Annotated in this window: 56 protein-coding genes, 1 tRNA gene and 2 riboswitches (1 of these 59 cut by a window edge); of the genes, 21 read left to right on the plus strand and 36 right to left on the minus strand. The window is 52.1% G+C overall.

The genetic code is table 11. From position 1 onward, the window contains the following. Window positions 1-201: 201 nt before the first annotated feature. The 4 genes from QOR60_RS04735 to QOR60_RS04750 form a co-directional block, all read right to left on the minus strand. The gene (locus tag QOR60_RS04735) at window positions 202-822 is read right to left on the minus strand and encodes a histidine phosphatase family protein (protein WP_283582218.1); all 621 of its coding nucleotides are present in this window, start codon (window positions 820-822) and stop codon (window positions 202-204) included. Between the two features lie 183 nt (window positions 823-1,005). Beyond that, complete coding sequence (gene serS / locus QOR60_RS04740; RefSeq protein WP_283582219.1) at window positions 1,006-2,277, minus strand: serine--tRNA ligase; 1,272 nt, start codon at window positions 2,275-2,277, stop codon at window positions 1,006-1,008. Between the two features lie 259 nt (window positions 2,278-2,536). Continuing rightward, entirely contained in the window at window positions 2,537-4,009 is a 1,473-nt protein-coding gene (locus QOR60_RS04745; RefSeq protein ID WP_283582220.1) for an amino acid permease, read from the minus strand. 106 nt (window positions 4,010-4,115) lie between these two features. Next, window positions 4,116-4,291: riboswitch (Lysine riboswitch) on the minus strand. 41 nt (window positions 4,292-4,332) lie between these two features. Next, window positions 4,333-5,232, minus strand: coding sequence for a zinc-ribbon domain-containing protein (locus tag QOR60_RS04750; RefSeq protein WP_283582221.1), 900 nt, complete (start codon window positions 5,230-5,232; stop codon window positions 4,333-4,335). 148 nt (window positions 5,233-5,380) lie between these two features. On the opposite strand from QOR60_RS04750, the gene QOR60_RS04755 reads away from it, so the two are divergent. The 3 genes from QOR60_RS04755 to QOR60_RS04765 all read left to right on the plus strand — a co-directional run bounded on the left by QOR60_RS04755 (window position 5,381) and on the right by QOR60_RS04765 (window position 8,123). Beyond that, complete coding sequence (locus QOR60_RS04755) at window positions 5,381-6,229, plus strand: sulfite exporter TauE/SafE family protein (RefSeq protein ID WP_283582222.1); 849 nt, start codon at window positions 5,381-5,383, stop codon at window positions 6,227-6,229. Between the two features lie 53 nt (window positions 6,230-6,282). Then, on the plus strand, window positions 6,283-6,639 hold the full coding sequence (locus QOR60_RS04760) for a DUF1634 domain-containing protein (RefSeq protein WP_408612553.1): 357 nt from the start codon (window positions 6,283-6,285) through the stop codon (window positions 6,637-6,639). 146 nt (window positions 6,640-6,785) lie between these two features. Further along, the gene (locus tag QOR60_RS04765) at window positions 6,786-8,123 is read left to right on the plus strand and encodes an LCP family protein (RefSeq protein ID WP_283582223.1); all 1,338 of its coding nucleotides are present in this window, start codon (window positions 6,786-6,788) and stop codon (window positions 8,121-8,123) included. A 75-nt stretch (window positions 8,124-8,198) separates the two neighbouring features. Here the strand turns inward: QOR60_RS04765 and purR are convergent, their stop codons facing one another. From purR to QOR60_RS04785, 4 genes are all read right to left on the minus strand, one after another. Beyond that, window positions 8,199-9,026: a pur operon repressor gene (purR, locus tag QOR60_RS04770; protein ID WP_283582224.1), complete on the minus strand. Its 828-nt coding sequence runs from the start codon at window positions 9,024-9,026 to the stop codon at window positions 8,199-8,201. A 138-nt stretch (window positions 9,027-9,164) separates the two neighbouring features. Then, window positions 9,165-10,016 carry a metal ABC transporter permease gene (locus tag QOR60_RS04775; protein WP_283582225.1) on the minus strand — a complete coding sequence of 284 codons (852 nt, stop codon included), beginning with the start codon at window positions 10,014-10,016 and terminating at the stop codon, window positions 9,165-9,167. Continuing rightward, window positions 9,977-10,669: a metal ABC transporter ATP-binding protein gene (locus QOR60_RS04780; protein WP_283582226.1), complete on the minus strand. Its 693-nt coding sequence runs from the start codon at window positions 10,667-10,669 to the stop codon at window positions 9,977-9,979. Before QOR60_RS04780 ends, QOR60_RS04775 begins: the two co-directional genes overlap by 40 nt. A gap of 9 nt (window positions 10,670-10,678) precedes the next feature. Next, window positions 10,679-11,653 (minus strand): metal ABC transporter substrate-binding protein, encoded by a 975-nt coding sequence (locus tag QOR60_RS04785; RefSeq protein WP_283582227.1) that lies wholly within the window; start codon window positions 11,651-11,653, stop codon window positions 10,679-10,681. A gap of 181 nt (window positions 11,654-11,834) precedes the next feature. On the opposite strand from QOR60_RS04785, the gene ispE reads away from it, so the two are divergent. Continuing rightward, entirely contained in the window at window positions 11,835-12,689 is an 855-nt protein-coding gene (gene ispE, locus QOR60_RS04790; RefSeq protein ID WP_283582228.1) for a 4-(cytidine 5'-diphospho)-2-C-methyl-D-erythritol kinase, read from the plus strand. A 124-nt stretch (window positions 12,690-12,813) separates the two neighbouring features. Here the strand turns inward: ispE and QOR60_RS04795 are convergent, their stop codons facing one another. The 7 genes from QOR60_RS04795 to tyrS form a co-directional block, all read right to left on the minus strand. Beyond that, complete coding sequence (locus QOR60_RS04795; protein WP_283582229.1) at window positions 12,814-12,987, minus strand: hypothetical protein; 174 nt, start codon at window positions 12,985-12,987, stop codon at window positions 12,814-12,816. Between the two features lie 171 nt (window positions 12,988-13,158). Further along, a complete protein-coding gene (locus QOR60_RS04800; RefSeq protein WP_283582230.1) occupies window positions 13,159-14,325 on the minus strand; it encodes a mannitol-1-phosphate 5-dehydrogenase in 1,167 nt (388 codons plus the stop codon). Further along, a complete protein-coding gene (locus QOR60_RS04805) occupies window positions 14,325-14,768 on the minus strand; it encodes a PTS sugar transporter subunit IIA (RefSeq protein ID WP_283582231.1) in 444 nt (147 codons plus the stop codon). The genes QOR60_RS04800 and QOR60_RS04805 overlap by 1 nt, the downstream gene beginning before the upstream one ends. 12 nt (window positions 14,769-14,780) lie before the next feature. Next, entirely contained in the window at window positions 14,781-16,583 is a 1,803-nt protein-coding gene (locus QOR60_RS04810; RefSeq protein WP_283582232.1) for a PTS mannitol transporter subunit IICBA, read from the minus strand. A 293-nt stretch (window positions 16,584-16,876) separates the two neighbouring features. Then, window positions 16,877-18,970: a BglG family transcription antiterminator gene (locus tag QOR60_RS04815; protein ID WP_283582233.1), complete on the minus strand. Its 2,094-nt coding sequence runs from the start codon at window positions 18,968-18,970 to the stop codon at window positions 16,877-16,879. A 101-nt stretch (window positions 18,971-19,071) separates the two neighbouring features. Continuing rightward, window positions 19,072-19,647 carry an NADPH-dependent FMN reductase gene (locus QOR60_RS04820; RefSeq protein ID WP_283582234.1) on the minus strand — a complete coding sequence of 192 codons (576 nt, stop codon included), beginning with the start codon at window positions 19,645-19,647 and terminating at the stop codon, window positions 19,072-19,074. Between the two features lie 129 nt (window positions 19,648-19,776). Next, window positions 19,777-21,030, minus strand: a complete 1,254-nt coding sequence (gene tyrS, locus QOR60_RS04825) for a tyrosine--tRNA ligase (RefSeq protein ID WP_283582235.1) — start codon at window positions 21,028-21,030, stop codon at window positions 19,777-19,779. 316 nt (window positions 21,031-21,346) lie between these two features. Here tyrS and QOR60_RS04830 point away from each other — a divergent pair, with 316 nt between their 5' ends. Genes QOR60_RS04830 through QOR60_RS04840 form a run of 3 tightly spaced genes read left to right on the plus strand, consistent with a single transcriptional unit; the run spans window position 21,347 to window position 24,027 of the window. Beyond that, complete coding sequence (locus QOR60_RS04830; RefSeq protein ID WP_283582236.1) at window positions 21,347-21,733, plus strand: cupredoxin domain-containing protein; 387 nt, start codon at window positions 21,347-21,349, stop codon at window positions 21,731-21,733. 19 nt (window positions 21,734-21,752) lie between these two features. Next, entirely contained in the window at window positions 21,753-22,070 is a 318-nt protein-coding gene (locus tag QOR60_RS04835) for a cupredoxin domain-containing protein (RefSeq protein WP_283582237.1), read from the plus strand. Between the two features lie 25 nt (window positions 22,071-22,095). Beyond that, a complete protein-coding gene (locus QOR60_RS04840) occupies window positions 22,096-24,027 on the plus strand; it encodes a copper-translocating P-type ATPase (protein WP_283582238.1) in 1,932 nt (643 codons plus the stop codon). A 73-nt stretch (window positions 24,028-24,100) separates the two neighbouring features. Here the strand turns inward: QOR60_RS04840 and QOR60_RS04845 are convergent, their stop codons facing one another. The 11 genes from QOR60_RS04845 to rsmG all read right to left on the minus strand — a co-directional run bounded on the left by QOR60_RS04845 (window position 24,101) and on the right by rsmG (window position 33,138). Further along, the gene (locus QOR60_RS04845) at window positions 24,101-24,394 is read right to left on the minus strand and encodes a hypothetical protein (RefSeq protein WP_283582239.1); all 294 of its coding nucleotides are present in this window, start codon (window positions 24,392-24,394) and stop codon (window positions 24,101-24,103) included. A 24-nt stretch (window positions 24,395-24,418) separates the two neighbouring features. Further along, window positions 24,419-25,369 carry a ribose-phosphate diphosphokinase gene (locus QOR60_RS04850; RefSeq protein WP_283582240.1) on the minus strand — a complete coding sequence of 317 codons (951 nt, stop codon included), beginning with the start codon at window positions 25,367-25,369 and terminating at the stop codon, window positions 24,419-24,421. 68 nt (window positions 25,370-25,437) lie between these two features. Next, window positions 25,438-26,343, minus strand: coding sequence for an alpha/beta hydrolase (locus QOR60_RS04855; protein WP_283582241.1), 906 nt, complete (start codon window positions 26,341-26,343; stop codon window positions 25,438-25,440). Next, the gene (locus QOR60_RS04860; RefSeq protein WP_283582242.1) at window positions 26,333-27,628 is read right to left on the minus strand and encodes a PTS transporter subunit EIIC; all 1,296 of its coding nucleotides are present in this window, start codon (window positions 27,626-27,628) and stop codon (window positions 26,333-26,335) included. Before QOR60_RS04860 ends, QOR60_RS04855 begins: the two co-directional genes overlap by 11 nt. Window positions 27,629-27,812: 184 nt before the next feature. After that, window positions 27,813-28,550, minus strand: a complete 738-nt coding sequence (locus QOR60_RS04865; protein WP_283582243.1) for a DUF1129 domain-containing protein — start codon at window positions 28,548-28,550, stop codon at window positions 27,813-27,815. 42 nt (window positions 28,551-28,592) lie between these two features. Further along, window positions 28,593-29,702: a redox-regulated ATPase YchF gene (gene ychF / locus QOR60_RS04870; RefSeq protein ID WP_283582244.1), complete on the minus strand. Its 1,110-nt coding sequence runs from the start codon at window positions 29,700-29,702 to the stop codon at window positions 28,593-28,595. Beyond that, window positions 29,702-29,905 (minus strand): DUF951 domain-containing protein, encoded by a 204-nt coding sequence (locus tag QOR60_RS04875; RefSeq protein ID WP_283582245.1) that lies wholly within the window; start codon window positions 29,903-29,905, stop codon window positions 29,702-29,704. The genes ychF and QOR60_RS04875 overlap by 1 nt, the downstream gene beginning before the upstream one ends. A gap of 13 nt (window positions 29,906-29,918) precedes the next feature. Continuing rightward, on the minus strand, window positions 29,919-30,791 hold the full coding sequence (locus QOR60_RS04880; RefSeq protein WP_283582246.1) for a ParB/RepB/Spo0J family partition protein: 873 nt from the start codon (window positions 30,789-30,791) through the stop codon (window positions 29,919-29,921). Then, window positions 30,784-31,548, minus strand: coding sequence for a ParA family protein (locus QOR60_RS04885; protein WP_283582247.1), 765 nt, complete (start codon window positions 31,546-31,548; stop codon window positions 30,784-30,786). The genes QOR60_RS04880 and QOR60_RS04885 overlap by 8 nt, the downstream gene beginning before the upstream one ends. A 2-nt stretch (window positions 31,549-31,550) precedes the next feature. Next, a complete protein-coding gene (locus tag QOR60_RS04890) occupies window positions 31,551-32,396 on the minus strand; it encodes a ParB/RepB/Spo0J family partition protein (protein WP_283582248.1) in 846 nt (281 codons plus the stop codon). A gap of 10 nt (window positions 32,397-32,406) precedes the next feature. Next, on the minus strand, window positions 32,407-33,138 hold the full coding sequence (gene rsmG, locus QOR60_RS04895) for a 16S rRNA (guanine(527)-N(7))-methyltransferase RsmG (protein WP_283582249.1): 732 nt from the start codon (window positions 33,136-33,138) through the stop codon (window positions 32,407-32,409). Window positions 33,139-33,591: 453 nt separating this feature from the next. Continuing rightward, a riboswitch (THF riboswitch) is annotated at window positions 33,592-33,686 on the plus strand. A 55-nt stretch (window positions 33,687-33,741) separates the two neighbouring features. Between rsmG and QOR60_RS04900 the strand changes: the two genes are divergently transcribed. From QOR60_RS04900 to aspT, 4 genes are all read left to right on the plus strand, one after another. Next, complete coding sequence (locus tag QOR60_RS04900; RefSeq protein ID WP_283582250.1) at window positions 33,742-34,284, plus strand: folate family ECF transporter S component; 543 nt, start codon at window positions 33,742-33,744, stop codon at window positions 34,282-34,284. Window positions 34,285-34,362: 78 nt separating this feature from the next. Continuing rightward, window positions 34,363-35,223, plus strand: coding sequence for a DegV family protein (locus QOR60_RS04905; protein WP_283582251.1), 861 nt, complete (start codon window positions 34,363-34,365; stop codon window positions 35,221-35,223). A gap of 388 nt (window positions 35,224-35,611) precedes the next feature. Continuing rightward, a complete protein-coding gene (locus QOR60_RS04910) occupies window positions 35,612-37,228 on the plus strand; it encodes a bifunctional aspartate transaminase/aspartate 4-decarboxylase (RefSeq protein ID WP_283582252.1) in 1,617 nt (538 codons plus the stop codon). Between the two features lie 20 nt (window positions 37,229-37,248). Then, a complete protein-coding gene (aspT, locus tag QOR60_RS04915) occupies window positions 37,249-38,922 on the plus strand; it encodes an aspartate-alanine antiporter (protein ID WP_283582253.1) in 1,674 nt (557 codons plus the stop codon). A 70-nt stretch (window positions 38,923-38,992) separates the two neighbouring features. Here aspT and QOR60_RS04920 read toward each other — a convergent pair whose 3' ends face one another. The 6 genes from QOR60_RS04920 to QOR60_RS04945 form a co-directional block, all read right to left on the minus strand. Continuing rightward, a complete protein-coding gene (locus tag QOR60_RS04920) occupies window positions 38,993-39,238 on the minus strand; it encodes a Veg family protein (protein WP_283582254.1) in 246 nt (81 codons plus the stop codon). A 62-nt stretch (window positions 39,239-39,300) separates the two neighbouring features. Next, the gene (rsmA, locus tag QOR60_RS04925; protein ID WP_283582255.1) at window positions 39,301-40,188 is read right to left on the minus strand and encodes a 16S rRNA (adenine(1518)-N(6)/adenine(1519)-N(6))-dimethyltransferase RsmA; all 888 of its coding nucleotides are present in this window, start codon (window positions 40,186-40,188) and stop codon (window positions 39,301-39,303) included. 1 nt (window position 40,189) lies between these two features. Further along, window positions 40,190-40,744, minus strand: coding sequence for a ribonuclease M5 (gene rnmV, locus QOR60_RS04930; protein ID WP_283582256.1), 555 nt, complete (start codon window positions 40,742-40,744; stop codon window positions 40,190-40,192). A gap of 7 nt (window positions 40,745-40,751) precedes the next feature. Beyond that, the gene (locus tag QOR60_RS04935) at window positions 40,752-41,522 is read right to left on the minus strand and encodes a TatD family hydrolase (RefSeq protein ID WP_283582257.1); all 771 of its coding nucleotides are present in this window, start codon (window positions 41,520-41,522) and stop codon (window positions 40,752-40,754) included. A 1-nt stretch (window position 41,523) separates the two neighbouring features. Continuing rightward, a complete protein-coding gene (gene metG / locus QOR60_RS04940) occupies window positions 41,524-43,548 on the minus strand; it encodes a methionine--tRNA ligase (RefSeq protein WP_283582258.1) in 2,025 nt (674 codons plus the stop codon). A gap of 80 nt (window positions 43,549-43,628) precedes the next feature. After that, window positions 43,629-44,888: a hydroxymethylglutaryl-CoA reductase, degradative gene (locus QOR60_RS04945; protein ID WP_283582259.1), complete on the minus strand. Its 1,260-nt coding sequence runs from the start codon at window positions 44,886-44,888 to the stop codon at window positions 43,629-43,631. Window positions 44,889-45,004: 116 nt separating this feature from the next. On the opposite strand from QOR60_RS04945, the gene QOR60_RS04950 reads away from it, so the two are divergent. From QOR60_RS04950 to dltD, 6 genes are all read left to right on the plus strand, one after another. Continuing rightward, window positions 45,005-45,811: a transporter substrate-binding domain-containing protein gene (locus tag QOR60_RS04950; protein WP_283582260.1), complete on the plus strand. Its 807-nt coding sequence runs from the start codon at window positions 45,005-45,007 to the stop codon at window positions 45,809-45,811. A 160-nt stretch (window positions 45,812-45,971) separates the two neighbouring features. Beyond that, window positions 45,972-46,112 carry a teichoic acid D-Ala incorporation-associated protein DltX gene (locus QOR60_RS04955; RefSeq protein ID WP_283582388.1) on the plus strand — a complete coding sequence of 47 codons (141 nt, stop codon included), beginning with the start codon at window positions 45,972-45,974 and terminating at the stop codon, window positions 46,110-46,112. A gap of 74 nt (window positions 46,113-46,186) precedes the next feature. Next, window positions 46,187-47,713, plus strand: a complete 1,527-nt coding sequence (dltA, locus tag QOR60_RS04960; RefSeq protein ID WP_283582389.1) for a D-alanine--poly(phosphoribitol) ligase subunit DltA — start codon at window positions 46,187-46,189, stop codon at window positions 47,711-47,713. After that, complete coding sequence (dltB, locus tag QOR60_RS04965) at window positions 47,713-48,951, plus strand: D-alanyl-lipoteichoic acid biosynthesis protein DltB (RefSeq protein WP_408612552.1); 1,239 nt, start codon at window positions 47,713-47,715, stop codon at window positions 48,949-48,951. The genes dltA and dltB overlap by 1 nt, the downstream gene beginning before the upstream one ends. Before the next feature lie 36 nt (window positions 48,952-48,987). Further along, window positions 48,988-49,227, plus strand: a complete 240-nt coding sequence (gene dltC, locus QOR60_RS04970; protein ID WP_283582261.1) for a D-alanine--poly(phosphoribitol) ligase subunit DltC — start codon at window positions 48,988-48,990, stop codon at window positions 49,225-49,227. Continuing rightward, complete coding sequence (gene dltD / locus QOR60_RS04975) at window positions 49,220-50,512, plus strand: D-alanyl-lipoteichoic acid biosynthesis protein DltD (RefSeq protein WP_283582262.1); 1,293 nt, start codon at window positions 49,220-49,222, stop codon at window positions 50,510-50,512. The genes dltC and dltD overlap by 8 nt, the downstream gene beginning before the upstream one ends. Window positions 50,513-50,554: 42 nt before the next feature. Here dltD and QOR60_RS04980 read toward each other — a convergent pair whose 3' ends face one another. Further along, entirely contained in the window at window positions 50,555-51,493 is a 939-nt protein-coding gene (locus tag QOR60_RS04980; protein ID WP_283582263.1) for a Ppx/GppA phosphatase family protein, read from the minus strand. 12 nt (window positions 51,494-51,505) lie between these two features. Beyond that, window positions 51,506-52,525 (minus strand): tryptophan--tRNA ligase, encoded by a 1,020-nt coding sequence (gene trpS / locus QOR60_RS04985; RefSeq protein WP_283582264.1) that lies wholly within the window; start codon window positions 52,523-52,525, stop codon window positions 51,506-51,508. Window positions 52,526-52,817: 292 nt separating this feature from the next. On the opposite strand from trpS, the gene QOR60_RS04990 reads away from it, so the two are divergent. The 4 genes from QOR60_RS04990 (at window position 52,818) to QOR60_RS05005 (ending at window position 55,447) form a co-directional block, all read left to right on the plus strand. Then, window positions 52,818-52,890 (plus strand) — tRNA-Thr (locus QOR60_RS04990). A gap of 516 nt (window positions 52,891-53,406) precedes the next feature. Next, window positions 53,407-53,994 (plus strand): sigma-70 family RNA polymerase sigma factor, encoded by a 588-nt coding sequence (locus QOR60_RS04995; RefSeq protein ID WP_283582265.1) that lies wholly within the window; start codon window positions 53,407-53,409, stop codon window positions 53,992-53,994. Window positions 53,995-54,116: 122 nt separating this feature from the next. Then, complete coding sequence (locus tag QOR60_RS05000; RefSeq protein WP_283582266.1) at window positions 54,117-54,563, plus strand: DUF805 domain-containing protein; 447 nt, start codon at window positions 54,117-54,119, stop codon at window positions 54,561-54,563. Between the two features lie 14 nt (window positions 54,564-54,577). After that, on the plus strand, window positions 54,578-55,447 hold the full coding sequence (locus QOR60_RS05005) for a DNA/RNA non-specific endonuclease (protein ID WP_283582267.1): 870 nt from the start codon (window positions 54,578-54,580) through the stop codon (window positions 55,445-55,447). Between the two features lie 108 nt (window positions 55,448-55,555). On the opposite strand, the gene QOR60_RS05010 is transcribed toward QOR60_RS05005, so the two are convergent. Together QOR60_RS05010 and QOR60_RS05015 are read right to left on the minus strand one after the other, a co-directional pair. Continuing rightward, a complete protein-coding gene (locus QOR60_RS05010) occupies window positions 55,556-56,923 on the minus strand; it encodes a sugar porter family MFS transporter (protein WP_283582268.1) in 1,368 nt (455 codons plus the stop codon). Between the two features lie 166 nt (window positions 56,924-57,089). Continuing rightward, window positions 57,090-57,352, minus strand: partial view of an MMPL family transporter gene (locus QOR60_RS05015; protein WP_283582269.1) — the end only. Its footprint extends 3,235 nt past the window's final position; only the last 263 of its 3,498 coding nucleotides appear in the window; the start codon falls outside the window, past its right edge — the gene reads right to left on this strand; the stop codon is at window positions 57,090-57,092.

The raw sequence follows: 57,352 nt of genomic DNA on the forward strand, positions 1-57,352 counted from the left end.
TTCGTTAAATTATGTTGCTCAAAAGAGCCCTACACATTTAATTCGTCGATACTGTGTTCAGTTTTCAAAGATCTACCGTCGCCCAAGCGACTAACCTATTATAGCGAGAAAAGAACCTGTGCGTCAAGCCCTAATTCTCAATAACGGTTGCTCACCGGCAACGGTTATTAATATACCAGTTCAACCAAACAGCGTCAACTCCTATTTTAGGAACTCAGTATTGTTCCACACCGGAACGGTATACGCTTGACCGCCCTGCGTTTCGAGAACCGAGATACTCGTATTCGCCACCAGTCCCGCCGGACGAACTTCATCCACGCTTAATCCCCGAATTGTCTGTAATAAGTACGAAATTACCATCGCATGGGCCACCACCAGCACGTTGCCATTAGGGTGTTGCTGGTAAACCGGCCGTAACGGGCGCTTAATTCGCTCAATAAACTGCGCGTACGACTCCGCCCCCAGCGCCGTCCCATCAAACCGGCTGGGATGGTTAACCAGCGCATCAAACTCCGGTCGGTCTGCGACCTCATCTTCCAAAACGCCATCCCATTTTCCGAAATCAAACTCCCGCCAATCATCAACTAACTGCGGTCGGAGCGTAATTCCCGCTGCCGCACATGCCAGCCGGGCAGTCCGCTGAGTGCGCTCAAGGGGACTGGCATAGACCGCCTCAAACGGAACGTCCTGGAGATACTTTCCTGCCAACCGAGCGTCCTGAACGCTCTGCTCTAACAACGGTGAATCAGCCCGCGCACCCTGAATCCGCAGCTCTTCGTTATACACCGTGCGCCCATGACGGAGAAAATAAAACTTTGTCATCTTTACCCCTCTTTTTTACCGCCAAGATACCATAAAAGGCCCCGGGGAACAATTCCCCGCGGCCTAATAACCAGATGATAAAATATCAAAAATAAGTGTAGTAGAAACAGGAAAGTGAACGAAGTACAAACCATAAATTTAGGGCTTTCGTGCTTCACCTAACCCTGTGGTTCAAATTCCCCACTACTTCGTAATCTTGTCAACGCCGTGCATGTACGGCCGCAGAACTTTCGGAATAGTAACCGTTCCGTCTTCGTTCTGGTAATTTTCAAGGATGGCCGCCACCGTCCGGCCAACCGCCAGCCCGGAACCGTTCAGCGTGTGAACAAAGTGAAGCTTGCCGTTCTCATCCCGGTACTGAATGTGTGCCCGCCGCGCCTGGAAGTCCTCGCAGTTTGAACAACTCGAAATTTCCCGGTACTTGTTTTGCGCCGGCATCCACACTTCAAGGTCGTGGGTCATGGCCGCACTAAAGCTCATGTCACCGGAAGCCAGCGTAATAATGTGGTACGGCAACCCCAGCTTGTCCAGAATATTGCCGGCGTTCTTCGTCATCTTTTCGAGTTCATCGTAGGATGTCTCCGGCATACAGAACTTCACCATTTCCACCTTATTGAACTGGTGCATCCGAATTAATCCCCGGGTATCCCGGCCAGCACTCCCGGCTTCTGACCGGAAACACGGTGTCAGCGCCGTTTCGTAAACCGGTAACTGCTCGCGCGGAATGACTTCATCGCGGTAGTAGTTGGTAAGCGGCACCTCGGCCGTTGGAATCAGCGTCATGTCCTCACCGTTTACCTGGTAAACGTCCTCCTTGAACTTCGGGAACTGACTGGTCCCGTACATTGAAGCGGCATTCACGATGTACGGCGGAATCATTTCCGTGTAACCTTCCTTTTCATGCTCATCCAGCATGAAGTTGTACACGGCCCGCTCTAACTTCGCACCTAAGCCCTTGTAGTATACAAACCGGGCACCCGCAACCTTGGCACCCCGCTCAAAGTCAAGAATGTCGAGGTCTTCACCGATGTCCCAGTGGGCCTTAGGTTCAAAAGCAAACTCCCGCGGGGTCCCTACCTTTTTGATTTCAACGGCGTCTTCCTCATTCATGCTCATTGGAATGGTCGGGTTCGGCAGGTTCGGTAACCGCGAAGCCATGTCCTTAACCTGCTCCTGAACCGTCACCAGTTCCTCATCCAGCTGCTTAATCTGCTGCCCAACGGCCCGCATCCGGGTGATTGCGTCCGTGGCATCTTCCTTATTCCGCTTAGCTTGAGCAATCGCTGCCGAAACATCATTTCGCTCCTTCTTAAGCTCCTCACTCTGCTGCAAAAGCTCCCGGCGCTTAGCATCCGCCGCAATTAACTGGTCAATCTGTTCTGCCGTCACTCCCCGGGCAGCCAACCGCTGCTTGTATTCATCCGGGTTCTTCCGAATATCCTTAACGTCTAACATGGTCTTCCTCCTTGAAAAAAGTAAACGGAGCCCGTCATCCCATGGGACGAACGGACTCCGTTTCGCGGTACCACCCAAGTTCGCATTCTCTGCGCACTCAATTGAGGTAACGGTCTCCCGTGCGGCATTACCCGCCCATACTCGATCCGCTGGAGTTTCGGCTCGGGGTTCCCACCATCTCCCCCGTCTCTGAAAGCCTACTTATGGCGAATCATGATGTTTAACGCTTTATCTTTGATTTTAGTATAATCCGCTCCAACTACTTGTCAACCCGTTCCTTCCCCGTTACCCGGGTCGTTGTTAGGTCCACTTCCTCAAGCGGAATTAACTTCGTGTGGTGCTTAAACTTGTAGTAGAAGAACAGCCCAAAGAACAATGGGACTGACATGTACGTAATCAAAATCTGGTACCAATCAAGGTGCGTAAACGCCTTAATGTTTTGCCCGACGATTACCAGGATACACATTACAAATGCCATGATTGGTCCAAACGGGAACCACTTAGCCTTATACTCCAGGGCGTTGAGGCCCTTCCCCTGGGCAACGTACGCCCGCCGGAACCGGTAGTGCGAAATCGCGATTCCGACCCACGCAATGAATCCGGTTAACCCACTCGCGGCAACCAGGAAGATGTAAACGCGCTGTCCAAAGATACTTGTCAGGAACGTTGCCAACCCAACCAGGGTCGTTACTAACAAGGCCGGCAGCGGAATCCCGCGCTGATTGACTTTCCCAAAAATCCGCGGGGCGTCGCCGTCCTGTCCCATCGCCATTAACATCCGGGTTGATGCGTACATCCCCGAATTAGCCGACGACAGCACCGCCGTAAGAATGACCGCATTCATCACGGAAGCCGCCGAAGCCAAGCCGACCCGCTTAAAGACCAGCGTAAACGGACTGATAGCAATATCCTTAGCCGATGAACCCAGTAAATCCGGACTAGTGTACGGAATAATGCAGGCAATCACGAAAATCGACAAAATATAGAACAATAGAATCCGCCAGAAAACCTGCTTGATTGCCGTGGGTACACTCTTTTCCGGCGTAGCGGATTCACCAGCCGTAACCCCCACAAGCTCCGTCCCCTGGAACGAGAACCCAGCAACAACAAAGACGTTGAGAATTGCCGGCAATCCGCCCACGAACGGCGCCTGCTTGTAGGTGAAGTTGCGCAAACCAATTGCGTGGCCGCCGCCCATAATTCCCAAGATGGTTAGGAACCCAACCACCAAGAAGACAATAACGGTAATAATCTTTACCAAAGACAGCCAGTATTCCGTCTCTCCGTACGACTTAACGGATAAGAAGTTGATCAAGAAGACCAAGCTCAACGCACCAAAACTAAAAATCCAGTTAGGAACGTGCGGGAACCAGAACTGCAGCACTAACGCCGCCGTTGAGACGTCAACCGCAATGGTAATTGCCCAGTTAAACCAGTAGTTCCACCCCATCGCAAATCCGAGTGCCGGGTCAACAAACTTTTTGGTATACGTGGCAAACGATCCTGAAACCGGCATGTACGTTGCCATTTCCCCCAGCGACGTCATTAGGAAGTACACCATCACCCCAATGGCGATGTAGGCAACTAGTCCCCCTCCAGGGCCGGCCGTAGAAATAGCGGACCCCGATGCAACAAACAGCCCGGTTCCGATACTACCGCCAAGGGCAATCATCGAAAGGTGTCGGGTCTTTAGGTCCCGTTTTAGTGAATACTCACGCGAATCCTTTTTCATGGGTTCGTCCTCCTCAGTAATATATTGAGGCAAACACTAATCAACACCAAAAGGGGCGCGGTCTCGAACCACGCCCCATTCATTTCACAGTCATCTCTGATTCATGGATATCGATAGCGCTCCGCGGTCACCCGCGACAGTCGTCCGGCTCTTAACCTGACGCCCAGCCCCACCTAGGAGAAACCAGGTGGCACTTCGGCGGTGCACCCTTTCGCCTGGTTTCAACAACGTTTCCCCGTCTCAGCCAGGTTACTATTGATTACCGCAACCTCTGTTCGATAGTGTTACGATACCAAACTTAACGCGCAAATACAATCCTTAACTTAATTATCCTGATCGTCATGGTGCTCATCGTGCTGCTTACCTGCATTCCGGGCCCGGTTTTCCGCTTCATCCCGTTCCTCTTCCCGCTCGGCTTCCTGCTGGTGCTGCTGGAAATGCTGCTCGAACGCCATCATTCGCTCCCGGGGAGCCTGGAAGGTGTACCGGTCACTGGTAATCGCCTGTCCCTTCATACACAGAAGGAGCAGCGGAATGTCCCCCAAGAGAATAATGAAAAGGAAGAGGAATGCGGGTAATTCAGCGTCATGGAACCGCCGGACCTGCGCCGTCAAGTTACAAATTACGGCCGCCGTTGCCCCGACCATTGCAACGGAAAGGCCCACCTGAATCGCAAGGCTTTTACTAATCCCCAGGCCGACAAATAGTTGAACTCCGAGCCCGATGACTAGCGTGTAGCAGGTCAACAAAAGAACCAACCCCAGGGTTCCCCACCAGAAATCGGCCCGGCCCATCCGTTTTCCTAAAACAAACGTGTCCCGGAGCATTAACTTCGTTGAGGGAATGATTCCCGGTTCGGGAGATTCATTCGCTGGCAGGTGCGGCACCCGCTGCTGCTCCTGCTGCATCTGCTGTTGCATTGCCATCAAGAACCGCTGCAGGTCCTCTTCATTATCAATTGTTGTTACCCGTACTGGCCGGTCACCCTGCGGTTTTCCCTGGGAACCCGGTGCTTCTTCCTGGTGGAGCTCGTTGGGATCAAGGTACGCCTGGTCCGCCCCACAGTACGGACAAAAGTTGGCGTTCACCGGAATATCACGGTGACATTTCTTACACTTTTTCTTTTCGCCCGCAGCATTATCCCGTTGCTGGCGGGCACCGCAAAAGGCACACCGCTCCTGGTTTCCCTCAAGCTGGTGGCCACAGCGTTCACACGTATACATTAACTCCTCACCCGTTCTAAATCATATTTCAGTTTGCTTTCAATATACCATATTTCCCGCACCAGCCCGCAACAGAACCAAAACTTAACCTACCGCCACCTATGAAAAGAGTATAATGGGGGTGATTTTGAAAAAAGGAGCGTTACGTATGATTACAACAGCAGCGATCATGCTCTTTGTCGGGTTTCTTGCCGGAACACTCGGCGCAATTCTTGGAATTGGGGGCGGGATGATTGTTACCCCAATCGTCACCCTCCTATTCGGTCTCAACATTAAATACGCCATCGGAGCAAGTATCATTGCGGTGATTGCCACCAGCTCTGGTTCGACCATCGCCTTCCTCAAGGACGACCTTATTAATCTTCGGGTTGCCATGTTTTTGGAAGTGGCCACGGCCAGTGGAGCTGTCATCGGGGCCCTCTTAACCGGGTCAATGAACGGAAAGATCCTATACTTCCTGTTCGGGTGCCTTCTGCTCTTCGCATCATTTAACATGGTGCGGAAGCTAATGGCTGGCGAAGAAGTTCTTCACCGGGCAAAGCCGGACAAATGGGCCGTACGGTTTAAGCTCAACAGTTCGTACTACGATAAGAGCACGCACGAGGAAGTGAACTACGACGTCCAAAACATTCCCGGTGGGTTAGCCATCATGTTTGGCGCCGGCCTTGCTTCCGGAATGCTGGGGATTGGTTCAGGGGCCTTTAAGGTCATGGCCCTTGATAACGCCATGAAAATGCCCCTGAAACCGTCCAGTGCAACCAGTAACCTGATGATGGGGGTGACGGCTGCCGCTTCGGCAACGGTCTACTTCTTTAGCGGGGCTATCCGGCCGGAAATTGCCGTTCCCCTGGCACTGGGAATCCTCGTGGGTTCCTTGCTTGGAAGCCGGATCATGCAGAAGCTGCCGACACGGGTGCTGCGGATGATTTTCGTTCCGGTCTTCCTGTACCTCGGATTACAAATGGCCCTGAAAGCATTTGGAATTAACATTGGGTGATTGAAATGAACGAGAAAAAACAACAAGTTGAACTTAAACACGGTCAAAAAGGTATTGACAAGGAACAGGACGTGGCCCTGTTAATCGGGCACATCATGCGGATTGGGGTAATCTTTGCGGCGATTGTCATGCTAATCGGACTGCTGCTCCTGTTCATCCGCCACGGTGGCGGGTACGCAACAAAGGACTTCTTCCCCACAACCCTCACGGGAATTGTGACCGGCATCTGCTCTTTGAAGCCGGCTGCCATCATGATGGGCGGGTTGTTCCTCCTCCTGCTAACGCCGGTTTTGCGGGTGGTCGTTTCTATCTATTCCTTTATTAAGGAAAAGGATATGCTTTACGTTGTCTTAACAACGATTGTATTGCTTATCCTCATTTTCAGTTTTATTATGGGACATAGTAGGTAATGTCTACCCATAACTTTGTAACTAAGGGGCCGGTTGGGTCCCCACAACAAAGCGGAGATTGCGCTACGCACAGCCTCCGCTTTGTTTATCATGATGTCTGATAGCCACTGGCGCTATCAACTCCCGACGAATTGGAGGAAGTTTTAATGGCCTCACGGCGAACACAACATAATGATTCTGAATTTAACCCCCACCAGCAACGGCGCCGGCGGATTGGCTACCCGTTTGAGGACGACGGGCAGCACGGTTACTACGATGCAGACGAATCCAGGGACCCGTATCCCCTAACCCCCGAAGAAGAGGAAAAGGGGTACGTCGGCGATGCCCTTCCATCCCAACACCGGCGGAGTCGGCGAACAGCAACCGGCGCAACCAGCGACCGGCAGGAGAAGCGGCGCCGGCGGTTTTTCTGGGCACTACTTGCAGCGGTAATTGCCCTTGCTTACGGGTGCTTCTTCTTTTACAACCGGTTTGAATACGCCCATCAGGAATCCAACCTGATGTTTCAGGCAACGGGCATGCAAAAGGAGCGCAACGTTTCTAAAATGCTGAAGGAGGGAAAGCCCGTCTCCGTCCTGCTGATGGGAACGGATACCGGGGCGCTCGGCCGGGACTTTAAGGGCCGAACCGACACGATGATCGTGTGCGTAATGAACCCCAAGAAGAAAACGATGACGCTGGTCAGCATCCCCCGGGACACACTGGTGGCCATCTACAAGCACGAGGACGACTACCCAAGCAAGATTAACGCCGCCTACCAGTACGGGAGTTCGTACACGGCGGTTAAAACCGTTCAACGTTACCTCAACATCCCGATTGACTTCTACGCCACCATCAACATGGGCGGGCTGGAAAGCCTAATTAAAGCCGTTGGGGGGGTAACGGTCAAGCCAACGTTGACCTTTAGCTACGGCGGGTACCACTTCACCAAGGGCAAAAAGACCCACATGAACGCGAAGAAGACCCTGGCCTACGTCCGGATGCGGCACCAGGATCCGCTTGGTGATTACGGCCGACAGGACCGACAACGGCAAGTCCTGATGAAGCTTGCCTTTAAAGGATCGGACCTTACCAGCCTGATTAACCAGAACTTCATGAAGACGGTCTCCAAGCAAATGCGAACCGACCTCACCTTCGACGACCTGCTGATTCTTGGCTCGAAGTACCGGGTAGCGACCCACCACATGAAGTCCACCCACCTTCAGGGCCACACCGAGGTAATTGGCGGCGAGGATTACGAGGTGCCGGACCACTCCGAAAAGCAGCGGATTACCAACATCATCCGATCCGCACTGGGCTTAAAGCACGCAAAGACCGGAACGACCCTTGCCGGAACTTCTACCGAAGAGGGGTACGAGCGGGAAATCAAGGATTCGGGGACCCCATACGGTGGCTCCACCGAAACAAACACCTACGACTCCCAGGCGGCTGATCAGGGGCTCGGAACGGGGCATGCCGCCCCGGCCGTTTATGGCGCCCAGTAGTTAACGCAACATAATACAAAACCGGGGACGTGATTTGACATCGCGTTCCCGGTTTACTATTTTATTGTTCTTGTTCTAACCAAAAACCTGTTCGAGGTAGTTTCCCGCGCTAACGTGGATCTTCTTATCCAGCGTGTTCACCTTATCAACCTTCAACAACGAGGTGTAGTCGTCGACCATCCGCTGCCCATCAAAGGCGGCTTCCGCGAAGACCGTAATCCCAACAAGGCTGGCGTTAAATTCCTCGATCATGCTCTTCATTCCGTTGACGGTGCCGCCACCCTTCATGAAGTCATCAACCACCAGAACGTGGGCGCCCTCCTGCAGGCTCCGCTTGGACAGCTCCATCTTTTCAACCCGTTTGCTTGAACCTGAAACGTAGTTGACCGAGACAGTTGCCCCTTCGGTGATCTTGGAGTCCCGCCGCACAATTACAAACGGAACGTCCAGGTACCGGGACGCACTCTGCGCAATCGGCACCCCCTTGGTTGCAACGGTCATCACCGCATCGACCTTCTTGTCAATGTACTGCCGGGCAATCAACCGCCCAACCCGCTGCAGGACTTCAGGTTGTCCTAATAAGTCAGACAGGTAAACGTATCCTCCTGGAAGCAGGCGACTTTCCTCTGAAAGCCGGTCCGTCATCTCAGCGATGAACGTCCGGGCCTCCTGCTCACTAATGGACGGGGTAAAAATCACCCCACCAGCAGCACCGGGGATCGTTTCGATTACCCCAATGCCCCACTGAGCGAACGTTCGCTTTACAATGGTCAAATCCTCACTAATTGATGACTTCGCCGACTCGTACCGGTCAGCAAAGAACGTTAATGAAATAAGCTTATGCGGCCGGGATAACAGGTAATTAGTCATGTCAATCAGCCGCTCACTGCGCCGTACCTTCACCACAATTCCTCCGTTTCTAATAAAAAATAATGAATGAAGTCCGTGATTTGCATAACTAAATTATATGGAACCCCGGCGAATTTACAACCCTTTACCCCTGTTTTTTATAAAAAAGTTCGTCTTTGTCGCCAAAAGGGGTTAAGAATCACAATTTTTATCCGGAAACATTAGCCGCCGACCACGAAGCCGCCGCCATATTCCCCGGCCTCCAAGACAGAGCAGAAAGATAGCCACTAACAGCAGGGTAATGGCCGCCCCCGGTGGCGTATTAAAATCGTACGAACATACCAGTCCGCCAACCGTTCCAACCATTCCAATGCCAATCCCGGCAAGAACCACGGTGTTAAACCGCCGAGCCACCCGCATCGCAATCGCCGCTGGCAGAATCATCACCGCTGAGACCAATAACGCCCCCGCGATCGGCATGATGACCGCAATCGTCACCCCCGTTAACGCGTTGAAAACCAGCGACATGAACTGGACGGGTAACCCCTCCGCCCGGGCCGTTGCCGGGCTAAACGTCAGCACGTACATTGGCCGGTGGAAAAGAACGTACGCACCGACCACAATTACCGTCAGTACCGCCAATAAAAGGACCTGCTGGTTACTAATCGCAACAATCGACCCGAATAAGTACTGGTCAACGCTCATCGCGGACGTTCCCCGATCCAGGCTCATTAGGGTTAACGCAACCGCTAACCCCGCCGCCATAATGATTGCAATCGCCACTTCAGCGTACGTCTGGTATGCCCGGGTAATGTACTCGATTAGGATGGTGGCCAGAATCACCACCACCAACGTCGTTACCGTGGGGTTTAGGTTAACGAACAACCCAAGCGCCACCCCCGCCAACGAAACGTGGGAGAGGGTATCGGCCATCAGGGACTGCCGGCGTAAAATCAAAAATAATCCGAGTAACGGTGCCAACACCGCCATTAAAACCGCGGTAATTAGTGCGCGTTGCATGAAGCCATAGAAAAACATCGCCATTGGGTTCCCTCCATTCTTACTAACCGAACCTGCCGGTCAGCAAAATCCATTACGTTATCGTTGTCATGTGACACCATTAAAATACTCTTCCCGTGCGCGTGGACCTCATGCCGCAATAGCTGATAGAACTGCGCCCGGGTTTCAATGTCCATCCCCGTTGTGGGTTCATCCAAAATAAACAAATCCGGATCCGCCGCAAAAATGCGGGCCAAACACACCCGTTGTTTTTGTCCCCCGGATAGCTCCCCAATCCGGTGTTTGCGCCACTCCCACATTCCAACGGCGGTCAGCGCCTTTTGGATATGTTGCCGGTCGTGCTCCCGGAGCGGGCGGAACCACCGCCCCCGCTGAAAGCGCCCAGAAGCGACCAGTTCGTAAACGGTCGACGGAAACCCAGCGTTAAACGCCGCAATCTGCTGGGGAAGATACCCCACTTTCAAAGGATGACCGTGGCAATTACGTACGGCCATTCGGGCTGTTCCGTGTGCCGGTTTAGCTTCCCCCAGAATAGTCCGCAGTAACGTCGACTTAGCCGCCCCGTTTTCTCCGGCCAAAACAACAAACTCGCCGTCCTGAACCGCCATACTAACGTGTTGCAGGACGGGATGCTCTTCGTAAATAAAGGATAAATCGTGCACTTCAATGTAATTCATTCTTTCCTCCTAGTGAATCGCGTGCTTCAGTTCCTGCAGGTTGGCTCTCATGACCGTTAAGTAGTTCGTACCGTGCCGCATCTCCGTTGTTGTTAAGCTTTCGAGCGGATTGAGCGGGCGCACCCGCACCTGCGTATCATGAGCCAACGTCCGCGCAATTTGCTGGGACGCATCCGCCTCAGCAAAAAGGACCGGCGTGTGTGTCCGCCGAATGTACTGGTGCAAAAGTGCCAACCGTTGCGGACTGGGTTCCTCGTTATCAGAAATTCCTGCAATGGTAATCTGGTGTAACCCATACCGCCGCGCGAGGTACCCAAACGCCGCGTGCTGGGTAATAAACGTCCGCGAATGGCAGCCCGCAAACGCCCGCCGGTATTCCCGGTTAAGCTCCTGCAGTTGCCCGATATATCGCCGGGCGTTTTGCCGGTAATAAGCAGCGTTGCGGGGATCCTTCCGGCACACCGCCCGCTCAATGTTTCGGACCATCGTAACTGCATTAACGGGATCAAGCCAAACATGGGGATCCTTCGCTCCGCCGCCGCCAAAGTAGCCCGCTTCCTGCCGGTGTTCCTGTACCAGTAAGGCGTCCTGGGCGTTCATCTCATCCCGCGTACTAATTAGTGGAATTCCCTTTCCGGCCGCAACCAGCGTCGTATGATCATCCTGCAAGCTTGGTTTGAGAGCGTCCATCCACGTTGCCATGTACTTGGTCGTATAAATCACCATGTCCGCTCGCGACATCCGGGCAACCTCCCGGGCAGTTGGTTCAAAGTCGTGGGGCTCCGTCCCCGCAGGAATTAAGACGGACACATCCGCCCGGTTTCCCACGACCGCCTTTGTAAAGTCGTAAACCGGATAAAAGGTTGTCACAACCTGAAGGCGGTGCGTTGACGCCGCAACTGCTCGCTGTGGGGAGCCGCCCCAGGTAACCCCTAATGCAAGGAGTGTCACCAGGGTAGCCCACCAGTGATGCCATTTCATCATTCACTGTCCTCCTGTTAATAGTAATGTAAATAGTAATAAATACTATTTAGAACAATGCTTAGATTATCATCGCCCCTTCCGTGCGTCAACAACTTTTTTCTTCCGTTTCACGGTTGCTTGTTTCATATTTTGATAACCAGTATAATGATGAGAGAAAAATGAACGGAAAGATGGTGACAAGATGGAACTAACCGCGAAAGCCCCCGCCAAGGTAAACCTAATCCTTGACACCCCGTTTCGCCACCAGGACGGTGCCCCCGAATGGGACATGGTTATGACCGCCATCGACCTGGCCGATTACATCCACCTTGAAACCATCCCGGACACGATGAAAATTACTGTCCAAACAGATACAAGCTACCTGCCGCGGGATTACCATAACCTCGCGTACCAGGCGGCCAAGACCCTCCAAACCCGGTTTAACATTCACGAAGGGGTTACCATTACGCTTGATAAGCACATCCCCGTGGCTGCCGGAATGGGGGGTGGCTCAAGTGACGCCGCGGCCGTTTTACGCGGGCTTAATTCCCTGTGGCGCTTGGGATTAACCACCCGCGAATTAGCCCAAATCGGTCTTACAATTGATGCGGACGTTCCGTTTTGCGTTTACGGGACGCCCGCCCACGTAACCGGACGGGGCGAGCAAATCACGCCGCTTAAAGCGCTTCCGCCAATGTGGTTCGTAATCGCTAAGCCGCACGACAACGTCTCCACCCCCACAATCCTGCGTCAAATTAACTACGAAACCCTAGAACACGTTGCGGTCACCGAGGCCGTTGAAGCCATTCAGGCCGGAAACCATGCCCGCCTGTTTGAGTTAACCGGAAACGTGTTAGAGCCGATTACCGCTCGAGTTTGTCCGGCCATTATCCGGATTAAAACCAAGATGCTCCAATTCGGCGCGGATGCCGCTACCATGACGGGAACCGGTCCGACCGTGCTGGGAATCTGTACTAAGTATTCCCGCGCCCAGCACGTATATAACGCGCTGAAGGGCTTTTGCCATGACGTCCACGTTGTCCGGCCCCTCCAGTAATTCCGATGATCCCATAGCAAATAAGCGCGGCGGAAGAATGCCTGCCGGAAATCAATTTTAACCCGGCCTATTCTTCCACCACGCTCGTTTTACTCTAATCTACTCTTCCTGAATCTTTTCCGGTTTACAAAGCCGACTGTTGTTCCCTTAAAAACGGCCCCAACGGATAAAAGACAAGCGTCCCGTCTTCTTCATACCGAACACAATAGTACGGTTCTACCTTTCCCTGCTCGAGGAGCTCATCCGGAACGGTCAGAACCCCCATATCACCGACCTGCATCAATGTTGATACCATCATTTCAATCACTCCCTTCACGTGTGGTCTTATTATGCCACGCCTGCATTTCAAAAAGCAGGTCAAAATGAACGGAAATTGTGTTTTTTTGCTATTTAGCGCAAAAAAAGCTGGGACTTCGTGCTGTCCCAACTTTTTTACTGCTATCCCGTGTAACCTAATCTCAAAGTTCCCCTAATTCTTAGAATGGGTCGTAATTGCTTCCCGGGCGGATGCAACCACTTCGTCCAGTAACGCCTGGTCCTTAATCCCCGTTACCTCAGCGACGACCTTATCCAGTGGCTGGTCAGCAACCATCTTCATCAACCGCACGCTTTCCTGATCGTTAGGTTCGTCAAACGTGAAGATCCGGCCCGCCGTCTTAAGCAGGGTATCATAAGCCAACCCCCGCTCCCGGCACTCCCGAATTGGCCGGATAAACCGTTCGTTGTATCCCAGCTTCCGGATCGGGGTCCGCCCTACCCGGGCAATTGCGTCAGAAATGTACGGGTTCTCAAACCGGGAAACAATCTTCTCGTGGTATGCTTCCAGGTCAGCCATGGTGAAGTTCGGCCACTTGTCAGCTAACAGCGCCCGCGTTTCCCCTAACGCACTCCGTAGTAGTGTCAGAATCTGGGGATCCTTTACCGCCTCGCCGATGGTGGTGTAGCCCATAAACTTTCCGTTGTACGCAACCGTGGCGTGACCGGTATTCACCGAGAACAACTTCCGCTCAATGTACGGTTCCAGGTCATCAGCGTACTCCACCCCGGTCAGGTGAATGGCTGGATTTTTCAGCATACTCTTATCGATGACCCATTCCTTAAACGGCTCAACCGCCACCAGCAACGGGTCATCATGGTGCTGTTCCGGAACAATCCGGTCCACCGCCGCATTAGGGAACCCTACGTACTGGTCAACAAACGCTCCGGTGTCCCCGTCAAGGTGAGAGTAAACCTCCTTCTTTAAGGCATCCCCAGCCCCAATCATGTTTTCACAGGCCGCAACGTCTAACGGCTGCTGGTTGCCCGCATCCTGCCGGGCCTTCAAGCCCTGCGCAATTAACGGCGCAATCAGTGGTAACACCTTCGGCCCAATTGCCGTTGTTACCAGGTCGGCTTGGGCAATCGCCTGAACCACCTTTTCTGGTTCCTTGGCGTTATTAATCCCTGAAACATTCCGGACGGTAATCCGTTTCTTTCCCGGAGCAGCGTACTCAACTGGATACTCATGTCGTTCGTTTAACGCATCAATCACCGTGGCGTTAACGTCAACAAACTCAATCTCAAACCCGTTATCGGCTAACGTTGCGCCGATGAATCCCCGACCAATATTACCTGCTCCAAAATGAACGTCCTTCATTATTTGCCGACCTCCTTCAACAGTGCAATAATGTCATCCGCCTTCGTTGCGTCCGCTAACCGGGCAACGTTTGTGACATCACTACAAAACAGTGCGATTTGTGACAGTAACTGTAAATGCTCATCGTTCTTTCCCGCAATTCCGAAAACAACGGTTACAAGGTTGTCCTCTTGATCATTGGAACTGAAGTTCACGCCCATCGGCACCTGAACTACGGAAATTCCCGTCTTTTTGATATAGCGTTTGGCCTCATCGGTCCCGTGCGGAATCGCAATAAAGTTGCCCATGTACGTCGACACGTCGTTATCCCGCTCAATCATGGCGTCCACGTACTCAGGATCAACGCACCCCGCATCAACCAGCAGTTGACCGGCCTTCCGGATCGCCGCTTCCCGGGTAGCGATATCCTGATTTAACGCAATCATTTCCGGTGTTAATTTCATCTTTCATTCCCCCTAAAACTGCTGACTAATTGCTGCTAGCTGTTCCTGGTCAAGCAGGTTTGGCAGTACAATGACCTGAACGTGCGTTGCCCGCAACTTCAACGTCCGCTGAGCAGCCGGTGTAACGATTACCAGGTGGTGGTCATCGTCCGGTAGGTCCGCGAGGGCGAGCCGCTTAACCGCAACGTCCTTGCCGGCCTGCTGCAACTCTTCCTTAAACAGTTGCGTTGCCATCGTGGCCGTCCCCCGGTGCTGGTCGGTATGGATAAAGTCCACTTCCTTCACCCGGCCAAAATCAACGTCCTGCCAGTCAGCGGTTTTCTGCTGCTGCGGGGTCGCACTTGGCTGGGATGAAGTTGTTGGCGCTGGTTCGACCTGCCGGGCCGCCTTCAAGTTAGTCACCACTTCGTCATACTTCGGTGAACTTAAAAAGTTATCAACGGCAACGTGCATTGCCTGCGGCGTCCGTTCCTGGGCCCGTTCTGCGAGTTCATTTTGCGTAATAACAAGTAATCCTGGTTCGTCCTTTAGCCGGCTAACCGCCGTGTTTGTTACCGGCACGTCATTAATGCCAGCTTTCTTGGCCTTATCCCGGAGAAGGGATGCACCCATTGCGGAGGATCCCATTCCGGCATCACACGCAAAGATAATCCGCCGCACGTCCTTGTAACTTTCAACGGCCTGCTGGGCTTCTTTCTTTGAAACCATCGGCTGCCCCTTTGATTCGGCCTTCATGGCTTCCATCTGCTTTTGCTTAGCTTCAAGGTCGTCATCCTTCGCCTTCGTTGTCTTCAATAGGAGCGTTGCAACCAGGAAGGAAACCAGGCATGCGCCCCCAACCCCAAGCAGGTTGGCAATGTATCCGCCCCGGGGCGTCATTAACAGGATCGAAATAATTGATCCCGGTGATGCGGCGGCCTTTAATCCCCCACCAAGAACCTGGAAGAGGAACGTTCCGGTTACCCCACCGGCCATGGCAGCAAGGATTAATACCGGCTGCATTAAGATGTACGGGAAGTAGATTTCATGAATCCCACCGAAGAATTCGATGATGGCTGCTCCCGGTGCAGAACTCTTTGCGTTGCCCTTTCCGAAAAGCATGATGGCTAACAGAATTCCTAATCCTGGACCCGGGTTGGATTCCATCAGGAACAGTACGGACTTCCCGAGTGAAGCGGCCTGCTGAATTCCCAACGGAACCAGAATCCCGTTCCCAACCGCGTTGTTTAAGAACAGCACCTTCGCTGGTTCAATAAACAGGTTGGCCAGCGGCAGCATGTGGATGTGCATGATCCAGGTCACACCCATACTCATGAAGTTGCTTCCGGCCACTACCAGTGGGTTGATAACGTACACGCCAAAGATGGCCAGCAGCATTCCGATAATCCCGCTTGAAAAGTTGTTGTAAATCATTTCGAAGCCGGACTTAATGTGGTCCTGGAACAGGGCATCAAACTTCTTCATGCACCAGCCGCCCAGGGGTCCCATAATCATGGCGCCCAAGAACATTGGAATCTTCGCGCCGACGATGACCCCCATAACGGCAATCGCCCCGACGACAGCGCCCCGTTCCTCGTAAACCATCCGCCCACCGACGTAGGCAATCAGGAGTGGTAACAGGTAGTGCAACATTGGTTGAATTAAAATCGCGATGTGTTTAACCGGGAACCATCCCTGGGCCATGAAAATAGCCGTGATAAGTCCCCACGCGATAATTGCCCCGATATTAGGCATGATCATTCCGCTCAGGGCGGTTCCTAGTTTTTGAACCCGCGCCTTAAGCGAAACAGATTGTTTCGGTGTCTCTGTGTTCATATCGTTTACCCCCTCTTCACTTTCAATCTTACGGGGCGGTGAAAACGCTATCAACAGTTGGTAGTCCTACCCGTGACACACTTTTCGTGCCAGTGATAAATTTCACGTAATAAAAAGACGGCTTCTTCGTAAGAAACCGCCGTTTTTATGAAATCGCTATCATAAATTGTGAAAAAGATACGTCGTTTTAATGACAAAAAAGCAAGGAGGGGCTCCTCCTTGCTTTTGATAATCTGGTACCAGCCAGAAAATACGCACCCGCTGCTGGGCAGTTCGCGCGCCGGGCCACCCCGTTACAGTTTTGCTGGTTCAAACAACCGAATACATTCCGTCAACAACCGCCGTGCAAGCAACTCCTTAATTTCGGTTGCCGTTCCCGTCATAAAACACCGTAAGTATTCCTGATCGACCACCACTAGGCTACTGATGCTCCCTAAGATATGCCCCTGCCAGCCATTCACCTTGGCAGGCGCAATCATGTACATCAACCGGGTAACGTTAATTGGCTCCCCGTCCATTGCCGGCATTTCAAGCGGCGTTGCTAGTTCAATCACCCGAAAAAGGGGATGTGCAACCGCCGGACTAGCAGCGTGCAGCAGGGCTAACGAACTTCCCGGGAGTCCGATTGGAGCGATCTTAGTCCGCCGCACCAGCGCTTCTTCGAGTTGGGCGCGGTCCGTTACCGCGGAATCCGGCGTGCAGGCCACCACACAATTGACCAACGCCGCAAGCGTCTCCGTTGGCTGGGATAACTTAACCAGTTCAAAGTGGTCAAACAGGTCATCCGTAAAGTTGGCGATGGCGACCATGCGCTTCAGGGCTTCCCGGGGAGCAAGGGGTTCTTGCTGCAGCGGGCGGGCGTTTTTTATTTGCCGGCGGGAATCATTCCGCCCCCGGTAACGCGCAGCGTAGTCCCGCAACCGGTGCTGAATCCGGGCCACCTCATCATCAAAGAGGAGCGGGTTAACTACCATGTAGTCCCGCGGGAAGGACGGCAGCCGGACCGTCGAAAGAATTACCGCGTAGTCATCCAGTGCCGCCGTGTTGACCCCCGCAACGCCCACGGCCGTGATTTCCTGCACCTGAGGCACTGCCACCCGGAGCCGCTGGGCTAAAATCTGGGACGTCCCCAGACCGTTTTCGCAGATAATCAATACGTTCAGCGGCAACTCCTTGTCCCCATCAAGGTATGCGCTTGCAAAATGGAGCAGCACAAGGTTACACTCATAGTTTCCCAGTTTAAAATGGGGAAAGGCCTCATGCCACCGGCGAATGATACTATCCCGCAGCTGAGGGAACCGGGCTGCGACCTTATCAAGGGTTGCGATGTGCACTTCGGGCAGTTGCACCTGCCGGCTCACCAGCCCCATGATGTGGTGACTAATGCGGTTAACAAATTCCGAATCACGGTGAAAGTCAAACTCATAGTCCCGCCCCACTGCAGTAATAAAGTCCATAATTGCCCGGGAGAGGTTTACCTCCTGGACGGTCGTTGGGACGTAAACGTTCCACGCAGGCCGTTCCAGCTCAAAGTACCGGCTCAAAAAAAGCACTTCGTTGGCAGGAAGCTCAACCCTTAACTTTGCAAGCACCTGGTAAGTCAGCCCCCGCGCCTTGAGTGAAATTTTAGGCGCGGGAACGTCCTTGAGCAGGGCATCCGCCACCACCCGTTGCCAGGTGACAAAGAGCGCCCCGACGGTTTGGATTAACTGAATATCCGTAATTTCCGGGAGGGCGTGCTGGACCACTTTCCGGACCACCTGGTAGCACCGCTGAAACCGTTCCAATTCGTAAAGGCGGGCAAACACCTGCCCCACCGGTGTGCGGGGCGCGGTTGGATCATCGGTAATGAAGTTCACTTCGTTGAGGGTGGACACAAGCACACCGGTCGCCAACTCCCGGCGCCGTTGTTCGTTCCCCTCAACGACGACCCCCACCGATTTAATCCGGTTAATTGTAATCGCATACGGGGCAAACGTTTGATCCAGCACCGCTAGGTCAGCCGTAACCGTCCCCACGCTGACGTCCAAGTCGAGTGCAAGGGCCATGATTTTTTGCACGTCAGTCGCTAATAGTAACCGAAAAGCCAATAGGTTACGCCGGGCGGTCGGCGTCAACTTATCATCGTTGGGCCCGTGGTGCTGGTCAGTCAATTGGACCTGCAGAGCGGCCTTCGCCTCATCGTCGCCCTCGATCCGGCACCGCTTTTGATCCCGCGCAATGGCAATCCCCTGTTCCTCAAGCGCCAGGCGCATTGCCGCAATGTCCCGGTAAAGGGTCCGCCGGCTAATTCCCACCTTAGAAGCCAAGTCATCAAGCGATAACCCCGCACGGTTGCCTAACAGCGCACGGAGCTCCCGCTGTTGTCTTTCCGTAAAAATTACCATGTTCTCCCCCCAATCCTTTTTTATGAGTCCCGTTCATCATACCACACAAAAAGGGACGGTGAAATCGCTTCACCGTCCCTTCCAGACTGCCTTGTTAGAATTTAACCCTGCACTAACCGGGAAGAATTATTAATATCAATGTACGCCATAAAATTATTGAAACACTGTTTCAAAAAGGCCACGCTGTGCTCATCCTTCAGCTGACCGTCCTCCGTAAAGGCCGCCGCTGCCCGCGGAAGCATGAACTCGTTTCCGGGAACAACAATGGCGTTGACGCCCGGACTATCGAGAATTTGCCGCAGGTTCATCTGGGCCCGCACCGTTCCCTGAATCCCCAGGGAAGCCCCGACAATCATTACCGGCTTGTCGGTAAACGGGTGGTACGCACTCGACATCCACTCAATAAAGCTCTTGAGCGCTGCCGGCACCGCGTGGTCGTACTCACACGTTGCCAGCACCACCCCGTCAGCCTGTTCAATGCGCTGCGCGATGGTGGCAATATCCGCCGGAACGTCATCCAGCAAATCCTCACTAAAAAGAGGTAAGCCCTTAATCTCCTGAATCACAAAGTCGACGTCATTGCCGAAAAGTTCCTTCATTGCATATAGCAGTTTGCGGTTATACGATTTTGATGAATTATTGCCAACAACGGCAAGGAGGTGCTTCTTTTCCCCCATGCAGATCACCTATCCTTCGATTGTTCATTAGTTAACAATTTACTTCATTTTACCATGTTTAACGCAATTATTTTAGTGGAAAATAGAAAAAGAAAGGAGGCTGGAATATTCCAACCTCCTTGATCTCATCTACTTCACCTTCGCCAACGTGTACTTCCGCTTTCCCTTCCGCAGAACAACGTACTTCCCGTCAAACGCACTCTTCGGGTCAAGCACGTACTCGACGTCCCGGATTCGTTCACCGTTGACGGTAATTGCCCCGTTGGTAACGTCCTCGCGGGCCCGCCGCTTAGACTGTTCAATCCCATACTCAACCAGCCAGTCAACGATGTTCATCGGTTCAGCCGTAACGGCAACCGATGGCATTTTCCCGAAGGCCTGTTCAACCTGGACCGTCGTCAGTTCCTGAACGTTCCCGCTGAAGAGGATTTGGGAAATCTTCTGGGCTTCCTTGGTTGCTTCCTTCCCGTGGACAAACGTGGTGACCGCCGCCGCTAAGGCTTTCTGGGCTGCCCGCTTCCACGGTTCTTCCTCTACCTGCTTAGCCAGTTCATCGATTTCTTCCTTGCTCAGGAAGGTAAAGTACTTCAGGTACTTCACCACGTCCCGGTCGTCCTGGTTTAGCCAGAACTGGTAGAACTCGTACGGGGACGTCTTTTCTGGGTCTAACCAAACCGCCCCGCCAGCCGTCTTACCAAACTTCGTTCCGTCAGCCTTAACCATCAGTGGAATTGTCAGCCCGTATGCCTCGGCATCCTGCCCCTCTTCCCGGTGAATCAGGTCAATCCCAGCGGTAATGTTGCCCCACTGGTCCGCCCCGCCGACCTGCAGTTGAACGCCGTGTTCCCGGTACAGCGTCAAAAAGTCCACGGCCTGAAGAATCTGGTAGGTAAACTCAGTAAACGAAATCCCCACTTCCAGCCGGTTGGCAACGACTTCCTTATGGATCATCGTGTTCACGCTGAACTGCTTGCCGTAGTCGCGCAAAAAGCCCAACAGGTCCATCTGGGATAGCCAGTCGTAGTTATTAACAAACGTGATGTGGCCGTCACCGCCAAAGAGCTTGGTCGTCTGCGCCGTGAGTGCATCAACGTTATGCTTGACCTGCTCCGGGGTTTGTAATTTCCGTTCGGCGTTTTTCCCGCTAGGATCACCAATCGCTCCGGTTCCCCCACCAATTAAAATGTACGGGTGGTAGCCGGCCAGTTCAAACCGTTTCAGGACGATAAACGGAATCAGGTGCCCGACGTGGAGGCTATCTCCGGTCGGATCCGTCCCGCAGTATACCCCAATCTTCTTTTCCTTCAGGAGCTTCTTTAGCCCCGCCGCATCGGTTTGCTGGTTAATGGCCCCCCGCCATTCGAGTTCTTCAATAATGTCCATCATACTGCTCCTTTCATTCCATAAAAAAGTCCCTCCCGCATCGCTGCGTCAGGGACGATTAAACCGTGGTACCACCCATCTTCACCCGTTACCGGGCCTCATTCTAATATTCCTAAAAATATCAGGGCATGTAATTCACGGCACCGTTCCGACCGGTTCCCAGCATTCCCGGCTCTCTGTGACGGAGATTCGCTCCCGCTACTGTGTACCCGTTTAGTTGCTATTACCATTACACCGTGAAGTCCGGTAAAAGTCAACCAGCACTTTCGTTTACATTTGTAAACAAAAGCCGTAAAATACAGGTGGAATAAAGTAAATGAAGGTGATTCGAATGGCAAAACTGATCGTCCTTGGTGGCGCCCTCATCCTAATCGGACTCATTTGTTGGTGGTTCTTCGGTCACCACGTCCAGCAAACGGGACGGGCAACCCGGACTAAAACCGGCCAGGAAGCTACCGTGGTCGTAAACGGCGGTTATTCGCCCGCAACCATCGTGCTCAAAAAGGGCATCCCCGCAAAGGTTAACTTTGAGATGCACGACTCCACGGCATGTCTCTCCCACGTGGTGGTTGAACAACTAGGCATCGATAAGGACCTGACCAAGCAACCCGTAACAACCATTACCGTTCCCACGGACCAGGCCAAGGAATTCAACTACGCCTGCGGAATGAACATGTTTCACGGCAAGATTATCGTTAAGTAGTTTAAAGGAGGTTATTTCAATGAAGTTATCAGCCCTATTTCACAAAACACCCAAAGCAACCATCAAAGACGGTCAGCAGACTGCTCACATCACGGTTGGTGAGAAGGGGTACGAACCCGCAACAATTGAACTAACGGCGAACACCTCGATCAAGCTGGTCTTTAACCGGACAAACGATTCGATGTGCATGGCCCGCGTTCAGGGAGAACACCCCGCCTTTGACGTTGAGCTGCCCCTCAACCAGGACGTGGTGGTCACACTTGATGGACTCACTCCCGGGACCTACCAGTACCACTGCGGAATGAACATGTTCCACGGTCAGTTAGTCGTTAAGTAATCCTACGATTAAGGAAGTGATCCCGATGAAACTCTCAAACCTCACCCGGTTTTGGATTGCCTTTGTCCTCGCAATCCCCATGCTGGTCCAAATGCTCGCCATGCCGTGGCACTGGACCATGCCGGGATACCGGATAATCGCCTTTTTAACAACAACGGTCATCATGGCAGTGGCCGCGTTCCCGTACTGGAAGAGTGCGTGGGCGGCGTTCTGGCACCACGAGGCAAACATGAACACGCTTGTTGCCGTAGGAACGGCCGTTGCGTACTTTTATTCGGTCTTCGCCCTCCTGACTGGGCGGGCCGTGTACTTTGAAAGTGCGGCATTCGTCACGGTCTTCGTCCTTTTAGGGGACGCAATGGAGGAACGCATGCACAATAACGCTTCCGGCGCCCTCGAAAAGTTATTCGCTCTCCAGGCCAAGGACGCCACGGTTCTCCGCCAGGGAAAGTTTGTCACCGTCCCGCTCAACCAGGTTAAGGTCGACGACCAACTCCGGGTAGAACCAGGCGAAAAAATCCCCGTCGACGGGGTCATTTTGACAGGAACCGCAAGCATCAACGAGGCAACCATTACCGGGGAAAGCATGCCCGTCACTAAGCACCCGGGCGACGCCGTTGTGGGGAGCACCATTAACACCGACAGCGTTATTACCATTAGGGCCACTAAGGTCGGCGATCAAACCATGCTAGCCCAGATTGTTACCATGGTGAAGCGCGCCCAAACCAGCCACGCACCCATCCAGAAGCTGACCGACCGGGTCGCGGGAATCTTCGTCCCTGCCGTCCTCATCGCCGCTATCGTCACCTTTACGGCTTGGTTTGTACTGGGCAACGTTAGCGCAGTCCGCGCCATGCTCTTTGCGGTGGCCGTCATCGTAATTGCCTGCCCGTGTGCCTTGGGGCTGGCTACCCCCACGGCGTTGATGGTCGGAACAACCCGCGCAGCTAAACTAGGCGTCCTGATTAAAAGCGGGGAAGCCCTGCAGGCAGCTGCTGGGATTAAAACCGTTGTATTTGATAAGACGGGCACAATTACCACGGGAAAGCCAGTCGTTACCGATGTTATCGGGGACCGCGACCACGTTTTAGCCCTTGCCGCTGCCCTCGAACAATCATCCGAACACCCCCTTGCCGCCGCCATTGTGGCGGCCGCCACTAAGGCGAAGGTCCCCGTCCCCGCAAGCAGTCACTTCAAAAACCATGCTGGTCAAGGAGTGACGGGAACGGTTAATGGGCATGCCATTGCGATAGGCCAGGAAAGCCTTGCTAACCAGCAACTTTCCCCCACCCTTACCGCCCAACAACGGGCGCTCCGCCAGGCGGCCAAAACCGTCGTCGTTGTGAGCGAAGACGGAAAACCATGCGGGCTAATTGCCATTCAGGATACTCCGAAACCCGACGCCGCTGCGGCAATTGCCGCCCTTAAGCGGCAGGGAATCACGCCGGTAATGTTAACCGGAGACAACACGCAGGTAGCCCAAGCTATTGCACACCAGGTCGGCATCGATAAGGTCATCGCCGGAGTTCTTCCCGCCGACAAGGCCATGCACGTTCAGGCCCTTGAGCAACACGGTCCCGTTGCGTTTGTCGGTGATGGGGTCAACGACGCACCGGCCCTGGCAACGGCAACCGTCGGGATTGCGATGGGCTCCGGCACAGACGTTGCTCTTGAATCCGGCGACATCGTTCTCGTTCACAACGACCTTACCAGCGTCGTTCGGGCCCTTGATATTGCCACCAAGACCTACCGGCGAATTAAGCTAAACCTAACCGGGTCGTTAGTCTATAACGTCATCGGTATTCCGGTTGCTGCCGGGATTTTCAGTGGCATTGGGCTGCAGCTAAGCCCGGCAATTGCGGGGTTAGCAATGGCCCTCTCCTCCGTCACGGTGGTTGGTTCATCACTGCTCCTCAATCTCACTCCCATTGCAGGGGATTCCCGCCAATCACATTAAAACGAACCCAGATAGAAAACGGCACCGGTGAAATTCACCAGTGCCGTTTTTTATATTACTGACTTCCTCATGGTTATAAAAACCACATAAGCGGGTTAAATTTCCCCCAGTACACCTGAGCAGTCCGTTCAGCAATTTGCTGGAGTTTAATTACGCTAGTAGGCGCACGGTACTCATGGGTCATTAGGTAGGTACTAATTAAGTGCGCAACTTGGGTACACGCCCAACCAATTCCTGCACCTTTATCTAAGCGCCGATCAATCCGGGTAAGTTCCCGGGCCAAATCAACGTCAGCTTCCTTCAAGTCACTGATCGCTAAGCACAACGCCTGCTTCAGTTTCTGTTTATCGGTGTGCCCATGACCCATGCTCTAACCACCTTATTTAGTTACTTACCTGTTAAATAACGTATCAACCGACTTGTTGTTATAAATCAGCCGGAGCGCCTTGGCCATCGTCGGGGCAACCGACAGGATGTGCATGTTGGCCAACCGTTTTTCTTCCGGAATGGCAATCGTATCCGTCACCAAAATTTCTTCAAACGGGGCGGCCGCTAATTCCTGCACCGCGTTCCCCGACAGGACTGCGTGGGTCGCGCACCCGTAAATCGCCGTTGCCCCGTGAGCCTTCAGTGTCCGGGCCGCATCGACCATCTTGGCCCCGGTGTCAATCATGTCGTCGGTAATTAAGCACGTCCGGCCAGCAACATCGCCAATGATTGCCGTTGTTTCCGGATCAATCCGCCCCTTTCCCCGTTTATCAACAATCGCAATCGGGGCCTTCAGGAGTTCCGCAAGGTTGCGGGCACCCTTGACTCCATCGTGGTTAGGCGCAACCACTACCAGGTTCTTGTCGATTTCCTTGTCCTGGTAGTACGCCACCTTGTCGTACAGGGCCGTGAGGTGGTCCACCGGAATGTTAAAGAAGCCTTGAATCTGACCGGCGTGCAAATCAAGCGTAATTACCCGGTCCGCCCCCGCGAGCTGCAGGTAGTTGGCAATTAACTTTGCCGTAATTGGCTCCCGCGAGCGGGTCTTCCGGTCTGCCCGGGCGTAACCGTAGTACGGAATAACCACGTTAATCGTTCCCGCGCTCGCCCGTTTCAACGCATCAATCATAATCATGAGTTCCATGAAGTTTTCATTAACCGGGTCCGCGATGGACTGGATGACAAACACGTCATCCCCCCGCACACTCTCGTTAATGTTAATCTGAATCTCACCGTCACTAAAGTGCTTAACCGACGCATCACACAGTGAAACAGCCAGTTCATCCGCAATCTTGCGGGCAAGTGGCTGGTTAGAATTCAGGGCAAACAACTTCATCGTTGCGTTCTCTTGCATTATTTGTTCTCCTCCGAAGGTTCGGTTCGTTCGTACTTCGTTCCCATTGTATCACGAAATAACCGCTCCTAGTTGCCCACCATGAACATTAGTTGGCGGTTTGGCAACCGGCCACCCCGCTTATTATTACTATCATTATCAAGAATATCGCGCTTAATTAGGCTAATAATCTGCGGGTTCTGCGGGAGATCGGAGTGCTCCGCGTCACTCCCGGTAACCGTAATTTCCGTGTAATGCCGGACCACTCCCTGGTAAATATACTTTCCGGCCGTAACGCTTCCGTCTGGCACCAACCCGTCACTGTCGTAGTTTTCCGTTCCCGCAACCGAGTACATGTCCGTGTCGTGGGGCAGGTTCTTCCGGTTTTTAATAAAGTCCGCTAACATCTGGGTCTTGTGCGTAATGGAGTCTTCCGAAAAGTTATACGGCGTTCCAATCGTCATAATCTGGTCAACGTGCTCCCGGTCGGAATACTGATGGAAGTACTTCTCAAAGAAGAGGGTGTAGATCAATCCCCCGTTAGAGTGCCCAATCGCTTTAAAATTATTGAAGTGGTACCGTGAACACAAAATTCCGAATACCCGGTTAAACATCGCCGCCTGCTTTTTGATGTTCCCGTACCCGTCGTGGTTGTTTTGAAAACCCACAACGATAAACGGTTCGTTGTCCTTAGGGCGAATCTTCCCCGAATAAGTAATTTTGCCGCTGTTCCACACCTTAATTTTTAACAGACTATGTTTTTGGGGCGCATGGGCGTTAATTTCCTTGACCATCGTGTCAAACCGGTTCGGGGTCGCCGAGCTCCCCGGAATCATGATCACCGGTGACAACCGCGAATTCCGCCACTCCGCTAGTTCCGTAATGTTACTCTTCGTCCACTGGTACGCCGGAAAGATCAGGGCACACACGACCCCAAGCCATACCACAAGATTGATGACGGACCACCGCCGCCGTTGTCTGGCCTTAATTCGCATGGTGTTCTCGCCTCCGTTCCTGAACCGCCATCCGTGCCGTCACCCGTTCGGCCAACCGCACAAACGGGATGTAGCACGCCACGTCAACCACCAGAATAACCGCCGTTACCACGAGCGTCATCCAGTTGCCGTTACTTCCGATAAACGCCACTAATAACCCGGGCGTCCCCGTCGGCACGGGATAAACCACTGGCGGAATCAGGTGAACAAAAACCGCTCCGGCAGCCAGTAAGACGTTCAACAGCGGGACACCCACCATTGGAATAAGGAAGACCGGGTTAAAGAGCAACGGAATCCCCATCATGACAGCGCTGTTGCTGTTTAACAGGGTCGGCAAAACCGTCCACCGGGCGACCCGGTGATTAGCCCGCTGCCGGGCGACCAAAGCAATCGCAATCAGTAATGCGAGCGTGGCGCCCGTTCCACCCACCGAAGCGAAGGCGTGGTACAACGAATAATCACAGTACTTATACGGCACGTTCCAGCTTGAATGGTGGATCAGGGCCGTGTTGAGGTTCACCGTATAGCCGTTACTCGGGGCCATACTACTGTATGGCCCGTTCGCCCCAAACCACGCACACAGCGCCGTAAACGCGCTGAACACCAGGGTCATTCCTAACCCGTGGTGGCGGTTAACGCTGCCTGCAACCGCCGATGAAATACTGGTTGACCAGTTATAAAACAGGATGAGGATCAGCAGTTTATTTAACAAAAACGCCCCACCAAGCGCCACCAGAATAGCCCAAAACGAGTCAAACGTCCGCTTGATGATTGTAACCGAATCAATCCGGCTCTCCCGCTGAAGTGGCCGGCCACACAGGCGAAAAATCTGGCCCACAACGTAACCTATAATCAGTCCTAATAAGAGGCCCCCAAAGCCCAGGAAACGACTATCCAGCCCCTCAACGGCCGCCTTCATGTACCGGGAACTTAGCAAGAGGAACGCAATCAGCGCGGTCAGCCCCGCAGCAGCCGAATCCCGCCGGTAAAGTTTAGCCGTATACCGCGCAGACTGGTACGCCGCTAACAGGGCCACAATTCCGACCGTGAGTCCCGCAAAGTTATCAAACGAATAGTACACGGCTTGAAAGTGCGGTAACCACCGGTCAATCCGCAACAGGTAGTTGAAGAACCCCTGCCGCGTCAGGCACGACTGGGCGATTACCTGTGCGAGGCTTCCCAGTAAAACAAACGGGAACAACACACTAAGGGTTTGCTGAATAACCCGCATAAAGGAACGCCGCCGAAACGCCGCAATCCAGGTTACTAGGCGGTCAACTATCATCCGCTTCATCTCCTTCGCTTTTTCTCCGATTATACTCCCTCCCCGGAAAACACCCCCAAGGAAACGGCTCACCATCAATTCGCCAATAAGACGATAACAAGCGAAGATCCCCACTTCATTCTATGGTGAACGCAGGTTCTTCGCTTGTCATTATCTGGTTAAGATATTTCCGGGGAAATCGTGCTTAATTTCGGCCGAATGCGCGGCCAAAGTTGAGGTGGAAGTAGTTTTTCAAGACGTACCGTGCTCCCCAACCAAGCACACCGAGGATTACGTAAACAAACCACGGCATCGTTGTGTTCAGCGGACCGCCAATCTGGGCAACAAAGCCGTACGCAACCATCCATACAGCCATCAGTACTACCAGTAACAGGATGGTCCGGACCCACTTGATCTTCGGGCGCTTCCCGTTTACCGGAGTCATCATCTGGTAGAAGTACCCCAGGCCACAACCGGAAATCACCGAAATAATCACGATGGTGAGAATTCCACCGTTGGTTCCGACCGCTTTCTTTCCACCAAAGGCCTCAATCAGCGCATACATTATGCAGAACATCATGAACATAATCAACCCGTTGTCCAGCGCTGCTTCCCAGAACTTCTGGGGCTGGGGTTCCTTCTTCGGTCCCGCAATAATTTCCTGAGCGTGCTGCTTAACCGGGCCGTACAGCTTAGCGGCGGTCATCCCCTCCCGCTGGCGCTGCTGCAGTTCGTTTTTCATCTGCTCAATGGCCGCCGTGCGCTTCTCTGCTGGGTAACCCTGCACCGTTAGTTCCTTTTCGATCTTAAACAGGTACTCCCGGTTCCGCTTCGTGAGGCCCGCAAAGTGCCCGCTACGCTCTTCGTGCATCCGCTCTTCCCGGACTGCTTTCTGGCGGGCTGCTGCTGCCTGATTCTTTTCCCGTGTCGTTTCGTCTGCCACGTCTTAATCCTCCTTAACTTAATCCGTCTTCTCTTCTAAGGCTTAAACATTAAACCGGAATTCGATAATGTCGCCGTCTTGAACCACGTAGTCCTTTCCTTCCAGCCGCATCTTGCCAGCTTCCTTGACGGCTTGCATACTCCCGTACTTATCCAGGTCAGTAAACGAAACGGTCTCCGCCCGAATAAACCCGCGTTCAAAGTCGGAGTGAATAATCCCGGCAACCTGGGGCGCCTTCATCCCGTGACGGAACGTCCATGCCCGGGTTTCCTTACCGCCGGCCGTAAAGAAGGTTTCAAGTCCGAGTAACTTGTATGAAGCCCGGATCAACCGGTTCAACCCCGGTTCATCGACCCCTTCCATCTCAAGGAACTCCTTCTTTTCATCGTCATCCATTTCGGCGATTTCTTCCTCCGTTGCGGCAGCAACCCCGATTACTTCCGAACCCGGGTCGTTTTCCGCCAGGAACTTCTTGATTTCAGGCATGTACTTGTTGCTATCCGGGTCCGCCATATCATCCTCAGCAATGTTGGCAACGTAGAGAACGGGTTTGGACGTTAGTAAGAACAGCCCCTTAACAATCTTCTTCTCGTCATCGTTAAATTCGATTGACCGCACCGGTTTACCGTCTTCAAGCACTGGCTTAATCTTTTGTAACACCGCAAACTCGGCCTTAGCTTCCTTATCACGGCCGGTCCGGGCGACCTTTTCAACCCGGGTGTAGCGCCTGTTAATTGATTCCAGGTCAGCTAAGACCAACTCGAGGTTAATCGTATTAATGTCATCGATTGGGTCAATCTTTCCGGAAACGTGCGTGATGTTATCATCATCAAACGCCCGCACAACATGAACAATGGCATCACACTGCCGGATGTTTTCAAGAAACTTGTTTCCTAAACCTTCACCCTTGCTGGCCCCCTTTACGATTCCAGCAATATCGGTGAATTCAAAGGTGGTGTGCACAATCTTCTTGGCGGGGATAATCTCGTCAATCCGGGCTAACCGCTGGTCCGGAACTTCCACCATCCCGACGTTCGGATCGATCGTTGCGAACGGGTAGTTTGCCATCTCGGCGCCCGCCTTCGTAATTGCGTTAAAGAGCGTGGACTTCCCAACGTTGGGGAGCCCAACAATTCCTGCTGTCAGTGCCATTATTCATTCCCACTTTCATTTTGATTTGCGTGTTCTAAAACCTGCTTTAACTTCTTTTCAAATTCCCTCCGGGGGAGCATGATTAGCCGGTTACATTGTAAGCACCGGATCTTAATATCCATCCCAACCCGGATAATTTCCCAGCGATTGGTGCCGCACGGATGCGGCTTTTTCATCTTAACAATATCATGAAGCTGATACATTAAATATCCCCCCTCAATCAATGTTAACGTCCAACACAGCCAGAATTCTGTTCAGGTCATCCTGAGAAAGGTACTCAATCTCAATCTTCCCCTTGCCGGTCCGAGCGGCCTGCTTAATTGCCACCTTCGTTCCGAGCCGCTCACCCAGCTGTTGGGCGCTTTGGTGAAGGTACGGGTCCTGGTGGGCCGGCGTTTTCTTTTTAACGGGCTGCGCACCGTTAATCTGGTTAACCAGGTGTTCCAATTGCCGGACAGTTAACCCTTCCTTGACGGTTTGCTTGGCGACCTGCACCTGCTGGGCAGCGTCCTTTAGTCCGAGTAACGTCCGTGCCTGCCCCATGGACAACTGATTGGCTTGTAACATTTCCTTAACTGCCGCAGGAAGCCCCAGTAACCGGAGATAATTTGCAATGTACGGGCGCGATTTCCCCAGCCGGGCGGATACTTCCGTTTGGGTTAAGTGCAGCTTATCAATTAGCGTTGCGTACGCCTGGGCCTCTTCAAGTGGTGTCAGGTCCTCCCGTTGCAGGTTTTCTAGGACCGCCACCTCCATCATCCGTTCCTCGTCAAAGTCCCGGACAATGGCGGGGATGGTCTCCTTATGCGCCAACTTAGAGGCCCGGAAGCGCCGTTCACCAGCAATTAGTTCATAGCCCTTCACGCGCGATTGCCGCACAATTATCGGCTGAAAAACCCCCTGCTTGGCAATGGAATCAGCCAGTTCTTGAAGGCGTTTCTCGTCAAACGTTACCCGCGGTTGGTACGGGTTAGGCCGAATATCAGCAACCCGTAGCTCCACAACGTGTTCTTCGGGTGTGGCCTGTTCGCCAAAATCCTGGAAAAGAGCCTCAATCCCCTTTCCAAGTCCCCTTTTCTCCTTACTCATGGGCCGCCAACACCTCCTTAGCCAGGGCCATGTATTCCACGGCTCCCCGGGACGTGCGGTCATAATCAATAACCGCCTGCCCATGACTCGGGGCTTCAGAGAGCCGCACGTTCCGCGGAATAATCGTTGTGTACACGCAATCCTTAAAGAACTTCTGCACCTCCGTCACCACTTCGTTTCCGAGGTTGGTCCGGGCGTCAAGCATCGTCAACAGAACCCCCTCAACGTGCAGGTCCGCATTGTAATGCTTTTTAACCAGTTGGATTGTTTTCATTAACTGACTCAACCCTTCCAGTGCATAGTACTCACTTTGAACCGGAATCAGGATGGAATCACACGCCGTAAACGCGTTAATCGTTAAAATTCCTAACGCTGGCGGACAATCAACCAGAACATAATCGTAGCGGTCAGCCACTGGTTCAAGGGCATCAGCAAGCCGCTGTTCCCGTCCAATCTGGGAAGCCAACTCGATCTCTGCGCCGGACAACTGAAGGGTTGCCGGAACCACGTCCAGGTGGGGCCGACTAGTAGGCATAATTACCCCTTCCAAGCCCATGCCGTTAACCAGAACGTCGTAGATGTCGTGTTGAATGTCACCCTTACTAATTCCGATGCCACTCGTGGCGTTTCCCTGAGCATCAGTGTCCACAATTAACACCCGTTTTCCTAGCTCGTTCAAACAGGCACCCAGGTTTACGGCCGTCGTGGTCTTCCCCACGCCGCCCTTCTGGTTAGCAAGCGCAATTGTTACGGCCATGCCTAATCTTCTCCTTCCTGGTCATCTGCTACGGGAATGTCAATGATGACCCGGTGGTATCCCACCACATCTTCTTCCCAGCTGTGGATTGCCATGCCATCCTTCCCCGCTCGCTGGATAACCCGCTGGATATCCTTCATGGTTTTTTGGTAGTGATACTCCGGTGTCTCGTGGGCCGGGTTCTTTAGATGCACGTTCTTAAGCGGTTGCTGTCCCTCCCGCGCTTGCTGAACCAACTGCTCCGTCTGTTCAACCGAAAGATGCTCGTGCATAATCCGGTTCATCAGCTTAACCTGGTCCTTTTCGGGGAGGCCCACCAGACACCGACCGTGGCGCTCGGTGAGTTGCCGTTGCATGACTGCCCGCTGAACTAGCGGCGAAAGCCGAAGAAGCCGGAGTTTATTAGCGATAAACGACTGACTCTTTCCCAGAGCGGTTGCCAAGTCACTCTGCGTTAACTTGTTCAGCTCCAGGAGCCGGTGATAGGCCCGGGCTTCTTCAATTGGCGATAACTCTTCCCGCTGAAGGTTTTCAATCACCGCCATCGAGGCCGCTTCATTATCGTTCATTTGTTTAACGATGGCTGGAATATGATCCCACTCAAGCTGCTTGACTGCCCGGAAGCGCCGTTCACCGGCAATGATTTCGTACTTTTCCGGGTCCGTTTCCCGCACAATAATTGGCTGAAGCAACCCGTGTTCCTTAATGGTGGCCGCCAGTTCGTAAATGTCCCGGTCGCCAAATAAGTGCCGCGGCTGGTACCGGTTAGGCGTAATTGCCGCAACGGGTAAATCCTGCACCGTTGCATCCTCTTCGTCGTGTTTTTTTCCAAAAAATGAAAATGCCATTTGCATCCTCCTACTTATTCGTCAACGGCTTCTTCGCCGGGGTTCCCGCCTTCCGCGGATACTGCCGGGGGGTCGCATGTTCCTTATCAATCACAATTACGTTCCGTTCATCACCTGACTGGGGAAGCGCGAACCGCTTAGTCGCAGCCACCCGTCCACCCAGCAGTGAAATTGCTCGTTGGGCCGCCTCCAGTTCAGCCGCCGCCTTCTGGGCTTTAAGGGCAATTAACTGGCCACCAACCCGCACAAGGGGTAAACATAGTTCGCTTAGAACGCTTAGGCGTGCTACCGCCCGGGCAGTCACGTAGTCAAATGTTTCCCGCTGGGGACTCTTCTTGCCCCCGAATTCTTCGGCCCGAGCATGGACCAGCGTTACGTCCGTCAGTTCCAGCTCCTGGCATAAATCTTCCAGAAAACGGATCCGCTTATTTAACGAATCAACGATCGTGATCCGTAACTGGGGGAACATAATCTTTAACGGGAGGGAAGGAAACCCAGCGCCCGCCCCCACATCACACAAGCTTACCGGTGCCTGTTGGAGCCGCGGAACGGCCAGGGCGGGAATCAACGAATCAAAAAAGTGCTTTTCATACACTTCATCCTCATCAGTAATCGCCGTTAGATTGACGTGCTGGTTAGCCGCAACCAACAGTTCATAGTACCGGTGGAACTGGACAAGCTGCTGTCCCGTTGGGGTGAAGCCCACCCGAATCAGCTGATCCTTAAAAAATGCGGGTGCCATGCACCATCCTCCCTCCATTCTTCACTGTGAAACGCCGTTTTAAGCGTTTCACACATACTTATAGTGTATGCTAACCCCCTTAAAATAACAACCCGCCATCCCGCTTTCTACCGGCGTTTTATCCGCCGTCGTTAACCTTTTCTTAAACCAAATATTATGCTTCCCCAAGAAAATAGCTGGTTTTTCTTCATTTCCATTTCTTACACTACAACCATGGTTTAAATACCATTACTACTTTTCCTGCGAGGATGGACTTCATCCTCGCCCCCATAATTCCTTAAAGTAGTAACAGTGAAATGAACTCCCCCTAAAAATTCATTTCACAGCTCCCTTTTCCTCAGCAAAACGCTGGGGTTTTCTTTTTATTCCGTTTCTTGCGGAATAGCCCCCTCCATTTCAACTAATAGTTCGGATGCTATTGAATTATAGCGGATAGTAATGTATGATTGTTCGCATAGGGTAGGCACTGGAACGTCAAGGGTTGCCGGAACGGAATGTGAACGGCAGCAGAAGACTAATTGTCGCGCTCCTGGGCCGCATTCACTATCAATTCTTACTTAATAGTGCAATGAAACCCTTAATACCATTAAGGAGATGGCTTTCATGCATTACTTTTCTTGGCGGGGGCCGCGGTTTAATACCCGGGTACTAACCCTCGCAGCGTTGTTAATTGCCCTGGAGTTGGTTCTGGCCAAAATTTCGTTTGGTCCCAGCAACCTCATGGAAATTGGGCTTGGGTTCATCGGAACCATCCTGATTGGGTACTACCTCGGTCCGTGGTGGAGCGCCGTTGCACTGGTAATTTGTGACATTATCGGGCACACCATTCTCGCCACCAGTGCGAACTTTTTCGTCGGGTTTACCATCGGTGCCGGCATTTCCGGGCTAATTGCCGGACTGTTCTTATACCGGCAGAAGATTACCGCACTGCGGGTTTTCCTGTATGAGCTTACCCAGGTGATTATTTCAAACTTGATCATCAATACGCTCAACCTTCATATAATGTACAAAACACCAATTATGGCCCTGTTGGTTCCCCGGGTCCCAAAGGAAATCATCACCCTCGTCCTCAACTTTATTGTTGGGTGGATCGTTCTGCGGGCAGTTTCCAGGTTTAACCTCCACGACCGGTTCCGGTTAAATTAACGTCACGTTAGTTCCATTTACCAACTAAATACGGTATAATGGGAGCAATTAACACGAAGACGTTAAGGAGAGACTTTTATGGCACAAATTAAGCTTGTTACCGACTCCTCGGTGCAGTTAACCCCGGAAGAAATTACCGCAAACGACATCCACATTGTTCCGTTATCCGTTGAAATTGACGGAAAGAGCTACGTTGATGGCGTTGACATTACCCGGGAAGAACTCGTTCAGGCACTCCGGGACGGCAAGTTTCCTAAAACTAGCCAGCCCCCAATGGGAAAGTTTGTTGAAATGTTCGACGAACTCGGAAAGGATGGCAGCGAAGTAATCGCAATTCTCCTTTCAGATGTCCTCAGCGGAACCGTTGAGACCGCGCAAGCAGCCGCCAAGATGACTGCTACTAAGGTAACGGTCATCAATAGCAAGAGTACTGACCGGGCGGAATCGTTCCAGGTCCTGGCGGCGGCACAGGATATCCGCGATGGTAAATCCGTTGACGAGATCGTTGCCCACTGCGCTGACATCAAAAGCCGAACAACGACCGATGTTCTCGTGGACCAACTGGATTGCTTGGTCCGGGGTGGCCGCGTCAGCAAGTTAGCCGGAGCCCTTGCAAAGATTGCCAACATTAAGGTCATCATTCGGGTTCACGATGATGAAATTAAGGTACTGACGAAGGGACGGAGCCAGAAGACGTTTATTAAACACTGTAAACAGCTTGCCAAGGATCATGAAAATAACCCGGTTCAGCAGTTATCCCTTTCAAACGTGGGGACTGACCCGGCATTCCTGGAACGAATTAAGGATATTATTCTTCCAGAAAATAGCAATGCCAGTTACATTGCGCGGTTAACCAGCCCGATTATCATGACCCATACCGGTTTGAATGCAGTCGGCGTAATTACGCTGGCGGAAAAGCCTCTTCCGGAAGACTACTAAACCGAAGAATTTTCCCCAGTGGATTAGATTTCCTCCGGCTCACTGAAAACGGTTTCTCATGCAAGCGAATTTGTGATATTTAAGTTGTCCTTAATCGTTTCTTTAATGTTTCTTATAGAATTATGCTTAGAATACACTGAGTAACCTAATAAAACAACTCTTTCATTTACTCCCCCTATTAAGTAGATGAAATGACAGCTACCATGAGTAGCTGTTGCCTATTCCTTTTTCCTCGTACCAACCACGTTGGTGCGGGGTTTTTCTTTTTTCCTTTCTCCGACCACCACTCACTGTCAAAAAATAATGCGTTCTATTTGCATCGGATTTCCTATGCTTCTACAACAAAGATGTAATCGATTACGGCATTAAGTTATAGGGGGCAATGATAATGACACCACATGACGAGCGTGAACTAGAGAAACTTGGCGCATTCGAAATTTCATTCAAACTTTTGAGCTTAGCTAAAAATAATGATAAGCAAAACGTTTTTCTCAACGCTGGCCGGGGTAATCCTAACTGGATTCAAACGATCAGCCGGGAGGCCTTTGCCCGGTTAATCCAGTTTGGGGTACAGGAGTCACAACGAACAATTAACCAACCGGACCTTGCTGGATACACCGAAAACGCTGGGATTCACGAGCGGCTCGAAACGTTCCTTAACCCGGATAACTCCCCCGCTGATCACCTCATCCTGGAAGCCGTAAACTACGCTCACCAGAAGTGGGGCTTTGATAAGGATGCCTTCGTCAAGGAGTTAACTGACGGGGTAATCGGAAATAACTATCCGGTTCCGAGTCGGGTATTAAAGTATACCGAACGGGTAATTAACGAATATCTCAGCTCAACCCTGTATCACAACGCTACTGATAAGGAATTGGCCGCTGATACCCAACTGTTCCCGACTGAGGGAGGAACGGCTGCAATCGTTTATATTTTCAACTCACTGAAGGAAAATAAGCTGATTCATCCCGGTGACAAAATTATCATCAACACGCCGATTTTCACCCCGTACATTGAGATTCCTGAACTCAACGATTATCAGATGACTGAAATCGACCTTAAATCAACGGAAGAAAACAACTGGGAACTTGAACCGAGTGCTGCCGCTCAACTGGAGGATCCGGAAGTTAAGGCCCTCTTCCTCGTCAACCCGTCCAACCCGGGATCAGTAGCCCTCAGCCCCCAGACACTCCAGGCCATTAAGCGGGCCGTCAAGAAAAACCCGCACCTAATGATTATCACCGACGATGTTTACGGAACGTTTGCGGCTAACTTCGAAAGCGTCTATGCCGTTGCGCCGTACAACACGTTGCTGGTTTACTCATACTCGAAACTCTTTGGGGCAACCGGCTGGCGACTCGGGGTCATCGGCGTTCATAAGCACAACGTCTTTGATGACCTCATTGACCAGCTTCCTGACGATGACAAGAAGGAACTTTACGACCGGTACCGCCACGTCGTCCTTGACCCGAATGAAATGAAGTTTATCGACCGGATGGTTGCTGACAGCCGGTCTGTCGGGCTGTACCATACGTCCGGGTTATCAACCCCGCAGCAAATCATGGAATGCCTGTTCTCAATGGCGCACCTGCTAAACGAACAGACAGACGGTTTGGATAACGACCACTACATTCAGGAAGCTAAGCGGATCGTGCGTGCCCGGTACGATGCCCTGCACAAAGGACTCGATGCGCCAGAGTTTGATGATCCTGCAAACGCCGAGTACTACTCCTTGATTGACATCTATGATTTAGCCGCCCAATACTACGGCGATGATTTTGCTAAGTGGCTCAAGGATAACTTTGAACAGGTGGACTTCCTCGTCCAGTTGTCCCAGAAGAACGGGGTTGTTTTGATGGATGGAGTCGGGTTCGGCTCGAAGCCAGGAATTTTGCGGGTTTCCCAAGCTAACCTTCCTGATGAAGACTACGCTATGATTGCCCGGCAGGTCCGGGACCTTCTTGCCGATTATCACGAGCAGTTCGTTAAAACCAACCAAAACTAATTAAGAAAGGAGGATGTATTATGTGGCATTCAATTATTCGCTTTTTAACCGTGAACCCATCAATCGCCATCTTTCTGTGCTTAGGGCTCGGTTACCTTCTTGGAAAGGTCCACTACAAGTCGTTTGCGGTGGGATCAACCGTTGGGGTATTGATTATTGGCCTGTTGGTCGGCCAAATTGCAAAGTTCAGCATTCCAGCCGTGTTGAAGAACATCTTCTTTGACCTCTTCATCTTTACTATCGGCTACGAAGTTGGGCCAGCATTTGTCCGGAGCTTTAAGAAAAACGGGGTGCGCCTCGTAATTGACGGGTGTTTTTTTGCGGCGGTAGCGTTCCTATTTGCCCTAATTGTCTTTAAGGTATTCCACGTTGGCCAGGGTGAAGGAGCCGGGATTCTTGCCGGCGCCCTTACCCAGTCAGCGGTCATCGGAACGTCTGCCTCCAGCATTAGTACGTTGCATATCTCCCATGCGGCCAAACTCCTAATGAATTCACAGGTGGCCATTGCCTACGCCATCACGTACGTCTTCGGGACGGTCGGTGTTGTCATCTTCATCAAGAACATCGCCCCGAAGATCCTAGGCGTTGATCTTAAGGAAGAAACCAAGAAGGTGGTTGAACAGCTTCACTACCACGCCACCGCATCAGAAGACGCATACCCAACAAACCCGGTTGACGTCCGGGCTTACCAAATTCATGCTGGCTCACCGGTAGTTAACTGGTCAATCAGCCACTTTGAACGGCACTTCCACGATAAGCTTGTCGTCGAGCGAATGTTTGTCAACGCCACGACCCCGACGCCGATGGCCTTCACCGGCAAAACAAAGATTACCCCGTCAACGGTGATCACGGTCGTTGGTCGGAGCGACGACTTCGTGAGCGCCGCCGATTTGGGGGCGACGGAAATGGAGGAGGACCGTTTCCGGAACATTCAGATGGTTAAGCGGACAGTCAAGCTGACACGGGTATACAGTCCGGCTATTCTCCCGGCGCTTGCTGCAAAGGGACTGGTAATCACCGCCGCTAAGAACCAAACCGATAGTTCCATCGACGACTTTGGCAAGCTCCACGCTGGCGACAGTATCACCCTGTTCGGCCCCGCCAAGGTAATTGAACACTTTATTCCATCCCTTGGATACGACTGTAGTACGGGAACCCAGACCGACGTCAGTTTCCTGTCAATCGGAATTGTTGTTGGGATTTTGATTGGTTCTATCGTTCTGACAATCAAGGCCATCCCGCTGACCCTCGGTGCCGGTGGTGGGGCCCTCTTTGCCGGATTATTCTTCGGCTGGTGGCAGGACCAACACCCGCGGAACGGAAACATTCCTGCATCAGTTCGGTGGCTGCTTAAGAGTCTCGGATTAAACCTCTTCATCGGTTGCGTCGGTCTAAGTGCAGGGGCTGCGTTTGTCCCAGCCCTCAAGCAGATGGGATGGGGTGTCCTGATTATTGGCGCCTTCGTTTCAATCGTTCCGTTCCTAATTACCCTCCTGTTTGGCAAGTACGTTCTCCACTTAAATGCGGTTGACAACATCGGGAGTCTGTGCGGAAGCGGAACAATCACGGCTGCCCTCAACGCCGTTACCGAAGAAGAAGGTAGCAGTGTCTTTGCCCTTGCTTACACCCCAACCTACGCAATCGGCAATATCCTGTTAACGATTATGGGACCCCTTGCAATTGCCCTGTTGTAGAAAAAACACATTTTAGACAAAAATAGAAGCTGCGGCTTATCGTCGCAGCTTCTTTTTTAATTCTCTTTCCCTAGTCGTGGCCGTCCTCAAACGACAGTTCAATGTTCTGCGTCAATACATCCGTATAACTAAACGAAGCATTCTCAACGGCACTCTCATCCTGATCCAACTCAACGATGAAAACAGCCGGAAACGTCTTGCGTAAAATTCCTCGCCGACGCAGTACCTTCTTCCGCCCAATCTGGGAGGTAACGGTCAGTGGCTTGCCAATGCGGGCATCAAGTTCTTTCTTGATGGCGGCTAAGTTCTTTGGCATTCATGCTCACCTCTTATGAAGGTATTGTATGCCGATTAAAGTGAATTTTCAAATTAATTTTTTTAAAAGGAATCCGCCAAGGCCACGGTTAACGCATTACTCAACCGCACAAAATCCGCAACGGTCAGCTGTTCTGCCCGCACGCCCGCATCAATCTGCGCCTCTTGGAGCGCGTTTCGGAGTTGTTTCTTGTTCTTTTTGCCGTATAAGGCCACCAGGTTATTCCATAAACTCTTCCGCCGGTGCATGAAGGCCCCCTTCACCAACCGGGTAAATGCCAGCCGGTCGGTGACTGCCGGTGCTGTTGCCGGGGTCAACACCACAATCGCCGAATCTACGTTCGGCTGCGGGACAAAGACCGTCCGGGGAACGATAAACGCAACGTGAGCGTGCATTGCAAACTGCACTGCCACTGACAACGAACCATAGTCCTTCGTCCCTGGTTGTGCTTCTAGGCGGGCAGCAACTTCCCGCTGCATCATTACCGTAATTGCCGCAAACGAAACCGGAGTGGCTAATAACCGCATAATGATTGGGGTCGTGATGTAATACGGCAAGTTAGCAACCACCTTCACCGGATGGTGCCCATCTAAGTGCGTCGTAACCAGCGCAGACACGTCCGTTTTCAAAATATCTGCGTTTACCACCGTAACGTTCTTATACGGCGCCAGCGTATCAGCAAGCACCGGGATTAACCGTTGATCAATTTCAACGGCCACAACGTGATGAGCCCGCTGCGCCAACCGCTCAGTAAGCGCCCCGATTCCCGGGCCAATCTCGATTACGTCATCGGCAGCGGAGACGGCGGCAGCGTCAACAATCTTGGTTAAGACATTAATGTCCGTTAAAAAATTTTGCCCTAAGCTCTTTTTGAAAGTGAGTCCGTGCGCGGCCATGATTGCCCGGGTCCGGGTAGGCGCAGCAATTGGCAACGATTGTTCTTCTCCCATCCTACTGATCCTCCTCGTCCAACTGGTGTACGGCCTGATTAAAGGCTTCCCGGGTAACCCGGAATAACCGCAACCGCTCTAACAGGTGTTTTCCGTTCACGTACCCAATCCCAAGAAGATCACCTAGCCGCTCACGCCGTTTCCGGGCGGTTTTACCAGCAATTAACCCTGCGGCGAGCAACATTTCCCGGGAAATAACCGCGGGTGCTTCGGGAACTTCCGTGTAGACGTTTTGCAAAGCCGTCCGAATCGCCGCTGGGGTCGCATGCTCCACCCCTAAGCTTCCCGGGCCATGGGGAACAGCATCGCGTCGTTCTAAAAACGCGTGTTTGACACCCGGAACCTCGCGGGCAATCGTCTTCCTAATCTTTTCGCCGGAGTAATCCGGATCGGTAAAAACAATTACTCCCCGTCGGGCGTTTAACACTTCAATCTGGTGAAGGGTTTCTTCACTCAAGGCCGAGCCCCGCGTTTCCAACGTATCGGCCTCAACTGCCCGGTGAATCTGCCGGGTGTCATCCTTACCCTCAACCACGATGACCTCTTTAATTTTCATTTGTTTGCTACTTCCCACTCTCAATCATCCTCATTGCATTGTTAAACGTCTGCTGGGCAAGTGCAGTAGCCGGCATTTCCCGTAACTGTGCCAAGTACTCCACGGTATACCGGGTCATCCCCGGCTCGTTCATCCGCTCCCGGTATGGCATGGGCGTTAAGTACGGCGCGTCCGTTTCCACTAACATCCGCGTTAACGGGGTCGTCTGCGCTGCTTCCCGCACTTCCGGCGCACCGTGGAACGTTACCACCCCACTATATGACAGGTAAAACCCCAACGCCAAAAACTTCTCTGCCCACTGAGCATCACCGTTGAAACTATGCATTACCCCGCCAACGAGCGCCACCTGATGTTCCCGTAAAATGGCATACGTGTCCGCAAACGCATCCCGGTTATGAATGCTTACTGGTAATCCCAATTCTTCGGCCAGTACCAACTGGGCTTCAAACACCCGCCACTGTAGCTGATGATCAACGGTACAGTGGTAGTCTAGCCCAATTTCACCAATGACCCGAAAGCGCGGGTGCCGGGCCATTTTGCGTAACGCATTTTCCCATTTACTACCGTACTGCAAGGCATCCTCTGGATGACACCCCGCCGCCCCGTAGATGTGGGGGAACCGGTCAAGCATGGCCATTAGCCGGGCGTTGGTGCGTTTGTTATCTCCCAAGACAAGCATGTGGGTTACCCCCAACGCCCGCGCCCGGTCAACCACTGCTGGGAGGTCATTTACAAACTGATCGGCGTTAATGTGCGTATGTGAGTCAAAGATTTGCATGCTAACCAACCAACGAGCCGGCCGGGATATTATCCGGAACCGTCAGTAACTGGACCTGGTCGCCAAACTCAGCTGACAGTAACATTCCCTGACTTAATTCGCCCCGCATTTCCCGCGGTTTCAGGTTGGTGACGGCAATGACCTTCTTCCCAACCAGCTTTTCTGGCTCCGGGTACCACTCAGCAATTCCAGAGATAATCTGCCGGTCACCATCATCGCCGGCGTCAACGCGGAATTTCAGGAGCTTGTCCGCATTAGCAACCCGGCTAACCGCCTTAATTGCGACCACCTTAAGCTCAACCTTCTCGAACTTATCAAACCGGATTTCCTTCTTCGTAAGGTTTAGCGTCGTTTCCTGGGGGTCAAAAGCGGCCTGCTTTGTTTGGGCCATGTTCTTCCGACCCTTCGCCTTTTCGTTCTTGCTCATTTTCCCCTTAAGGTACGCAACCTCTTCGTCAACGTCTAACCGTGGGAAAAGGGGTGTTCCCTTAGCAACAACGTGGCCTCCCGCCGGCAGATCATCATACTTGGCATCCGTTAGCATTACCTGCCCCGTTGGAAGGCCAAGCTGCGCGAAAATCTCCTTTGGCGCATGCGTCATTACCGGTTGAAGCATAATCGCTGCCAACCGCAGACTTGCTGCTAGGTGGGCCAGAACGCTATCAAGTTGGTCCTGGGCATTATCATCCTTAGCCAACTTCCACGGTTCCGTCTCGTCAATGTACTTGTTTGTCCGGCTAATTAGCTGCCAGACTGCGGCGAGAGCATCCGCGAAGTGGTACCGGTCCATTTCTTGCTGGTACGTTGTAAAGGACTCTGCGGCAGTCTTCTCTAAGTCATCATCAACCGGCGTTACCCCGTGTTGCAGGGCTGGCAGTATCCCATCACGGTACTTGTTAATCATTGCAACCGTCCGGTTCAGTAGGTTCCCCAGGTCATTTGCTAAGTCGAAGTTAACCCGGTTAACAAAGTCTTCGGGCGTAAAAATCCCGTCATTGCCAAACGGCAGGGCCCGCGCCAGGTAGTACCGGAGCGCATCTAACCCGTAACGGTCCACAATTAACTCTGGGTAAATAACATTGCCCTTTGACTTCGACATCTTGCCGTCCTTCATCAAAAGCCAGCCATGCCCCACAATGTGTTCTGGTAACGGCAGATCCAGTGCCATCAGGATGATTGGCCAGTAAATGGTATGGAACCGCACAATTTCCTTCCCGACCATCTGAACGTTAGCCGGCCAGAACTTCTTAAAGAGGGTGTCATCTTCTCCCATGTAACCCAGGGCCGTAATATAATTACAAAGCGCATCAATCCACACGTACACCACGTGCTTTGGGTCACTCGGAACCTTTACCCCCCAGTTGAATGACGTCCGGGTAATAGCCAAGTCTTCAAGTCCCGGCTTAATGAAGTTGTTGAGCATCTCCTTTTTCCGGGATGCCGGCAGGATAAACTCAGGATGTTCGTCATAATACTGAACGAGGCGATCAGCATACCTACTCATCTTAAAGAAGTAGCAATCCTCCTCAACGAGCTTAACCTCATGCCCAGACGGGGCCTTCCCGCCAATCATTTTTCCGTCATCATCCCGGTATACCTCAGCTAACTGGGATTCAGTGAAGTATTCTTCGTCAGAAACTGAATACCACCCGCGGTACTTGCCCAGATAAATGTCCCCCTGATCAAGGAGCCGCTGGAAAATTTTCTGAATAGCCCGTTCGTGGTAGTCATCCGTCGTCCGGATAAACTTATCGTTAGTGATTTCGAGCTTCTTCCACAGCTGCTTGATGTCAGCGGCCATCCCGTCGACATATTCTTGCGGCGTCTTCCCCTGGGCTGCCGCCTTCTGTTCAATTTTCAGTCCGTGTTCGTCCGTCCCTGTTAAGAAGAAAACGTCGTACCCCTGCAGTCGCTTATAACGGGCTAAAATATCACACGCCACGGTGGTGTATGAATTCCCGATGTGTAACCGGCCCGATGGGTAGTAGATCGGCGTCGTAATGTAAAACGTTGGTTGTTTGCTCATCCTGATTGCTCCTCCGCTAATCACTGTTTTAATAGTTAGTTTTCATTATAGCATGTTCCCCGCCTGGCTTTGAGCCGGAGTTATGCGTGGGCGCGCACCCATTTGAGGGCCGCTTGTGCCCCCGCTGAATCCCGGGTGTTTTGGGCGGTCATCCGGGCAACCACTGCCGGAATTTCCGCGTCAGTCGCTCCCACACTGCGGGCAAGGGACTTTAACTGGAGCCGCATATGGCCACGCTGAATCCCCTCCGTTACCAGGGCGTATAATGCCGCTAGGTTTTGCCCCAATCCGACCGCAGCAATCACCGTCATTAACTCACGGGCATCATCAACCCGCAACAGTTGATGATTAATCTTTACCAGGGGCACGATTTTGATTGACCCCCCGACGGTTCCAACAGGCATGGGAAGGGTAATCTGCCCACACAACTCGTTATCAACCACTTCCCACGTAGAAAGACCACGGTAGTGCCCGTCCCGCGAAGCATAGGCATGGGCGGCGCCTTCGATTGCCCGCCAGTCATTGCCGGTCGCAATCACCACGGCATCCACCCCGTTCATAATTCCCTTGTTATGGGTGACCGCCCGGTACGGGTCTAACTGTGCTACCCGGCTGGCCACTGCAATCTTCGCTGCCGCCTGGTCCCCCTTAATCTGCCGTTTTGTTAGCAAATCAACGGGAATCCGGCATGTTGCCGTAACAAGGCACTGGGTTGCATAGTTGGAAAGAATGCTCATTAAGACGTCCTGGTCAAACTGCTGCCGAATGTACGTTGCCACGGCCTCCAGCATGGTGTTCATCATGTTGGCCCCCATGGCTTCCTGGGTATCAACAATCAAATCCAACGACACCAGGTCATTGTCGAGTGCCCGAACACGGACATCACGGGCGCCCCCACCCCGTTTTTGCAGTGACGAGTGGGCCGCATTCGCCACCTTCACTAGCTGATCCGCGTGACTTTGCAAACTGCCACTTAGGGAAACCACATCGCGGACGTTTTCCATAATCACCTGGCCAATCATTTGGCGGCGAGTGACTTCCGCATGAAAGCCGCCCGCCTTCTTTACGATTCCCGCCGCATTACAGCTGGCAGCAATTACGGACGGCTCCTCAACGACCATCGGAATAACGTATTCCTTCTCGTTAACGACGTAGTTAAGCGCCAACCCTTCCGGAAGCGTAAAGTCGGTCACGTAATTTTCAATCATCGTGTCCCCGATTTCCGGCGTGCGGGCCATCTTTTTCAGCGTTTCGCCGTCGTCCTTAGATAACATTTCCGTTGCTAAAATATCCAGGCGCTCCGCCCATTCTTTTTGGTAATACTTATCAAACACCTTCACGTTTCAGTCCCCCTTAACGGATCCTTAGCAAAAACGCTAATCTTCCCTCTAGTTCCGCTATTATTTCCATTATATAATAGCATGGATAAATCAATCACTCGGTGGAGGCCAAAAACGTGAAACATCTAAAAAAATGGTTAATAATCATCGCTGCGTTCGCCGGCATCTTTATTCTTTGCTCGTGTGGCCGGCAGCAAGCAGCGCCTAAAACACTAACAATCGGAACGGTCATGGATAATTCACCGTACTGTACCGGTCAACCCGGACAGCTTGCCGGGTACGACATTAAACTCGGAACGGCGATTGCTAAAAAGGCGGGAATGAAGCCGAAGTTTGTTACCTACCGGACCAATGCCGATCTCCTTGCTGGACTCCGACACAGAAAGGTTATGGTTGCCTTAGGCGCAACGGACCTAATCAACCTGCCGGACGGTAAATACAGCACCTCAACCCCGTATTTATACCCCACAAACGTGCTCTTTACTACTAACGCCAACAAGCACTCCACCGTTGCTGGGATGACGGGATGCACGGTCGGGATGCTTAAAAACGGAAACCAGGCCACTCTGCTGCGGCGGTTAGTTTTCCGGCCTAAGCAGTACTCATCAATGAACGCCCTGATTTCAGCGATTAATCACGGCCAGATTCAGGCAGGGATTGTAACTAATTTTCAGTACACCAACTACCTTAAGGATCATCCCGACCTAGTCCAACCAGCGAACCCGGCAAGCTCGACTGAACGGGGAAGGGTCCTCAAGCAAATTAAGGGTAACGGCATCTACGCCCAACAGCTTGTCGCCGTTACGTACCACCACAAGCAGCTTACCAAAACAGTCAACCAGGCCATCGATGATCTCCGGAACGACGGTACGCTTGCAAAACTTTCGCAGCAGTTCTTCCAGCGCGATATGAGTAAGCAGTAGTCCCGGATAGTAAATTATTAATTAACAAAGCACTAACCGGTGGTAACAATTCCTTAGGGACGGGCTGATCTGAATTTTAATTCCCCGCCATTTGCGTTATAATTCTACGCGTTAGACTATTATTTTAAGAAAGGCCATTACAGAAAGAGGGTTTGTGGATATGTTAAAGGCACTCAATGCCCATCCAGTATTGAAGTTTTGCTTGAAGACCGCCTTTTTCTTTGCGGTGCTCCTCGCACTCGCATATCTCTACGGCTACTATGGCGTTGGTCGCGCTACGTTCCTTTATAATGAATTCTAAGCAATGTTAATTACTGTTCACCCCGCGTGGACGAAGGTATTTGAAGCGGCTCGACCGTTTCGGAAAGTAGGATTATCTTGGAAAATATTGTTAACACACTTGACCGGGTTGCCCAGGCCAACCCCCCAAAAATCGCCTATGACGAACTTGGGGTAACACATACCTACCAGGACTTTTATGAGCAGTCCAACACGCTAGCTGCGTGGATTGCTGACCAGAAGCTTCCGGAAAAGAGCCCCATTCTCGTGTACGGTGACCACCAGTTCGAGATGGTGGTTGCCTTTACGGCCGCCATTAAGACCGGTCACCCATACATCCCCGTTGAAACAGGGACGGGCTTAGAACGGATGGACTCAATCGTCGCAACGGCCAACCCACTGTTGGCAATCGCAATTGATGAGTTTCCACACGCCGAACTGGCAAACTTTAACGGTCAGGTCCTTAAAGACGCGGACCTCAAGCAGATTCTTGCAACACCACAGGATTTCACGGTGACTAACCCCGTTAGTGGTAAGGACATTTTCTACATCCTGTTTACTTCCGGTACAACCGGAAATCCGAAGGGTGTTGAAGTCATGCACGACAACATCAAATCATACGTTGAATGGGAGCTCAGTGATTCATTTGGGATTCCGAAAGGCGCCAGTTACCTGGGACAACCACCGTTTTCATTTGATATCTCAAACATGTCGTGGTTACCAGCCCTGCTGACGGGTGGAAAGGTTGTTGCCCTCCCAAAGACGGCGGTCGACAACTTTGCTAAGCTTTTTACCGTCCTGCCAACACTTAAGTTTGACGTCTTTACGGGCACCCCGTCATTTGCGGAAATGCTTCTTCTGAGTAAGGACTTTAACGCAGAAAAGATGCCTGACATTAAAACGTTCCTGCTGTGCGGGGAGGAGCTGACCGTTAAAACAACGAAGGCTCTTCTTGAACGCTTCCCGAACGCCCGCATCTTTGACTTGTACGGGCCAACGGAAGCCGCCGTTGCGGTCACAGCCTTTGAACCTACTAAGGAAAACATTCAGGGGCTTGACCGGCTACCGGTGGGATACGCTAAACCTGGCGTTCAGATGCTTGTCATGAAGGATGGTCAGGTTCTCCCTGCTGGGGAAAAGGGTGAATCAATCATCGTCGGGGATAGTGTTGCCCGGGGGTACATGAACAACCCTGAAAAGACGAAGGCAGCGTTCTTTAAATACGAAGGTCAGCCAGCATACCACACCGGCGACCTTGGAATTCTGGATGAGGATGGCCTGCTCCATCACATGGGGCGGATGGACTTCCAAATTAAGCTTCACGGGTTCCGGATTGAACTCGACGAAGTGCGGGCCAGCCTAGAAAAGAGTCCGCGGATTAAACAGGCGGTGGCCGTTCCACGGTATACGAAGGATGGTCAGGTCAGTCACCTGATTGCCTACGTCATCCCGAAGGAAACGCCGGCCGACGAAAAAGAATTAACAAAACAAATTCGTGCTGATTTGAACGGAATAATCATGGACTACATGATGCCCACTCAGTTTATCTACCGTGATTCATTCCCGCTCTCCGCTAACGGTAAGATTGCGGTCAAAGCACTAATCAAAGAGGCTAACTCATAATGGCAATTATGCATTGGTTATCAAGTTTACCGAATTTTTCTGCGTACGGCACTCCCGGCTACCTGCTGGTTCTGCTGATCGCGTTAATCCCGTTGGGCATCGGGCTATACTGCGGTAAACGGTTTGATTGGTACGAGGTAATCATCAGTGCGCTGTTCCTGTTCGTCATGTTTGACGGCGCGAACGCTCCCCAGATGATTTCCCTGATTGGCTACGTAATTTACCAAACGATTATCGTGACGTGGTACTACCATTACCGGCAACAGCACAACCAGTCATGGGTTTTCTACCTCGTTACGTTACTAACCCTCATTCCCCTAATCATCGTGAAGGTGTCCCCCGCAATGGTCGGGCACAACTCCCTGTTAGGGTTCATGGGAATCAGTTACATGACCTTCCGGGCAACCGGAACGGTCATTGAAACCCGGGACGGAATGGTAAAGGACTTCTCGTGGTGGACGTTTGTCCGGTTCATGCTGTTCATGCCAACCATCACCTCCGGGCCAATCGATCGGTACCGGCGGTTTGCCAAGGACTACAAGAAGGTTCCGGACCGCGAAAAGTACATGGGCTTAGTCCAAAAGGGAATTAAGTACCTGTTTCTTGGACTGCTGTATAACTTCATTATCGACCACTTCTTTGGGGCGGTTTGGTTACCAGCAGCCGAGGCGCAAGCAATGCAGTATGCGCCCCACATGTCATGGTGGGTTGTTGCTGTCATGTACCTGTACGGAATGCACCTGTTCTTCAACTTTGCTGGGTACTCCCTGTTTGCCGTAGCGTTCAGCTACTTCATGGGGGTTGAAGCACCGATGAACTTCAACAAGCCATTTAAGTCGAAGAACATCAAGGAATTCTGGAACCGGTGGCACATGTCACTATCCTTCTGGTTCCGGGATTACATCTTCATGCGGTTCGTCTTCATGGCAACTAAGAAGAAGTGGTTCAAGAACCGGAACGTCTTGTCCGCAATTGCTTATATCTTGGACATGACGATCATGGGGTTCTGGCACGGCGTAACGTGGTACTATATCTTATACGGGTTCTTACACGGGATCGCCCTGGCCGTCTGCGACTGGTGGGGTCGGTTCAAGCGGAAGCACCTCAAGAAGATGCCGCATAATAAGATTACAAACGCCATTGCAATCTTTGTAACGTTTAACTTCGTTATGCTAACATTCTTACTGTTTAGTGGGTTCCTTAACACCCTTTGGTTCAAAGGTGCCCGGTTACTCTAATTAATCAACGCGGAATTACAAATGGAGGGTTTTATCATGGAAGAAGACATTAAGAACATTCTTGCTGACGCAACTGGACGGGACGCTGCGGACTTTGCTGATAATAGTCAGGACCTCTTTGAATCAGGGCTGATGGATTCAATGGCAACGGTTAGTTTCCTGTTAGCCCTGCAAGACAAGTACGACATCAACGTCCCGGTTTCAGAATTTGACCGGAGCGAATGGAACACAATTGACAAGATTGTCGGAAAGGTCAAGGAACTACAAAATGACTAAGCGTAAACTGTGGCGGATTTTCGGCCCGGTTATTATCGCGGTTCTCTTAATCGTCGGCTTATTTTCCCTTCCCATTGGGAACCATCATTCCCTGCTAACCGAAAAGAAGGCGGCGGTATCCCTTAGTCCGCTGGTAATGAAAAACGAGTCGCTTAAAGTGGAGGCCCTTTCCGACAAAAAAGCCCACTTTGTCCCGTTCTTCGGGTCAAGTGAGTTTAACCGGATGGACCGGTACCATCCGGCCGTAATGGCTGCGCGGTACCACGATTACACCCCGTTCTTCTTTGGTAAGAAGGGGGCCCAATCCCTCCCGCAATACATGAACATGGCAATGATGCCAAAGGAAATGAAGGGGCGGAAGGCCGTTTTCGTTGTCTCCCCCCAGTGGTTCGTTAAGGGCGGGATCAAGCCGGGTGCTTTCCAGATGTATAACGGGATTTTGCAAAACCTGATGTGGCTCCGCCAAGCAAACCCGCATTCCCGGTATGACCGGTACGTTGCCAAACGAATCATCAAGTTAAACGGTGCTGATAACATGACGGCCGTTTACTGCAAGCGAATTGCAAACGGCAAACCGTTATCTGGGCTAGACCGCGCGGTAATTGGTCTCCGGATTAACTTCTTGAAGCATGAGGATGCGCTGTTCTCCGGGATTTCACTCAACAACAACTACGAAGCCCGGATTAAGCCAAAAATTAACCAGCTTCCATCGAAGTACAACTACGATGCCCTGGTTAAGCAGGCCCAGCGCGATGCTAAGCCCGAAACATCAAACAACCGGTTTGGGATTAATAACCAGTTTTACAACAATGAAATTAAGGGTATTCTCCCAAGCCTAAAGGGTGAGCAAAAGCACTTTAACTACACGCAATCAGTTGAATTTAGCGACTTCCAAACGGTCCTGCACCAGTTTAAGAAGACGCACACAAACGTTATCTTCGTTATTCAACCGGTTAACACTAAGTGGGAAACCTACACTGGGTTACCGATGAAGATGTACTATCAGTCAGTGGCCAAGATTAAGTTCCAGCTGCAACAGCAGGGCTTCAACAATATTGTGGACTTCTCCCACGATGGGAATAAACCGGCCTTTATGAATGACACGATCCATATTGGTTATGCTGGTTGGGTTGCGTTCGATAAGCAGGTCAGCAGCTTTATTGATCACAAGCAACCGACCCCCCACTATCACATGAACAAGGCGTTCTTGTCCAAGAAGTGGCAAAACTTAAAACCAACGCAGCAAAACCTGAACGAGTTTAAGCAAACTAAGCTGAACAAGTAAAAGAAATCCCGGAAGAACAGTCATTGTTCCTCCGGGATTCTTTTATTTGCCGTTCTCCTTCTTGGCAGCATCAGCGGTCAATTCGGCGAGTAACCCTTCACGAACACCGCTTTCTGAGAAGATCACCTTCGCCGGGCAGAGCTGTTCAATTAATTGGACGACCGGAGTAAGGCCCCCTAAAATAATGTCTGCGCGGTCGCCTTCAGCTCCCAATAAATGACGCCGTTCGCCGATGCCGACTCCCAGCCACTGTTCATACAGGTCAAGGATTGTCGCCGGTGCCACCGTTACCCCGTGAAGCTGCTGGTTAGAAGCATTCATATCAGCCAGTTCATAACGCGTGACGGCCCGGTTTGTCCCCCCAATTAAGACCAGTGGTTTGCCAAAGCCCTGCTGCAACCACCGAAACTGATTTAACTGGGTACTTAACAGGCGCTGGAGCTGAGCAAGCTGTTGTCCGGTCACGTGGTCCCGTAACCCGAACCGCTCGCTCAGACTAACCGCTCCCCACGGAACGCTCGCACATCCTAGGAGTTGCCGATTTGCTCCCACGGCTAACTCGAAACTGCCACCCCCCATATCACACATGACAAAGTCGCGGACCCCGAGCGTATTAATTACCCCGAGAAAATCGTACCGGGCCTCTTCTTCCCCGCTAAGGACTCGAATGGTGCACCCGGTCTGTTCCTTAACGGGCGCTATCAGTGCTTCTGAATTAGTGGCATTGCGGACTGCAGCCGTTGCAATCGCCACTACCCGGTAGTCGGCAAGTTGCGTATATTCTTGCTGGTATGCGCGCACCGCCGTCATTACCCGCTCAATTGCCTCTGGTTGGAGTTGATGGGTTGTTCCCATTCCCGCCGCCAACCGGGTCATTTGCTTTTTACGGAGCGTTTCCTGCCAGTCCCCGGTTGGTTGCCGGGTATAAACTGCAAGGCGGGTTGAATTAGAACCAAAGTCTAAGATTACAAGGTTTTTCATTTGCTGCCCCCATTAATCAAAGTAGTTAACCCCAATTGCCCGCCGTACTTCAGCAAGTGTTTGGTTGGCCACTTCGTTTGCCCGGGCGCTTCCTTCCTTCAGAATGTCATATACAGCACCCATATCCTGCGCAAACTCCTGCCGCCGTTGCCGAATTGGCGCTAAGACGCCCTCGAGCACTTCGTTCAGGTAGCGTTTAATCTTCACGTCACCCAGTCCACCATGCTGGTACTGAGCCTTCAGCTCAGCAACCTTTTCCTGGTCATCAGCAAAAATATCCAGGTAAGTAAAGACCATGTTCCCCTCAACGTGCCCCGGATCCTCGACGTGAACGTGGGTAGGATCAGTGTACATTGACATGACCTTCTTCCGGAGCGTATCAGCGTCATCTGCCAGGTAAATGGCGTTATTCAACGACTTACTCATCTTGGCGTTCCCGTCTAACCCCGGGAGCCGGCCGGAACCCTTTGGCGGGAAAATCCCCTGTGGTTCAACCAACACATCGCCGTAAATCGAATTAAAACTGCGCACAATTTCGCGTGTTTGTTCAAGCATCGGCTCCTGGTCATCCCCAACCGGAACTAAGCTTGCCTTAAACGCCGTAATATCGGCAGCCTGGCTGACTGGATAAGTGAAAAAGCCGGCCGGAATCGACCGTTCAAAGTTTTTCTGCTTGATTTCCGCCTTGACCGTTGGGTTACGTTCCAACCGCGAAACCGTCACCAAGTTCAGGTAGTACAGATTTAACTCCGATAAAGCCGGAATCTGTGATTGCACAAAAATGGTGGCCTTCGTTGGGTCAATGCCCACGGCCAGATAGTCCAGGGCAACTTCCGTCAGTGACCGCCGAATCTTTTCCGGATCACGGGCATTGTCGGTGAGGGCCTGCTGGTCAGCAATCATAATAAACGGGTCGTACTTTCCCGTATTTTGTAATTCGACCCGCTTCTTTAACGAGCCAATGTAATGGCCAATGTGGAGCTTCCCGGTCGGCCGGTCCCCCGTTAAAATTACCTGCTTCTGTTCACCCATCGTATCTCCTCCTTAAATAAAAAACGACCGCGCCCCATCATAGGACGCTGCCGCGTGGTACCACCTACGTTGCGGGAAACTCCCGCCACTCTTTACGTTATCTATTTTCCACCCTCACGAACCCACTTCGCTTGGCCACGAAACTTTTCAGCACCCGTTTCTCTCTGTCACTGGCCAGCTACTTCCTTCGCTTCATTGGGATCATCCCCATTATAACGAACTTCCAGCGGAATTAAAATTCCTTATTGCAAAAGAACCCCGGATATAATATACTTTTATGGTACTTGATTATGCTACCTTAGCTCAGTAGGTAGAGCATCACCATGGTAAGGTGGGGGTCGTCGGTTCAAGTCCGATAGGTAGCTCTAATAATTGATTCATTAACCGTCTTCTGGACTGTCACAATACTGGCGTCTAGGAGGCGGTTTTTGAATTCCTAACCAGCATCTCGTATCTATCCCCACAATTTTGACCGTAACCATAACTAAATGGCCATCATCCAAACGTTAACCACCGTATTTCCTATAAATTCAGGCAATAGAAAAAACCTAACTGGTCGGCGAGCCGGTTAGGTTTAGATCAGTATGCTATACATACACTTTACTTCGCCCTTAGGATATCATCACCTAATGCAGCCATCGACCCTTAACAGAGCCAGGTGTTTGAACCCCCCGTTCCCACAGCATAAATGCGATTAACACCGTGGCAAAGCCAAGAACTGCGTGCATACTAAAAATTCCAACGAGATCTGACTACCTAAACGCCTTCCCACCCCTTCGACCATTATTCTCATCAAAATTTCACAATTTATGTTCATTTTTGACTACCACTCCCCCACCGGAACCCTTATATTTAAGCCACGGTTCCACAGGAGGTGTTTCATGACAAACACTCGTGCCGATTCGCAGCTTCGAGCTTACTATGCATCACCGACTAGTGCTAATTTCAATGCATTGTTTGACCAGTATTCTCCGCTGGTTCGCAGTATGCTGAGCCGGGTGCGTTTTATCCCCGGCTATGACTGGGACGACCTTGAACAAGAGGCCCGCATCGTCTGCTGGCGGGCCGTGACTTCCTTTTCATTAACAAACGATGTCTCGTTTGGGGCGTATTTCCGGGTTTGTCTTTCACACTGCATTGCTGGATTGATTCGTGAGGCCCATACCCAGAAAAGAGGGGTTGCGTTTGCAACAACATCGCTGGAACACTTTGTTGATACCAGGGGGATTCATCCTAGCGACACCATCGCACACGCACCATCCGCTGAGGATATCGTCATCCTACGCGAATGGCTCCGGATTTACGCGGAACAGCTAAATGTCCGGGAAGCGTTCCTTTTATGGAGCTTTCTGACAGAACCCCGCTGTACTGCCTCAACCCTTGCACAGCAAATGCAGTGCTCCCGTTCGTCAGTTTACAGTCTCCTTTACCGGTGTAAAACGAAACTGCGCCAGCCATCTTCCCAGTGATTACACTTCCACAGTGGAACCGCGCCACCGGGTTTGCCGGTGGCTTTACATAATAACGCCAGCGACCGCAATCTCTGGTAGAATAGAGGTTAGTTACTATTTGCTAAAGGAGTCCAATTGTTATGTTTCGGAATATTTTTCACGCGTGGACCGATTCCTTTCGGTACATCTTCAACTGGCGCAAATCAGCTAGTAGGAAGCAATTCTGGCTTGCCCAGCTAATCCTTCTTCCCATCGCCGTGATTTTTGCGCTTATCAAGTGGTTCTCATGGGGTCATTCAGGCCTACTCGTCGCCCTTGCAATGTTTATCGTTACCGTTTTCTTCGCTGCTAATTGCTTGGCTTCCCTCGGACTAGCTGCCCGCCGACTCCGGGACGTGGGATTCAGCCTGAACGCAGTTATCCTGTTCTTCTGCGCAATGTACCTCGTACGGCTTTTTTCCGGAATTGTTTTTGCGGTCATCTTCGTTCTTGAATTAATTGTCCTGATGCTTCCAACCGATAAACTTCGCGTTGCTCCCCAAAGTATTTGGACGGTTATTTGCGAACCACGCGATGGGCATAAATAGGAAGGAGACGCGTAATGAGAAAAAAGCATAACTGGTTTGGGCGAATTACCGCGGCGGCCCTTGTCTTCCTAACAATTCTTGGGGGAACCATTACCGCTGCCATTCCGGGCATTTCCCGGCCAACAATTACTTCTGTTGCCGCTGATAACGATGATGCAACGGCGGCGCACCTCGCAAGCCTCAATTACCGCTCTGGAACTTCCCCGATTGTTCAGGTTAACGGGGGAAAATCCACCCTGACACTCAGCGACTGGCACTCTAACCATGTTGACTACAGCCACCTTGACCGGCTAAACAGAACCGCTGCGCCCGCAACGGCGATGTTAATGCCGCGCAACGTAGCGAATGATCAGCTCCGGGAACGGCAAACGATCAGGCCCACGGGGTGGCACCAAAAATTTGACCGCCACCACACGGCAATTCTAAACCGGGGCCACATCATTGCCTACTCGCTCTCCAAGGGAATTGCGACGACGGGGCAGTACGACCCCGCCCAACAGTCGGGCGACCAGAATAACCCCCGCAACCTCTTCACCCAGACGGCCTTTTGTAACCAAAAACTGCAAACGATTTATGAGGGGAAGGTGCGGCGTGCTCTCCGGGAAGGTGCCCGGGTTGTTTACCGGGTCCAACCCATTTTTCAGGGAAACGACCTGATGGCAAAAGGAGTATGGATGCAAGCGGTGGGCTCAAACGGGCTTAACTTTAACGTTTACCTGTATAACGTCCAACCCGGATACCAATTTAACTATCAGAACGGGACGTCAACCAGTGATCCAGCAATGACCGTGCCGACCCCGCCGGATGCACCGCATTACGACCGTTACCGGGTTCACGGAATGCGCCATCACTACCACCATTATCGGCGCGTTTGTCGGTGGTAACAGTAATAATTAATTAAAAAACGAGCGTAACAGAAGTTTGAACCCCCGAACCGATAGCTTCGGGTTTCTGCTTCCGTTACGCTCGTTCACTTTACTCAAAAATCCCTTTTAACGGTTTCCCTTCGTATACTGTTGCTCGATTTCTTCCAGCGTGTGCCCCTTCGTTTCCGGAACAGCTAGCCAAACAAAGAGGACCGCCGCAAAACAGACCAACCCAAAAATTCCAAAAACAGTTGCCTGCCTCATCATTGCCGTCATTACCGGGAAAATCAAGCCAACAACAAACGCTCCTACCCAGTTAAGGGCGGACGCTAACCCCGAGGCTTTTCCGCGAACAGCCAACGGGAAGATTTCGCCAACCAGCACCCACGTCAAGGGCGCCCACGTAAACCCGTAGAGCGCAACGTAAATGCATAGCAGGACCAGCGTGATGAACGGATTAGCGTGCGGCCACAGCCAGTTAATTACTACCGGAAGGACAAATGCTAGCCCCATTCCGGTACCACCAAAAATCAGCAAAGTGCGGCGGTTAAAGTGACTTGCAATGGCCAGGAAAACAAACGATGCCCCCAACAGGATTAATCCCTCAATTACGGGCCACATTAAATTGGAAGCTGCCGCATGTCCCGTTGCCTGGGCCACGATTAATGGGATGTAGTAGAAAATAGCATTGACTCCAATAAACTGTTGTAACCCCGCAACGCCGACACCGGCAATTACTAATGCGCGGTACTTTCCCGTCAGCATTTGACCGTACGGCAGGGCCCGTTCAGCCGCATCCTGGGCGCTAACCTGCTGAATCGTCGCAATTTCCGCATCAATGTCAGCATCGGGCTGCATTACCCGAAGAACCTGTGCAGCCGCCGCACGGTTCCCCTGAACCATTAAGAACCGGGGCGTCGCCGGCAGTCTCAAACTCCCAACTAAAAGAATCAGCGCCGGAACCGCCGCCATTCCAAGCATGGCTCGCCATGCAAGCGAAGCGGGTAAATCCTTTAAGCAGTAATCAACCACGTACGACAGTAACGTCCCCGCCGCAATCATGGTAAAGTTAATCCCCGTCATCCGGCCCCGCAACCGCGCAGGCGCCATTTCGGCCATGTACGCCGGAACAATCGCCGAGAGCGCCCCCACGGATAACCCGAGAATAATCCGGACGGCAATCAACAACCACCCGCCATCATTCGGAACAACCGCTGAGACGAGGGACCCACAGGCAAAAACCGTTGCCGCTATGGTAATCATGGTTTTACGGCCATACCGGTCCGCCCACCGGCCAGCTAACAGGCCCCCAAAAATTGCCCCGAACATCAGCGACGAAGTAATCATTCCAATAATTAGCGCGTTGTGCATGTGCCAATCCAGCTGGAGAAATGGCAGGGCACCGGTCATTACCCCGATGTCGTACCCGAATAAAATTCCCCCAAATGAGCCAAAAAAGTATACGTACGGCCGTGAGAGTCGTTCCTTTTGCATCTAAATCCCCCACCTTCTTCAGTTTCTCTCGGTATATTATAAGCAAAACAACGCGATGTGCCTAATGCTTTGCTCGCAAAATTAGAATTCTTCAAAAATAATTCTGACCAAAAAAGGGGCCAGCTGGTCTGCTGGTCCCTTATGCCATATTTTCAATTCACGCTAGCTACTTCTTCCGCCGCCGCACAACTTCGGCCTCCTTTTCCATCCGATCCGTTAACGGGTATGTCAACCGCAACAGACTCGGGATAATCAGTGGAATGGCAAAGACCAGAATAATCAACCCGATAATTACCACGAGGGCAACCTGGATCAACGTCAACACACCTGACGGAATCAACGCGGCAAACGTTCCGCTCAGGATAGTAGCCGCGGAAATGACCACCGCCCCGATTTCGAGAGCCGCCGTTACAATTCGTTTAGCCGGCG

Source organism: Ligilactobacillus hohenheimensis, assembly GCF_947381805.1.
Taxonomy (GTDB): Bacteria; Bacillota; Bacilli; order Lactobacillales; family Lactobacillaceae; genus Ligilactobacillus; species Ligilactobacillus hohenheimensis.

Bases quoted from the DNA above. Each gene is read 5' to 3' on its own strand.
- QOR60_RS04735 (WP_283582218.1), bottom strand. From the start codon at position 822: ATGACAAAGTTTTATTTTCTCCGTCATGGGCGCACGGTGTATAACGAA.
- serS (WP_283582219.1), bottom strand. From the start codon at position 2,277: ATGTTAGACGTTAAGGATATTCGGAAGAACCCGGATGAATACAAGCAG.
- QOR60_RS04745 (WP_283582220.1), bottom strand. From the start codon at position 4,009: ATGAAAAAGGATTCGCGTGAGTATTCACTAAAACGGGACCTAAAGACC.
- QOR60_RS04750 (WP_283582221.1), bottom strand. From the start codon at position 5,232: ATGTATACGTGTGAACGCTGTGGCCACCAGCTTGAGGGAAACCAGGAG.
- QOR60_RS04755 (WP_283582222.1), top strand. From the start codon at position 5,381: ATGATTACAACAGCAGCGATCATGCTCTTTGTCGGGTTTCTTGCCGGA.
- QOR60_RS04765 (WP_283582223.1), top strand. From the start codon at position 6,786: ATGGCCTCACGGCGAACACAACATAATGATTCTGAATTTAACCCCCAC.
- QOR60_RS04775 (WP_283582225.1), bottom strand. From the start codon at position 10,016: ATGGCGATGTTTTTCTATGGCTTCATGCAACGCGCACTAATTACCGCG.
- QOR60_RS04780 (WP_283582226.1), bottom strand. From the start codon at position 10,669: ATGAATTACATTGAAGTGCACGATTTATCCTTTATTTACGAAGAGCAT.
- QOR60_RS04785 (WP_283582227.1), bottom strand. From the start codon at position 11,653: ATGATGAAATGGCATCACTGGTGGGCTACCCTGGTGACACTCCTTGCA.
- ispE (WP_283582228.1), top strand. From the start codon at position 11,835: ATGGAACTAACCGCGAAAGCCCCCGCCAAGGTAAACCTAATCCTTGAC.
- QOR60_RS04795 (WP_283582229.1), bottom strand. From the start codon at position 12,987: ATGATGGTATCAACATTGATGCAGGTCGGTGATATGGGGGTTCTGACC.
- QOR60_RS04800 (WP_283582230.1), bottom strand. From the start codon at position 14,325: ATGAAGGACGTTCATTTTGGAGCAGGTAATATTGGTCGGGGATTCATC.
- QOR60_RS04805 (WP_283582231.1), bottom strand. From the start codon at position 14,768: ATGAAATTAACACCGGAAATGATTGCGTTAAATCAGGATATCGCTACC.
- QOR60_RS04810 (WP_283582232.1), bottom strand. From the start codon at position 16,583: ATGAACACAGAGACACCGAAACAATCTGTTTCGCTTAAGGCGCGGGTT.
- QOR60_RS04815 (WP_283582233.1), bottom strand. From the start codon at position 18,970: ATGGTAATTTTTACGGAAAGACAACAGCGGGAGCTCCGTGCGCTGTTA.
- QOR60_RS04820 (WP_283582234.1), bottom strand. From the start codon at position 19,647: ATGGGGGAAAAGAAGCACCTCCTTGCCGTTGTTGGCAATAATTCATCA.
- tyrS (WP_283582235.1), bottom strand. From the start codon at position 21,030: ATGGACATTATTGAAGAACTCGAATGGCGGGGGGCCATTAACCAGCAA.
- QOR60_RS04830 (WP_283582236.1), top strand. From the start codon at position 21,347: ATGAAGGTGATTCGAATGGCAAAACTGATCGTCCTTGGTGGCGCCCTC.
- QOR60_RS04835 (WP_283582237.1), top strand. From the start codon at position 21,753: ATGAAGTTATCAGCCCTATTTCACAAAACACCCAAAGCAACCATCAAA.
- QOR60_RS04840 (WP_283582238.1), top strand. From the start codon at position 22,096: ATGAAACTCTCAAACCTCACCCGGTTTTGGATTGCCTTTGTCCTCGCA.
- QOR60_RS04845 (WP_283582239.1), bottom strand. From the start codon at position 24,394: ATGGGTCATGGGCACACCGATAAACAGAAACTGAAGCAGGCGTTGTGC.
- QOR60_RS04850 (WP_283582240.1), bottom strand. From the start codon at position 25,369: ATGCAAGAGAACGCAACGATGAAGTTGTTTGCCCTGAATTCTAACCAG.
- QOR60_RS04855 (WP_283582241.1), bottom strand. From the start codon at position 26,343: ATGCGAATTAAGGCCAGACAACGGCGGCGGTGGTCCGTCATCAATCTT.
- QOR60_RS04860 (WP_283582242.1), bottom strand. From the start codon at position 27,628: ATGATAGTTGACCGCCTAGTAACCTGGATTGCGGCGTTTCGGCGGCGT.
- ychF (WP_283582244.1), bottom strand. From the start codon at position 29,702: ATGGCACTGACAGCAGGAATTGTTGGGCTCCCCAACGTTGGGAAGTCC.
- QOR60_RS04875 (WP_283582245.1), bottom strand. From the start codon at position 29,905: ATGTATCAGCTTCATGATATTGTTAAGATGAAAAAGCCGCATCCGTGC.
- QOR60_RS04880 (WP_283582246.1), bottom strand. From the start codon at position 30,791: ATGAGTAAGGAGAAAAGGGGACTTGGAAAGGGGATTGAGGCTCTTTTC.
- QOR60_RS04885 (WP_283582247.1), bottom strand. From the start codon at position 31,548: ATGGCCGTAACAATTGCGCTTGCTAACCAGAAGGGCGGCGTGGGGAAG.
- QOR60_RS04890 (WP_283582248.1), bottom strand. From the start codon at position 32,396: ATGGCATTTTCATTTTTTGGAAAAAAACACGACGAAGAGGATGCAACG.
- rsmG (WP_283582249.1), bottom strand. From the start codon at position 33,138: ATGGCACCCGCATTTTTTAAGGATCAGCTGATTCGGGTGGGCTTCACC.
- QOR60_RS04900 (WP_283582250.1), top strand. From the start codon at position 33,742: ATGCATTACTTTTCTTGGCGGGGGCCGCGGTTTAATACCCGGGTACTA.
- QOR60_RS04905 (WP_283582251.1), top strand. From the start codon at position 34,363: ATGGCACAAATTAAGCTTGTTACCGACTCCTCGGTGCAGTTAACCCCG.
- QOR60_RS04910 (WP_283582252.1), top strand. From the start codon at position 35,612: ATGACACCACATGACGAGCGTGAACTAGAGAAACTTGGCGCATTCGAA.
- aspT (WP_283582253.1), top strand. From the start codon at position 37,249: ATGTGGCATTCAATTATTCGCTTTTTAACCGTGAACCCATCAATCGCC.
- QOR60_RS04920 (WP_283582254.1), bottom strand. From the start codon at position 39,238: ATGCCAAAGAACTTAGCCGCCATCAAGAAAGAACTTGATGCCCGCATT.
- rsmA (WP_283582255.1), bottom strand. From the start codon at position 40,188: ATGGGAGAAGAACAATCGTTGCCAATTGCTGCGCCTACCCGGACCCGG.
- rnmV (WP_283582256.1), bottom strand. From the start codon at position 40,744: ATGAAAATTAAAGAGGTCATCGTGGTTGAGGGTAAGGATGACACCCGG.
- QOR60_RS04935 (WP_283582257.1), bottom strand. From the start codon at position 41,522: ATGCAAATCTTTGACTCACATACGCACATTAACGCCGATCAGTTTGTA.
- metG (WP_283582258.1), bottom strand. From the start codon at position 43,548: ATGAGCAAACAACCAACGTTTTACATTACGACGCCGATCTACTACCCA.
- QOR60_RS04955 (WP_283582388.1), top strand. From the start codon at position 45,972: ATGTTAAAGGCACTCAATGCCCATCCAGTATTGAAGTTTTGCTTGAAG.
- dltB (WP_408612552.1), top strand. From the start codon at position 47,713: ATGGCAATTATGCATTGGTTATCAAGTTTACCGAATTTTTCTGCGTAC.
- dltC (WP_283582261.1), top strand. From the start codon at position 48,988: ATGGAAGAAGACATTAAGAACATTCTTGCTGACGCAACTGGACGGGAC.
- dltD (WP_283582262.1), top strand. From the start codon at position 49,220: ATGACTAAGCGTAAACTGTGGCGGATTTTCGGCCCGGTTATTATCGCG.
- QOR60_RS04980 (WP_283582263.1), bottom strand. From the start codon at position 51,493: ATGAAAAACCTTGTAATCTTAGACTTTGGTTCTAATTCAACCCGCCTT.
- trpS (WP_283582264.1), bottom strand. From the start codon at position 52,525: ATGGGTGAACAGAAGCAGGTAATTTTAACGGGGGACCGGCCGACCGGG.
- QOR60_RS04995 (WP_283582265.1), top strand. From the start codon at position 53,407: ATGACAAACACTCGTGCCGATTCGCAGCTTCGAGCTTACTATGCATCA.
- QOR60_RS05000 (WP_283582266.1), top strand. From the start codon at position 54,117: ATGTTTCGGAATATTTTTCACGCGTGGACCGATTCCTTTCGGTACATC.
- QOR60_RS05005 (WP_283582267.1), top strand. From the start codon at position 54,578: ATGAGAAAAAAGCATAACTGGTTTGGGCGAATTACCGCGGCGGCCCTT.
- QOR60_RS05010 (WP_283582268.1), bottom strand. From the start codon at position 56,923: ATGCAAAAGGAACGACTCTCACGGCCGTACGTATACTTTTTTGGCTCA.